At 70.4% G+C, this 56,526-nt stretch carries 51 protein-coding genes and 1 pseudogene (2 of these 52 cut by a window edge); 31 read left to right on the forward strand and 21 right to left on the reverse strand.

The annotated features are described in order from the left end of the window. On the reverse strand, positions 1–81 hold the 5' portion of the coding sequence (locus ACH4DZ_RS39545) for an endonuclease/exonuclease/phosphatase family protein (protein ID WP_398293761.1). Its footprint begins 1,749 nt before the window's first position; the window shows 81 of its 1,830 coding nt (coding positions 1–81); the start codon lies at positions 79–81; its stop codon lies off the left edge, out of view. Between the two features lie 320 nt (positions 82–401). Here ACH4DZ_RS39545 and ACH4DZ_RS39550 point away from each other — a divergent pair, with 320 nt between their 5' ends. Beyond that, a complete protein-coding gene (locus ACH4DZ_RS39550; protein ID WP_398293763.1) occupies positions 402–1,841 on the forward strand; it encodes a hypothetical protein in 1,440 nt (479 codons plus the stop codon). A 198-nt stretch (positions 1,842–2,039) separates the two neighbouring features. Here ACH4DZ_RS39550 and ACH4DZ_RS39555 read toward each other — a convergent pair whose 3' ends face one another. After that, positions 2,040–2,258: a hypothetical protein gene (locus tag ACH4DZ_RS39555; RefSeq protein ID WP_398293765.1), complete on the reverse strand. Its 219-nt coding sequence runs from the start codon at positions 2,256–2,258 to the stop codon at positions 2,040–2,042. Between the two features lie 283 nt (positions 2,259–2,541). Between ACH4DZ_RS39555 and ACH4DZ_RS39560 the strand changes: the two genes are divergently transcribed. Then, the gene (locus ACH4DZ_RS39560) at positions 2,542–4,011 is read left to right on the forward strand and encodes an alkaline phosphatase PhoX (protein ID WP_398293767.1); all 1,470 of its coding nucleotides are present in this window, start codon (positions 2,542–2,544) and stop codon (positions 4,009–4,011) included. A gap of 403 nt (positions 4,012–4,414) precedes the next feature. After that, positions 4,415–6,016, forward strand: coding sequence for a TROVE domain-containing protein (locus ACH4DZ_RS39565; protein ID WP_398293996.1), 1,602 nt, complete (start codon positions 4,415–4,417; stop codon positions 6,014–6,016). Positions 6,017–6,246: 230 nt separating this feature from the next. Here the strand turns inward: ACH4DZ_RS39565 and ACH4DZ_RS39570 are convergent, their stop codons facing one another. From ACH4DZ_RS39570 to ACH4DZ_RS39605, 8 genes are all read right to left on the reverse strand, one after another. Then, entirely contained in the window at positions 6,247–7,449 is a 1,203-nt protein-coding gene (locus ACH4DZ_RS39570; protein ID WP_398293998.1) for a TerD family protein, read from the reverse strand. Between the two features lie 72 nt (positions 7,450–7,521). After that, positions 7,522–7,743: a hypothetical protein gene (locus ACH4DZ_RS39575; protein ID WP_398293769.1), complete on the reverse strand. Its 222-nt coding sequence runs from the start codon at positions 7,741–7,743 to the stop codon at positions 7,522–7,524. A gap of 197 nt (positions 7,744–7,940) precedes the next feature. Beyond that, positions 7,941–8,930 carry a zinc-dependent alcohol dehydrogenase family protein gene (locus tag ACH4DZ_RS39580; protein WP_398293771.1) on the reverse strand — a complete coding sequence of 330 codons (990 nt, stop codon included), beginning with the start codon at positions 8,928–8,930 and terminating at the stop codon, positions 7,941–7,943. Next, complete coding sequence (locus ACH4DZ_RS39585; RefSeq protein ID WP_398293773.1) at positions 8,927–9,808, reverse strand: carbohydrate ABC transporter permease; 882 nt, start codon at positions 9,806–9,808, stop codon at positions 8,927–8,929. Before ACH4DZ_RS39585 ends, ACH4DZ_RS39580 begins: the two co-directional genes overlap by 4 nt. Beyond that, complete coding sequence (locus tag ACH4DZ_RS39590) at positions 9,805–10,746, reverse strand: carbohydrate ABC transporter permease (RefSeq protein ID WP_398293775.1); 942 nt, start codon at positions 10,744–10,746, stop codon at positions 9,805–9,807. The genes ACH4DZ_RS39585 and ACH4DZ_RS39590 overlap by 4 nt, the downstream gene beginning before the upstream one ends. Beyond that, positions 10,743–12,113, reverse strand: a complete 1,371-nt coding sequence (locus tag ACH4DZ_RS39595) for an ABC transporter substrate-binding protein (protein ID WP_398293776.1) — start codon at positions 12,111–12,113, stop codon at positions 10,743–10,745. Before ACH4DZ_RS39595 ends, ACH4DZ_RS39590 begins: the two co-directional genes overlap by 4 nt. Positions 12,114–12,224: 111 nt before the next feature. Then, a complete protein-coding gene (locus ACH4DZ_RS39600) occupies positions 12,225–12,995 on the reverse strand; it encodes a DeoR/GlpR family DNA-binding transcription regulator (protein WP_398293779.1) in 771 nt (256 codons plus the stop codon). A gap of 299 nt (positions 12,996–13,294) precedes the next feature. Beyond that, positions 13,295–14,131, reverse strand: a complete 837-nt coding sequence (locus ACH4DZ_RS39605) for an NAD-dependent epimerase/dehydratase family protein (RefSeq protein WP_398293781.1) — start codon at positions 14,129–14,131, stop codon at positions 13,295–13,297. Between the two features lie 298 nt (positions 14,132–14,429). Here ACH4DZ_RS39605 and ACH4DZ_RS39610 point away from each other — a divergent pair, with 298 nt between their 5' ends. Both ACH4DZ_RS39610 and ACH4DZ_RS39615 read left to right on the forward strand, forming a co-directional pair. Continuing rightward, positions 14,430–15,371: a 5-dehydro-4-deoxyglucarate dehydratase gene (locus tag ACH4DZ_RS39610; RefSeq protein ID WP_398293783.1), complete on the forward strand. Its 942-nt coding sequence runs from the start codon at positions 14,430–14,432 to the stop codon at positions 15,369–15,371. Beyond that, positions 15,368–16,537, forward strand: a complete 1,170-nt coding sequence (locus ACH4DZ_RS39615) for a hypothetical protein (protein ID WP_398293786.1) — start codon at positions 15,368–15,370, stop codon at positions 16,535–16,537. Before ACH4DZ_RS39610 ends, ACH4DZ_RS39615 begins: the two co-directional genes overlap by 4 nt. A gap of 65 nt (positions 16,538–16,602) precedes the next feature. On the opposite strand, the gene ACH4DZ_RS39620 is transcribed toward ACH4DZ_RS39615, so the two are convergent. Beyond that, positions 16,603–17,850 (reverse strand): MFS transporter, encoded by a 1,248-nt coding sequence (locus tag ACH4DZ_RS39620; protein ID WP_398293787.1) that lies wholly within the window; start codon positions 17,848–17,850, stop codon positions 16,603–16,605. 90 nt (positions 17,851–17,940) lie between these two features. Next, entirely contained in the window at positions 17,941–18,915 is a 975-nt protein-coding gene (locus ACH4DZ_RS39625; RefSeq protein ID WP_398293789.1) for an NAD(P)-dependent alcohol dehydrogenase, read from the reverse strand. Between the two features lie 190 nt (positions 18,916–19,105). Here ACH4DZ_RS39625 and ACH4DZ_RS39630 point away from each other — a divergent pair, with 190 nt between their 5' ends. Next, positions 19,106–19,720, forward strand: coding sequence for a TIGR03086 family metal-binding protein (locus ACH4DZ_RS39630; RefSeq protein WP_398293791.1), 615 nt, complete (start codon positions 19,106–19,108; stop codon positions 19,718–19,720). A gap of 7 nt (positions 19,721–19,727) precedes the next feature. Here ACH4DZ_RS39630 and ACH4DZ_RS39635 read toward each other — a convergent pair whose 3' ends face one another. Further along, positions 19,728–20,711: a sensor histidine kinase gene (locus ACH4DZ_RS39635; protein ID WP_398293793.1), complete on the reverse strand. Its 984-nt coding sequence runs from the start codon at positions 20,709–20,711 to the stop codon at positions 19,728–19,730. Positions 20,712–20,896: 185 nt separating this feature from the next. Here ACH4DZ_RS39635 and ACH4DZ_RS39640 point away from each other — a divergent pair, with 185 nt between their 5' ends. The 17 genes and pseudogenes from ACH4DZ_RS39640 to ACH4DZ_RS39720 all read left to right on the forward strand — a co-directional run bounded on the left by ACH4DZ_RS39640 (position 20,897) and on the right by ACH4DZ_RS39720 (position 40,817). Further along, a complete protein-coding gene (locus ACH4DZ_RS39640; protein WP_398294000.1) occupies positions 20,897–21,883 on the forward strand; it encodes an endonuclease/exonuclease/phosphatase family protein in 987 nt (328 codons plus the stop codon). Positions 21,884–22,058: 175 nt separating this feature from the next. Further along, positions 22,059–22,715, forward strand: coding sequence for a GntR family transcriptional regulator (locus ACH4DZ_RS39645; protein ID WP_398293795.1), 657 nt, complete (start codon positions 22,059–22,061; stop codon positions 22,713–22,715). Beyond that, a complete protein-coding gene (locus tag ACH4DZ_RS39650; protein ID WP_398293797.1) occupies positions 22,712–23,629 on the forward strand; it encodes a dihydrodipicolinate synthase family protein in 918 nt (305 codons plus the stop codon). Before ACH4DZ_RS39645 ends, ACH4DZ_RS39650 begins: the two co-directional genes overlap by 4 nt. Then, a complete protein-coding gene (gene araD / locus ACH4DZ_RS39655; protein ID WP_398293799.1) occupies positions 23,626–25,389 on the forward strand; it encodes an L-arabinonate dehydratase in 1,764 nt (587 codons plus the stop codon). The genes ACH4DZ_RS39650 and araD overlap by 4 nt, the downstream gene beginning before the upstream one ends. A 148-nt stretch (positions 25,390–25,537) precedes the next feature. Continuing rightward, positions 25,538–26,476, forward strand: a complete 939-nt coding sequence (locus ACH4DZ_RS39660) for a carbohydrate ABC transporter permease (protein ID WP_398294002.1) — start codon at positions 25,538–25,540, stop codon at positions 26,474–26,476. After that, the gene (locus ACH4DZ_RS39665) at positions 26,473–27,378 is read left to right on the forward strand and encodes a carbohydrate ABC transporter permease (RefSeq protein WP_398293801.1); all 906 of its coding nucleotides are present in this window, start codon (positions 26,473–26,475) and stop codon (positions 27,376–27,378) included. Before ACH4DZ_RS39660 ends, ACH4DZ_RS39665 begins: the two co-directional genes overlap by 4 nt. Next, the gene (locus ACH4DZ_RS39670) at positions 27,375–28,541 is read left to right on the forward strand and encodes a Gfo/Idh/MocA family protein (protein ID WP_398293803.1); all 1,167 of its coding nucleotides are present in this window, start codon (positions 27,375–27,377) and stop codon (positions 28,539–28,541) included. The genes ACH4DZ_RS39665 and ACH4DZ_RS39670 overlap by 4 nt, the downstream gene beginning before the upstream one ends. Beyond that, the gene (locus ACH4DZ_RS39675; RefSeq protein WP_398293805.1) at positions 28,541–29,383 is read left to right on the forward strand and encodes a PmoA family protein; all 843 of its coding nucleotides are present in this window, start codon (positions 28,541–28,543) and stop codon (positions 29,381–29,383) included. The genes ACH4DZ_RS39670 and ACH4DZ_RS39675 overlap by 1 nt, the downstream gene beginning before the upstream one ends. Beyond that, complete coding sequence (locus ACH4DZ_RS39680) at positions 29,380–31,017, forward strand: family 43 glycosylhydrolase (RefSeq protein ID WP_398293807.1); 1,638 nt, start codon at positions 29,380–29,382, stop codon at positions 31,015–31,017. The genes ACH4DZ_RS39675 and ACH4DZ_RS39680 overlap by 4 nt, the downstream gene beginning before the upstream one ends. 42 nt (positions 31,018–31,059) lie before the next feature. Continuing rightward, a pseudogene (locus ACH4DZ_RS39685) lies at positions 31,060–32,184 on the forward strand (polysaccharide lyase family 1 protein); the annotation flags it as partial. A 130-nt stretch (positions 32,185–32,314) separates the two neighbouring features. After that, entirely contained in the window at positions 32,315–33,682 is a 1,368-nt protein-coding gene (locus ACH4DZ_RS39690; protein ID WP_398293809.1) for an ABC transporter substrate-binding protein, read from the forward strand. A gap of 198 nt (positions 33,683–33,880) precedes the next feature. Further along, complete coding sequence (locus ACH4DZ_RS39695; RefSeq protein ID WP_398293811.1) at positions 33,881–34,681, forward strand: rhamnogalacturonan acetylesterase; 801 nt, start codon at positions 33,881–33,883, stop codon at positions 34,679–34,681. A gap of 150 nt (positions 34,682–34,831) precedes the next feature. Beyond that, entirely contained in the window at positions 34,832–36,160 is a 1,329-nt protein-coding gene (locus ACH4DZ_RS39700) for a polysaccharide lyase family 1 protein (protein ID WP_398293813.1), read from the forward strand. A 2-nt stretch (positions 36,161–36,162) separates the two neighbouring features. After that, positions 36,163–37,284, forward strand: coding sequence for a pectinesterase family protein (locus ACH4DZ_RS39705; RefSeq protein WP_398293815.1), 1,122 nt, complete (start codon positions 36,163–36,165; stop codon positions 37,282–37,284). Between the two features lies 1 nt (position 37,285). Further along, positions 37,286–38,392, forward strand: coding sequence for a pectinesterase family protein (locus ACH4DZ_RS39710; RefSeq protein WP_398293817.1), 1,107 nt, complete (start codon positions 37,286–37,288; stop codon positions 38,390–38,392). Beyond that, positions 38,376–39,611, forward strand: a complete 1,236-nt coding sequence (locus ACH4DZ_RS39715) for a dienelactone hydrolase family protein (RefSeq protein ID WP_398293819.1) — start codon at positions 38,376–38,378, stop codon at positions 39,609–39,611. The genes ACH4DZ_RS39710 and ACH4DZ_RS39715 overlap by 17 nt, the downstream gene beginning before the upstream one ends. A gap of 93 nt (positions 39,612–39,704) precedes the next feature. Continuing rightward, positions 39,705–40,817, forward strand: a complete 1,113-nt coding sequence (locus ACH4DZ_RS39720) for a right-handed parallel beta-helix repeat-containing protein (RefSeq protein WP_398293821.1) — start codon at positions 39,705–39,707, stop codon at positions 40,815–40,817. A 135-nt stretch (positions 40,818–40,952) separates the two neighbouring features. Here ACH4DZ_RS39720 and ACH4DZ_RS39725 read toward each other — a convergent pair whose 3' ends face one another. The 3 genes from ACH4DZ_RS39725 to ACH4DZ_RS39735 form a co-directional block, all read right to left on the reverse strand. Then, on the reverse strand, positions 40,953–41,780 hold the full coding sequence (locus ACH4DZ_RS39725; RefSeq protein WP_107017711.1) for a pectate lyase: 828 nt from the start codon (positions 41,778–41,780) through the stop codon (positions 40,953–40,955). 98 nt (positions 41,781–41,878) lie between these two features. After that, positions 41,879–42,661 (reverse strand): hypothetical protein, encoded by a 783-nt coding sequence (locus ACH4DZ_RS39730; protein WP_398293823.1) that lies wholly within the window; start codon positions 42,659–42,661, stop codon positions 41,879–41,881. Continuing rightward, positions 42,658–43,236, reverse strand: coding sequence for a SigE family RNA polymerase sigma factor (locus ACH4DZ_RS39735; protein ID WP_398293825.1), 579 nt, complete (start codon positions 43,234–43,236; stop codon positions 42,658–42,660). The genes ACH4DZ_RS39730 and ACH4DZ_RS39735 overlap by 4 nt, the downstream gene beginning before the upstream one ends. 120 nt (positions 43,237–43,356) lie before the next feature. On the opposite strand from ACH4DZ_RS39735, the gene ACH4DZ_RS39740 reads away from it, so the two are divergent. Then, positions 43,357–44,808: an NCS2 family permease gene (locus tag ACH4DZ_RS39740; RefSeq protein WP_398293827.1), complete on the forward strand. Its 1,452-nt coding sequence runs from the start codon at positions 43,357–43,359 to the stop codon at positions 44,806–44,808. Positions 44,809–44,957: 149 nt separating this feature from the next. Here ACH4DZ_RS39740 and ACH4DZ_RS39745 read toward each other — a convergent pair whose 3' ends face one another. The 3 genes from ACH4DZ_RS39745 to ACH4DZ_RS39755 form a co-directional block, all read right to left on the reverse strand. Beyond that, positions 44,958–46,409, reverse strand: coding sequence for a peptidoglycan D,D-transpeptidase FtsI family protein (locus tag ACH4DZ_RS39745; RefSeq protein ID WP_398293828.1), 1,452 nt, complete (start codon positions 46,407–46,409; stop codon positions 44,958–44,960). A 149-nt stretch (positions 46,410–46,558) separates the two neighbouring features. Then, positions 46,559–47,056 (reverse strand): GNAT family N-acetyltransferase, encoded by a 498-nt coding sequence (locus ACH4DZ_RS39750; protein WP_398293831.1) that lies wholly within the window; start codon positions 47,054–47,056, stop codon positions 46,559–46,561. A gap of 1 nt (position 47,057) precedes the next feature. Continuing rightward, positions 47,058–47,831, reverse strand: a complete 774-nt coding sequence (locus ACH4DZ_RS39755; protein WP_138048348.1) for an IclR family transcriptional regulator — start codon at positions 47,829–47,831, stop codon at positions 47,058–47,060. A gap of 131 nt (positions 47,832–47,962) precedes the next feature. On the opposite strand from ACH4DZ_RS39755, the gene ACH4DZ_RS39760 reads away from it, so the two are divergent. The 6 genes from ACH4DZ_RS39760 (at position 47,963) to thpD (ending at position 53,846) form a co-directional block, all read left to right on the forward strand. After that, on the forward strand, positions 47,963–49,492 hold the full coding sequence (locus ACH4DZ_RS39760) for an aldehyde dehydrogenase (NADP(+)) (RefSeq protein WP_398293835.1): 1,530 nt from the start codon (positions 47,963–47,965) through the stop codon (positions 49,490–49,492). A gap of 229 nt (positions 49,493–49,721) precedes the next feature. Beyond that, positions 49,722–50,330, forward strand: a complete 609-nt coding sequence (locus ACH4DZ_RS39765; protein ID WP_398293836.1) for a DUF1349 domain-containing protein — start codon at positions 49,722–49,724, stop codon at positions 50,328–50,330. Between the two features lie 335 nt (positions 50,331–50,665). Beyond that, on the forward strand, positions 50,666–51,205 hold the full coding sequence (ectA, locus tag ACH4DZ_RS39770; RefSeq protein ID WP_398293838.1) for a diaminobutyrate acetyltransferase: 540 nt from the start codon (positions 50,666–50,668) through the stop codon (positions 51,203–51,205). A gap of 26 nt (positions 51,206–51,231) precedes the next feature. Further along, complete coding sequence (ectB, locus tag ACH4DZ_RS39775) at positions 51,232–52,503, forward strand: diaminobutyrate--2-oxoglutarate transaminase (protein WP_398293840.1); 1,272 nt, start codon at positions 51,232–51,234, stop codon at positions 52,501–52,503. A gap of 47 nt (positions 52,504–52,550) precedes the next feature. Beyond that, positions 52,551–52,955 carry an ectoine synthase gene (locus tag ACH4DZ_RS39780; RefSeq protein ID WP_107017720.1) on the forward strand — a complete coding sequence of 135 codons (405 nt, stop codon included), beginning with the start codon at positions 52,551–52,553 and terminating at the stop codon, positions 52,953–52,955. A 3-nt stretch (positions 52,956–52,958) separates the two neighbouring features. Next, positions 52,959–53,846, forward strand: a complete 888-nt coding sequence (gene thpD, locus ACH4DZ_RS39785) for an ectoine hydroxylase (RefSeq protein ID WP_398293843.1) — start codon at positions 52,959–52,961, stop codon at positions 53,844–53,846. Between the two features lie 99 nt (positions 53,847–53,945). Here the strand turns inward: thpD and ACH4DZ_RS39790 are convergent, their stop codons facing one another. Beyond that, positions 53,946–55,007, reverse strand: a complete 1,062-nt coding sequence (locus tag ACH4DZ_RS39790; RefSeq protein WP_398293845.1) for an alkene reductase — start codon at positions 55,005–55,007, stop codon at positions 53,946–53,948. Positions 55,008–55,151: 144 nt separating this feature from the next. Here ACH4DZ_RS39790 and ACH4DZ_RS39795 point away from each other — a divergent pair, with 144 nt between their 5' ends. After that, positions 55,152–55,685 carry a MarR family winged helix-turn-helix transcriptional regulator gene (locus tag ACH4DZ_RS39795; protein WP_398293847.1) on the forward strand — a complete coding sequence of 178 codons (534 nt, stop codon included), beginning with the start codon at positions 55,152–55,154 and terminating at the stop codon, positions 55,683–55,685. A gap of 32 nt (positions 55,686–55,717) precedes the next feature. Here ACH4DZ_RS39795 and ACH4DZ_RS39800 read toward each other — a convergent pair whose 3' ends face one another. After that, on the reverse strand, positions 55,718–56,526 hold the 3' portion of the coding sequence (locus ACH4DZ_RS39800; protein ID WP_398293849.1) for a maleylpyruvate isomerase family mycothiol-dependent enzyme. It continues 229 nt past the right edge of the window; 809 of the gene's 1,038 nt are visible here — the last part of the coding sequence; the start codon falls outside the window, past its right edge — the gene reads right to left on this strand; it ends in the stop codon at positions 55,718–55,720.

The following is a 56,526-nucleotide window of genomic DNA, read 5'->3' on the forward strand; positions in this document are numbered from 1 at the left end:
CGTGAGGACCACCGAGGAGACCGTGGAACAGACGGCGGCGACGGTGAGCGCGGCGATGCGTGCGGAAGACTTGCTCGGCAACGAAATCCCTCCGGGGACGTGCGTGGGCGCCGGGACGAGGCTGCGATCTCTGCTATCTACGCGCGTCAATCTCGTGCCCGGTCACGGCACTTGTCAAGGTTTCCTGGCTTAACACTTCTGTCAGGTTCATGAACCGGGCGGCATGGGCCCAAATCCGTCTAGGCTGAGGTCGTGTTCCCGGGCGGCCGGAGGGTGCCCTCCCGGACGGCCCCGGGGCGCCGCGTCGTGCGTCCGGACGGGCGCCGGATACGCGAGTTGCGTCCAGCCGGGCGCCGAACTACGAGATCGACGTCCGACGTTCGTCCTAGGAGAACCAGCCGATGTCAGACAGCTCCCCCCTGCCGCCGGTGCGTCTGCACTCCGAAGCGGAGCTCGCACGGGACGCGCTCGCCACGCCGCTCCTCTCGCGTGCCGTGCGGCTCGCCCGCTGGGCCGGCCCGGACACCCGGGTCGGCGCCGGGGGCGAACTCGTCGAGGAACAGCTGGCTGCCGCCGCCGCGGAACTGGCGCTCGACGGCGAGGACGCCGCGGCCTACGCCAGTGAGGCCTGGCGGGTGGCCGTGGACACCGGGCTCGTCGCGGTCGTGGACGAGGAGGAGGGCACGGTCGCCGCCGGAGCCGATCTGACCCTCGTCCTGTCCGGAGCGCCGCAGGACGTACTGGGGCTGTGGCTCGGCGCCCTGGAGACGGTCCTGGCCGACGCGAGCGTGCCCGACCTCGACGACCTGGTGGAGGCCATGGACGAGGGCGGCGAGATCGACCTCTCCGCGCTGGACTGGGATCCCGAGGCCGAGGCCGAGTTCCTCGACGGGGTCCTCGGCAACCTCTATCTGCTGAGCGCCAGCGAGGACGGGCCCGGCGACGGCCCGGTGCCGCTGCCCGCCCTCGCCGCGTCGATGATCGTGCCGGACGACATGGGGGAACCCACCAACGACGTCCTGGAGCAGGTGTCGGACGCGATGATGCGGCTCGACGACCAGTTCCGGACGCTGGAGCCGGTGGGGCTCGTCGACTTCCAGCCCGTCGACGAGGCACTCATGGCCGATGTGGGGGAGGAGCCCGCCGTCCCGTCGGGCGAGGCCGTGGACGACGCGGATGTCTCCCGGTACGGGATGGTGCGGCTCACCCCGCTCGGGGTGTACGGCATCCGGGCGCGTCTCCTGGAGGCCGGGTTCGCGGCGCCCGCGGTGGGCGACCTCGCGGACAAGGGTGCCGACGTGCTCCTCGACAGCACGTCCGCGTTCCCGCCCATGGCCGCGCGGGCGGAGACCGAGCAGTGGCTCGCCCGGCGTGAACCCCTCGGAGCCGCGCGGGAGTTGCTCGCCGCGGCGCGCGGGGCCGACCCGGGGGCGCCGCTGCGGCGGCTGCGCTGTCAGCAGGCGCTGTCCCTCGTCGGCACGCAGGCCGCGCCCGCGCTGCACGAGGTGCTCGACGACGCCGAGCTGGGCGGGCTCGCGCGGGTCTGGCTCGCCGAGCGCGGCGTTCCGGACGTGCCCGTGCCGTCCGAGGAGATGGTCTTCTGGCTGACCGTCGACACGATCGCCGCGCAGCTCGCGGCCGAGGGGAACTCCGAGGAGCTGCAGGCGCTGGTGGAGGGGCTCGCGGCGCAGCACGGGTCGTTCTTCGCCGCGGCCTGGCGGGTGGAGCATCCCGCTACGCCGGATGTGCTGGAGGCGATGGGGCGGTTGCATCCGGACAAGAAGGTGGCCAAGGAGGCGCGGAAGGCCGCGTTCAAGGCGCGGTCGCAGCAAGGTCAGTGACGGCGGGGGCCCGGCCCCCGGGCCCCGGTCCTCAGACGCCGGACGGGCTGGTGGGTTTGTCCGCGGGTTCGGTGGGGGCGGGCCCGAAGGATTGCGCAGTTCCCCGCGCCCCTGGGTACCGCAGCCCGTCCGGCGTTTGAGGACGAGCGCGGCAGCGCGACAGGGGGGTCTGGGGCGCAGCCCCAGGGGTGGGACCGGTCAGGGTTCGTCCATGGAGAGGACTCTCACCGGGATGCCCTCCAGGGTGTCCGGGATCGTGTCCTCGGGGCGGAGCCCGTCGCGGGGGACCTTGCGCGTGACGAACACGACGACGACATCCTCGCCGGACTTCTCGTCACGGCCCGTCCCGACGCCGCTCACATTGGCCATCGCCAGCAACCGCTCCTCATGCAGATGACGTGCCTGGCGTGCGTCCACTTCGGCTCGCCTCCCATGGGTCGTGCGGTCGGGGGTCGTGCGGTCGGGCCGGGTCCTTGTGTCGAGATTATTCCGGCCAACAGTTCGGACGCGAGGACTGATGGGCCGTATGGGGGGTGGGGGGCCGGAGGGACGGATCGAGGCGCGTTCACACAACGGGGGGCCGGAAAGACGGGTGGCGTTCAACCGGCGTTAAGTCACGGGCGGGACCGTGTGGCCGACCCCCGGGTCCGCCGCCCCTCGCCCCTCGCCACGGTCACACTCCACCGTCACAGGAGACAGCATGTCGCTCACCCGCAGGGACTTCGCCAGACGATCAGCGATCACCGGTGCCGGTGTCGCCCTGATCGGCAGCGTCGGCACACTCGCCACCGCGCCCGGCGCCCTCGCGTCCACGGACACCGAGACCGCGGGCGACCACGGCGACGACGGTGATGCCGCCGGAGAGCGGCACGGCGGAGCGGTCGGGTACGGGCCGCTCCTGCCCGACCCCGAGGGCGTCCTCGCGCTGCCCGCCGGGTTCTCCTACCGCGTCGTCACCCACAGCGGGAGGACCAGGCTGGAGTCGGGCGAGTACACCCCCTCCAACCACGACGGCACGGCCACCTTCGACGGCCCGCGCGGCACGACCCTCCTCGTCAACAACCACGAGCTGAAGGGCCCGCGCGCCAACTGGGAGTACCCGGTGCCGCTGACCGAGGGCCTCGTCTACGACCCGGCCGCGTCCGGTGGCTGCACGGTCGTCGAGGTGCGTCCCGGCGGCGCGGTCGCCGAGTGGGTCGGCATCGCGGGCACCTCCACCAACTGCGCGGGCGGCAGCACCCCGTGGGGCACCTGGCTCACCTGCGAGGAGAACTCCGACCGGGCCGGCGAGAACGGCATGACCAAGGACCACGGTTACGTCTTCGAGGTCGACCCGGGCGACCGCCGGGCCAACCGCGACCCCAAACCCCTGAAGTTCTTCGGCCGGTACGACCACGAGGCCGTCGTCATCGACCCGAAGCGCGGCCACGCCTACCTCACCGAGGACGACTCCGAGCCCAACGGCCTGTTCTTCCGCTGGAAGCCCCCGCACGGCTTCACCCTCGGCCGCGGCAGGTTCCGTACCCTCGCCGACGACGCGGGGGTGCTCCAGGCGCCCAAGTGCTATGACTCCGGCGGCCGTTACGTCGACGACCTGTCCCGCGCCACGAAGATCGGCACGGTGTACGGGGTCGACTGGGTCGACGTGCCCGACCGGGACGGGAGGACCGTTCCGGTGCGTGAGCAGTTCGACACCGGCGAGGTCACCCGCGCCCGCAAACTCGAAGGCATGTGGTGGGGGGACGGCGGCGCGTACCTCGTGTCCTCGTACGCCCGTGACGAGAGCCCCGTCCAGCACGACGGACAGGTCTGGTTCTACGACCCCAAGCGGCGCACGCTGACCCTGAAGGTGCTGCTCGGGGTGAACCCCGACCCGTCGAAGGACGGTGCCTTCGACGGTCCCGACAACATCACCGTCTCCCCGTACGGTGGTCTTGTGATCGCTGAGGACGGTGAGGGCGTCTCGCATCTCTTCGGTGCGACGGACAGCGGGCGTACCTATCCCATCGCCCGCAACGACCTGAACATCGGCACCGCCGAGGAGCCCGAGTTCAGCGAGTTCACCGGCGTCACCTTCTCGCCCGACGGAAAGACCCTGTACGCCAACATTCAGGTGCCGGGCATCATGGTGGCGATCAAGGGGCCCTGGAAGCGGCAGAGGCGGCGTTGAAATGCGTTCCGCTCAGCGGTAGTTAAATCGTTCGCCCGGCCCTCGGTATGCCTCCTACAGTGGACAACGTCCAGGTGTGAAGGCAGGGCCTGCTTCCCGCTTCGGACACCACAATTTCACGCACCTCCCGGTGCGCTGGCTGCGGCTACTTCTCTTTCAAAGAATCCAGGCCGCAGCCGACTTGATCTCGGGAGGCGCAGCAAACGGTGTGTGCCCGGTGCGCAGGCAGCGGTTACTTCATGGGATCAGACTGTTGCGGGTTCGACTCCCGTCATCGGCCCTGGGTCGGTGTAGCTCAATTCGGTAGAGCATCTGGAAAAGTCCGTCGCCGACCCCAGAACTCGGGCACGCTCCCATTGCTGCGCCTCCCTCCGGAACATTCATGAATTCGGGGGAATTCACCATGGCGCGGTTCAACACCAGGGCGGCGAAGGCCCGGGGCACCTCGCGTGTCACCTCCACGGGGCGGGTGCTGCGGACGCACGAGGGCGGGCGGGGCGCCGAGCGGGATCCTCGCTCGGAGCTGTTTCTGCTGTCCATCGCCAACTTCGTCGCACAGAAGACCTTCTACGAGAGCGGCGAGGCGCGCGACGACCGGTTCGCCGCGCTCGTACGGCGGCTCGCCGTCGCGGACCCGTCGTGGACGGCCTCGCTGCTCGACTGGCTGCGCGGCGAGGGCAACATGCGGACCGCGTCGATCGTGGGCGCCGCCGAGTACGTCAAGGCGCGCCTCGACGCGGGCGCCACGGACGGTCCGGCGAACCGGCAGGTCGTCGCGTCCGTGCTGCGGCGTCCGGACGAGCCCGGTGAGCTGCTCGCGTACTGGACCTCGCGGTACGGGCGGGCCGTGCCCAAGCCCGTGAAGCGCGGGATCGCCGACGCCGTGCGGCGGCTGTACGGCAGCAGGTCGCTGCTGAAGTACGACACGGCGTCCAAGGGGTACCGGTTCGGCGACGTCCTGAATCTTGTGCACGCTTCGCCGGATCCGGAGAAGCCGTGGCAGGGCGAGCTGTTCCGGTACGCGCTCGATCGTCGGCACAACCCCGACACCGCCGTGCCGCCCGCGTCCGACCGGGTGCTCACCGCGCACCGCGCGCTGATGGCAGTGCCGGTGGGGGAGCGACGGGGGATCGTGGCCTCGGCGGAGGGTGCCCGGTGGCTCGCGGAGGCCGGGATGACCTGGGAGGCGCTGGCCGGCTGGCTGCAGGGGCCGATGGACGCCGCGGCCTGGGAGGCCGTGATTCCGTCCATGGGTGCGATGGCGTTGGTACGGAACCTGAGGAACTTCGACGAGGCGGGCGTCTCGGACGAGGTGGCGGGGCTGGTTGCCGCGAAGATCAGTGACCCGGCCGAGGTCGCGCGGTCACGGCAGTTTCCGTTTCGGTACCTTGCCGCCTATCGGAACGCGCCTTCGTTGCGGTGGGCCTATCCGCTGGAGCAGGCGCTCGGGCATTCGCTGGCCGGCGTGCCGGCGCTGGGCGGGCGGACGCTCGTCCTCGTCGACCGGTCCGGTTCGATGTTCCACTCGCGGATGTCCGACCGCTCGGAGCTCAACCGGGCCGACGCGGCGGCGATCTTCGGTGCGGCGCTCGCGCTGCGGGCCGAGCAGGCCGATCTCGTCGAGTTCGGTACGAGCAGCGATGTGGTGCGGTTTCGGCGCGGCGAGTCCGTGCTGAAGGTGCTGGGGCGGTTCGGGGACCTGGGCGGTACCCATACGAGTGAGGCTGTGCGCAGGCATTACCGCAAGCACGACCGGGTGTTGATCGTCACGGACGAGCAGGCCACGTACAGCCATTACGGGGATCCGACCGAGCAGGTTCCGGCGGATGTGCCTGTGTACACCTGGAACCTTGCGGGGTATCGGGCGGGGCATGCGGCGTCGGGGGGCGGGATCGGGGGCGAGGTCCGGAACCGGCATGTGTTCGGGGGGCTCTCGGATGCCGCTTTTCGGATGGTTCCGTTGCTTGAGGCCGCTCGGGATGCTGACTGGCCCTGGGCGGGTTGACGGGGTGCGTTTGCCTGCGGTGGGTGGGTGGGTGGGCGGGGGCGGGGCCGTGCCGGTGTGTCCGTTCGCAGCCTCCCGTGCGCACTGCCCTATGTTTCCACGGGGGTGGGCGTTTCCAGCGGGAGCCGTAAGCTGCGAACGTGACACACCGGCACGGCCCCGCCCCCGCCGCCGGGTTCGTCGGCGGGTGCGGCGGCGGCGCCCCTCGCGTGGTGGCGGAAAAGGGCTGACTACAGGGACTGGGCCGATGGCTTTACCATGCCTCGGACCGTGCGGGACTTGACGAAGTTGCCCAGGGCCGTCATCTCCCATTCGCCGGAGAACTGCTTGATGAGCTTGGCCATCATCACGCCGGTCTGGGGTTCAGCGGTGGTGAGGTCGAAGCGGACCAGCTCCTCGCCCGTGGCGGCGTCCAGGAGACGGCAGTAGGCCTTCGCGACCTCGGTGAACTTCTGGCCGGAGAAGCTGTTCACCGTGAAGACCAGGCCCGTGACCTCCTGGGGGAGGCGGCCGAGGTCCACGACGATCACCTCGTCGTCTCCGCCGCCCTCGCCCGTGAGGTTGTCGCCGGAGTGCTTGATCGCGCCGTTCACGATCGAGAGCTTGCCGAAGTAGCAGCTGTCGATGTGGTTGCGCTGCGGGCCGTAGGCGATCACGGAAGCGTCGAGGTCGATGTCCTTGCCCCGGTACGCAGGCTCCCAGCCCAGGCCCATCTTCACCTGGGAGAGGAAGGGGCTGCCGCCCTTGGTCAGGGAGACTGTTTGGTTCTTCTGGAGGTTTACTCGGCCCTTGTCGAGGTTGATCTTGCCGGTGCCCGGGGCGGGGGCGGGCGGTGCCGCCGGGGGCGCCGGGGGCACGGGCGGGGCCGCCGGTGTGGTGACCGGGGGTGCCGGCGGGGGCTGGTGGAGGGTGGGGGTGGCCACCGGGGCCGGGGCGGCCGGCTCCTCCACCGTCACGCCGAAGTCCGTGGCGATGCCCGCCAGGCCGTTCGAGTATCCCTGGCCGACCGCGCGGGCCTTCCACGCGCCGTTGCGCAGGTAGACCTCGACGATGACCAGGGCCGTCTCCGTGCCGAGCTGGGGCGGGGTGAAGGAGGCGAGGACGGAGTTGTCGTCCGCGTTGCGGATCGTGGCCGTCGGCTCGACACCCTGGAACGTCTGGCCCGCCGCGTCCGGGCTGGCGGTGACGACGATCTTCTCGATGCCCTGGGCCACGGCCGTCGTGTCGACCGTGATCGAGTCCGGGGTGCTGCCGCCGCCGGAGCGGTAGGTCACGCCCGGGCCGGACGGCTGGTTGTAGAAGATGAAGTCGTCGTCGGAGCGCACCTTGCCGTCGGCGGTGAGCAGCAGGCCCGATACGTCGAGCCGCACCGGGGCGGCGACGTCCACCGTCACGCGGGTGACGGGGAGAGGGATGTTCGAGCCGGGGGTCATAGCTGTCATGCCGGGTGAACGAGCGGACCGGCTTTGCCGTTCCCTTACCAAGCGGGGAATCGGCCGACCGGGTCAGTGGCGGTTGCGGGGGTGGTTGCGCGCGGTTCGTTCGTTGCCGTGTTTGTAGTTGCCCGTCCAGCGGGCCATGACGAGCTGCGGGTCGCCCTTTTCCACCTCCGCGAGGAATTGGGTGGCTCTTGGGCCGCGGAGGGTGGTGGCGGGGCGGGGACCATGGGTGATCGTGACCGTGTCGTCGGGGTGCTGGGTGTAGGTGAAGCCGTGTGGGCGGGGCATAGGGGGATGGTAGGGGGGTGGGGTGGGGCGCGACGAAGGGTTTTCGCCCCCGCCGCCCCTACCCGTTCCCGTCACCGACGCAGGGGCTGCGCCCCCGCACCCCCTTTGCGCAGTTCCCCGCGCCCCCAGGGGGTTTTCAGGGGCGCAGCCCCCATGCGTGGACGGGGAGGGTGGGGGCGGCGGGGGCGAGGAAAGGGTTAGGGGATCACCACGATCTTTCGGCCGATGCCGGACGCGAACTGGTCCAGGGCCTGGGGGTACTGCTCCAGGGGGAGGCGGTCGCTGATGAAGATGTCCGGGTCCAGGACGCCTGTCGCGAAGAGTTCCGCCGCGCGCTCGAAGCTGTGGAGGACCGCCATCGAACCCGTGATGGTGATCTCCTGGTTGTAGATGCGGTACGGGTCGATGGACACCCGTGTCGCGTAGTCGGCCACCCCGAACTGCAGGAACGTGCCGGCCTTGGCGACCCGCTCCAGACCGTCCTGGATCGCCGCCGCGTTGCCCGTGGCGTCGACCACCAGGTCCCAGCCCTGCGGGCGGTCCAGCTCGTCGGCGCTCGTCGCGGACGCCGAGACGCCCAGCTTCTGGGCGGTCGTCAGGCGCTGCGCGTTGATGTCGACCATGTCGACGCTCGCCGCGCCCGTCCGCTTCGCCAGCTCCAGCATCATCAGGCCCATCGTTCCCGAGCCGTAGATCAGGACGTGGGAGCCGAGGCGGGAGTTGAGGACGTCGTAGCCGCGTACCGCGCAGGAGAGCGGTTCGATCAGGGCCGCGTCCTGGGTGCGTACGTGCTCGGGGAGCTTGACGCAGTTGGCCACCGGTGCGACCGCGTACTGGGCGGCGCCGCCCGCCGTGGTCACGCCGATCGCGGCCCAGCGCTCACAGAGGTTGTTGTGGCCCGTACGGCAGTAGCGGCACTCGTAGCAGTAGAGGGAGGGGTCCACGGCCACCTGGTCGCCGACCGAGAGTTCCGTGACCTGCCTGCCGATCCCGACGACCTCGCCCGCGAACTCGTGGCCCGGGACGATCGGCAGTTTGGGCGCGAACTCGCCCTGGAGGATGTGCAGGTCCGTGCCGCACAGCCCGCAGGCCGACACCTCCACGACGACCTCGCGGGGCCCTGGCGTCGGGTCCGGGACCTCGGAGACGACGGCCTTTCCCACGGACTCGATGACGGCGGCCTTCATTTCACGGCTCCCAGCGAAAGGCCCTGGACCAGCTTGTCCTGGGCGGCGAACCCCGCGGCGAGTACCGGCAGGGAGACGACGAGCGACGCGGCGCACACCTTCGCCAGGAACAGGCCCTGGCTGGTGATGAAGCCGGTGAGGAAGACCGGGGCGGTCTCCGCCACCACGCCCGTCAGCACGCGGGCGAACAGCAGCTCGTTCCAGCTGAAGATGAAACAGATGAGGGAGGTGGCGGCGATGCCCGGGAGGGCGATGGGCGCTACGACCCGGGTGAGGATCGTGGGGAGTTTCGCGCCGTCTATCTGTGCCGCCTCGATGATCGCCACCGGGACCTCGGAGAGGAAGGACTGCATCATCCACACCGCGATCGGCAGGTTCATCGAGGTGTAGAGGATGACCAGGAGCCAGATGTTGTCCAGCATCCCGGTGTTCTTCGCGAAGAGATAGATCGGCAGGAGGCCCGCGACGACCGGCAGCATCTTCGTGGAGAGGAAGAAGAAGAGGACGTCCGTCCACTTCTTGACCGGGCGGATGGAGAGCGCGTACGCCGCGGGGAGGGCGAGGATCAGGACCAGGAGCGTCGATGCCAGGGACGCCACCAGGGAGTTGGTGAGAGCCGGCCAGGGGCTCGCGCCGCCGCCCGTGCCGAAGAACTCGCGGTAGCCGTCGAGGGTGAGGGGCGCCGCGAAGGACGGCGGGTTGGTCGCCGCGTCCTCCTCGGAGTGGAAGGACGTCAGGGCCATCCAGGCGATGGGGAGGAAGAAGATGATGCCGGCCAGCCAGGCGACCAGGCCCAGGCCCCGTCCCTTGGAGCGGCGGGGGCCGGGTCCGGCGGCCTTGGCGCTGCCGGGGCGTGCTTGTACGGCGGTGGCGGTCATGCGCGGGACGCCTCCTCGCGGAACAGGGACGAGACCACACGCAGCGCGAAGGTCGCGATGATGATCGAGCCGATGACGACCAGGACGCCGGCCGCGGAGGCGAGGCCGTTCTCGTGGGCCTGGTAGAAGGTCTGGTAGACGGTGTAGGGCAGGTTCGCGGTGCCCAGGCCGCCGGACGTGATCGTGAAGACCGCGTCGAAGTTCTGCACGATGTAGATCGAGCCGAGCAGGGCGCCCAGTTCGAGGTAGCGGCGCAGGTGGGGCAGGGTCAGGTAGCGGAAGACCTGCCAGGCGCTCGCGCCGTCGACCTCGGCCGCCTCGATCTGCTGGTGGTCCCGGCTCTGCAGACCTGCCAGCAGGATCAGCATCATGAACGGCGTCCACTGCCAGACGAGGGACATCTCGATGGCGAGCAGCGGGGTGTTGGAGATCCAGTCCGGCTCCGGGCCGCCGACGTAGTGCAGGAGGCCGTTGAGCAGGCCGTACTCGGGGTTGTAGAGCACGTGCTTCCAGAGCAGGGCCGCCGCCACGGGGACCACGAGGAAGGGCGCGATCAGGAGGGTGCGGACCAGGCCGCGGCCCCGGAACTTCCGGTCCAGGAGGAGGGCGAGGCCGAGGCCCAGGACCAGACTGGCCAGGACGACGGAGACGGTCAGCAGGATGGTCGTCCAGACCGACTTGCGCAGGGCCGCGTCGGTGAGGACCTCGGTGTAGTTGCCGAAGCCCGTGAAGCTGCGGGCGTCCGGGTAGAGGGAGTTCCAGTCGAAGAAGGAGATCACCAGCGTGGCCACGAACGGCAGCTGGGTCACGGCGATCATGAAGATCAGGGCGGGCAGGAGCGGGGCCCGGGTCGCCCAGGCGCGCATGCGGCCGGAGGGGGGCTTCTTCGCCGTGCGGACGGGTGGTGCTGCCACGGGGGCTGTCGTTGTCGCGGTCATCGTCCCTCGTACTCCTCGGCGATCTCCTCGGCCAGCTTCTGGGACTTCTTCAGGGCCGACTCGACGGACTGGCGTCCGGCGATGGCCGCGCTGATCTCCTGCGAGACCTTGGTACCGAGATCGGTGAACTCGGGGATACCGACGAACTGGATGCCGGGCGCGGGCCGCGGCTGCACGCCGGGGTCGGTGGGCCGGGCGCCCTCGATGGCTTCCTTCGTCATCTCCTGGAAGGCGCCGGCCTCCTTGCGGTAGTCGGCGTTCGTGTACGTCGAGGCGCGCTTGCCGGCCGGCACGTTGGACCAGCCGATCTCGTCGCCCACCAGCTGCTCGTACTCCTTGCTGGACGCCCAGGAGACGAACTTCCACGCCTTGTCGGGGTTGCGGGACGCGTCCTGGATGCCCCAGGCCCAGGTGTAGAGCCAGCCGGAGGACTCCGTCTTGTCGACCGGCGCCGGTACGTAGCCGATCTTGCCCTTGACCGGGGACTTCGCCGACTCCAGGGAACCGGCCGCGGAGGTGGCGTCGTACCACATGGCGACCTTGCCCTGGGTCAGGTTGTTGAGGCACTCGGCGAAGCCGGACTGGGCCGCGCCGGACTCGCCGTGCTCGCGGACGAGGTCCACATAGAACTTGGTCGCCTTCTCGAACTCGGGGGAGTCGAGTTGCGCCTGCCAGTCCTTGTCGAACCAGGTGCCGCCGAAGGTGTTCACGACCGTGGTGAGGGGGGCCATGATCTCGCCCCAGCCGGGCAGGCCGCGCAGGCAGATGCCCTTCATGCCCGGCTCGGCGCCGTCGGCCTTCGCGGCGAGGTCGGCGACCTCGTCCCAGGTCGGGTGGTCGGGCATCGTCAGGCCCTTCTCGGCGAACACGTCCTTGCGGTACATCAGGAAGGACGACTCGCCGTAGAAGGGCTGTCCGTAGAGCTTGCCGTCCTCCGCGGTGAGGGACTGGCGCATGGGCTTGAGGACGTCCTGCTCGTCGTAGCCCGGGTCCTTGGCGACGTACGAGTCCATCTCGTGCAGCCAGTCGTTCTTGGCGTAGATCGGTATCTCGTAGTTGGACAGCGTCGCGACGTCGTACTGGCCGGCCTGGTTGGCGAAGTCCTGGCTGATCTTGTCGCGGACGTCGTTCTCCGGCAGCACGGTGAAGTTCACCTTGATGCCGGTCTCCTTGGTGAAGTGGGCCGCGGTGAGCTTCTGCAACTCCACCATCTGCGGGTTGTTGACCATGAGGACGTTGATGGAGTTGCCACCGGAGCCCGCACCGCCCGCTCCGGCCCAGCAACCGGAGAGCAGCGGGGCGAGCAGCGTCCCTGCGGCGGCCGCGGCGAACATCGCGCGCGGCCTCCGTCGGCTCTGGGTTCGCATGGATCACTCCTGGATGTATCAGTACAAATGGGATGGCAAGGGGATGGCAAAGGACGGGCGGGGAGAGGGTGTGCCTCTGTAGTGGGTCGGTTGGGTTCTCGAACTCTTGGGTCAGACTCGGATGACCTGAGGGCCCTGCATCGAGTAGCGGTGGGCCTCGGAGGTGGGGAGGAACGTGCTGGTGACGATCGTCTCCAGAGCGCTGATCTCCGCGAAGCGGCAGAAGCTGACGGCGCCGAACTTGGTGTGCACGCCCGCGAAGACCGTGCGGCGCGCGGCCCGGATGGCCTGTGACTTGACCTCGCTGACGGCCGGGTCGGGGGTGGTGAGGCCGTGTTCGCGGGAGATGCCGTTGGCGCCGATGAACGCCAGGTCGATGACGAAGCCGGCGAGCATCTTCGTCGTCCAGTGGTCGACGGTGGCCAGCGTGCCGGGCCTGACCCGGCCGCCGAGCAGCAGGACCGTCTTGTTGTCGGCCTCGGCGAGCGCGCCCGCGGTGGCCAGGGACGCGGTGACCACGGTCAGTGGCCGGTCCCTGGGGAGTGACTCGGCGATGAGCTGGGGGGTGAAGCCCTCGTCGACGAAGACGGTCTCCGCGTCCCCGAGCAGTTCGGCCGCGGCTGCCGCGATCCGGCGCTTCTCGGGTACGTGGCTGGTGGCGCGGAAGGCGAGCGTCGTCTCGAAGCCGGCGCTCTCCACGGGGTAGGCGCCGCCGTGGGTGCGGCGGACGAGGCCGTGGTCCTCCAGGGCGCGCAGATCGCGGCGCACGGTCTCCCTGGCGACGCCCAGCTCGGCCGCGAGCTCGTTCACGTCGACGGCACCTGTGCGTCGGGCGGTCTTCACGATCGCCCGCTGCCGTTCTTCCGCGCTCATGCCCGACACCCGCTTCCGCTCCCTTGCGTACGTGCCTACTGCCCGTTCGGGCCCGTTCGACCCCTGGGGGAAGTTCTACAGCGGGTACGCGCCACCGACCAGGTCTGTTGCGGGTCCGATGGCGCCCGTGTGTGCCCGTTGGGTGAGACGGACGCCCGCTGCGGACCTGCGGCGGAGCGTAATTCGGGCAGGGGGCGTGCCCGAACGGCGGGGCGGACGGGCCCGTTCGGTGCCCGTCCGCCCTGTGGGGTCGTCCGCGTGGAGTGGCTGGAAGTGTCGGCGGGGCCCGGTACGGCCGGCCGGGAGCGTCAGTAGGGCCACACCGGAGGGTTGGTCACGAAGGCGCCGCCGAGGCGGGCGTGGTCCGGGTTCTCGGGGTCCAGTTCGCCCTGTTCCGCGATCAGCTTCTCGGCGTACTGCTCGGAGTCGTCCTGCGGCTCGTAGCCGAGTGCGCGGGCGGTCGAGAGGTCCCACCACAGGCGGGTGTTCGCGGAGGAGCCGTGGACGACGCTGTGGCCGACGTGCTCGGCGGTCAGGGCCGCGTGGAAGAGGCGGGCGCCGTCGCCGGGGCTCATCCAGACCGACAGCATGCGCACGGTGGTCGGCTCCAGGAAGCAGGAGCCGATGCGCACGGAGACGGTCTCCAGGCCGTGCTTGTCCCAGTAGAACTGCGCCAGGTCCTCGCCGAACGACTTCGAGAGGCCGTAGAAGGTGTCCGGGCGGCGCGGGGTGTCGATGGGGATGAGGGCGCCCGGCTCGTGGGGTGCCTCGCCCTCGGGGCGCGGGGTGAAGCCGACCGCGTGATTGGAGGAGGCGAACACGATCCGCCCGACGCCCTCCTCGCGCGCGGCCTCGTACAGGTTGTACGTGCCCTCGATGTTCGCCTTCAGGATCTTCTCGAAGGTGGACTCCAGGGAGATGCCCGCGAGGTGGATGACGGCGTCCACGCCGCGCACGGCCTCGCGCAGGGCCTTCTTGTCGCCGAGGTCCGCGGTGATCGCGTCGGGCTCGCCCTCGATGGGCCGCAGGTCGAGGAGGCGCAGTTCGTAGCCGTAGGCGGGGAGCAGTCCGCGCATCAGGGTGCCGAGGCCTCCGGCGGCGCCGGTGAGCAGGACGGTGCGGGGAGCGGTGCGCGGAGCGGGCATCCTCGGGTCTCCTAGAATCAGTAGCCGTAGGCATATGCGTAAGCGTGTACGGCGTTCACATCCATGGACACGCTAAGGATCGTTCCCCGCTCGCGTCAAGTGTCGCGCGGAGGGTGGGGATCCGCTGCCGGTCGGGCTCATTTCCGGTCCTTTCTTGCTCCGGAATTGCTCCGGGAATGCGGGTTTGCCCGCTTGACCGGTCGCGATGGCGAGCTCTAGCGTGGGCGAGTTCAGAGATATGGACGCAAATCAGAAACGTGCACGGGTGGCGTGTACGTACATGCTCTAGGGAGAGCCCGTGTCGTCAGCCCCCCTCGCCGCCCGACTCAGTATTCCCAGCGGGCCGCTGTTCTTCCCCGTCACTGCGTACGACCGTGACGGAGCCGTCGACCTCGACGTCTACCGCGAGCACGTCCGGCGGGGCGTCGAGGCCGGTGCCGCCGCCGTCTTCGCCTGCTGCGGCACCGGCGAGTTCCACGCGCTCACGCCCGAGGAGTTCCAGGACTGCGTCCGGGCGGCCGTCGAGGAGACGGCGGGCCGGGTGCCCGTCGTCGCGGGCGCGGGCTACGGGACCGCCCTCGCGGTGCGGTACGCGCGGCTCGCGGAGGAGGCCGGCGCCGACGGGCTGCTCGCCATGCCGCCGTATCTCGTGGTCGCCGGGCAGGAGGGGCTGCTGCGGCACTACACGGAACTGGCCGGCGCCACCTCGCTCGACATCATCGTGTACCAGCGGGACAACGCCGTGTTCACCCCGGAGACCGTGGTCGCGCTGGCCCGCACCGAGGGGGTCATCGGCTTCAAGGACGGCACCGGCGACCTCGACCTCATGCAGCGCGTCGTCAGCGCCGTACGGTCCGAAGTGCCGGGCGACTTCCTGTACTTCAACGGGCTGCCGACCGCCGAACTCACCGGCCTCGCCTACCGGGGCATCGGCATCACCCTCTACTCGTCCGCCGTCTTCTGCTTCGCGCCCGAGATCGCCCTCGCCTTCCACCGCGCCATGGGCTCCGGCGACGACACGACCGTGAACCGGCTGCTCGACGGCTTCTACCGGCCACTCGTCGAACTGCGCGCCCAGGGCCGCGGATACGCCGTCTCGCTCGTCAAGGCCGGTGTACGGCTGCGGGGGCTCGACGTGGGCGAGGTACGGCCGCCGCTGCACGAGCCGTCCGAGGACCACCTCAAGCAGCTCGCCCAGCTGATCGAGCGCGGCTACGCGCTTCTGGAGGAGGGCAAGTGAAGGCGTCGACCTTCGTCTATCCGTGGGACGTCAACGGCGACCCCGGGGCGGCGGCACGCATCGCCGGGCTCGGAGTACGGCAGGTGACCCTGGCGTCCGCCTACCACTCCACACGCGCGCTGACCCCCCGCCACCCCCGCCACCGCATCGTCACCGCGCTGCACGCCGCCGTCCTCTACCCGCCGGACACCGGGCGCTGGCAGGGGCGCAGGCTGCGGCCGTACACCGCCGGGGACTGGGCGCCGGGTGACGCGTACGGGGAGGCCGCCGAGGCGCTCGCGCGGGCCGGGCTCGACGTGCACACCTGGGTGGTCCTCGCGCACAACTCCAGGATGGGCGAGGAGTTCCCGGACACCTCCGTGGTCAACGCCTACGGGGACCGCTATCCGTGGGCCCCCTGCATCGCGCGGCCCGAGACGCGCGCCTACCTGACCGACCTGGCCGTCGAGGCGGCCGTACGGCCGGGAGCGGCGGGTACGGAACTGGAATCCCTCGGCTGGTACGGGCTTCCGCATCTGCACGCCCACGACAAGACGTCGGGCGTGGCGATCGGGGACGCCGGGACGTACCTGATGTCGCTGTGCTTCTGCCGGTCGTGCCGCGACGGGTACGGGCAACTGGGTCTCGACGCCGCTGAGTTGGCGTCGGCGGTCCGGCGGGCCCTGGAGCCCGTGTGGCGCGGCGGGACGCCCGCCGGGGGCTGGGAGGCCGTGGAGAACCTGCTGGGCGCCGAGCCGGCGACGGCCACGCGCGCGTGGCGCGACTCCGTCGCCCGCTCCCTCCAGACGGACGTCGTCGGCGCCGTCCGGGCGGCGGCCCCCGAGGGGTTCCGGATCCTGCTGCACGCGGACCCCGACTCGTACCACGTGGGCGCGAACGCCGGGGTGGACCCGGAGCACATCCTGACGGTCGCCGACGGCGTGGTCGTGCCGTGCGCGGGCGGGTCCGATCTGCTGACCCCCTTCGCGGCCCACGCCGTCGAGGGAAACGTGCTGGCGGCCAACTTCCCCGTGGTGGCGGGAATGGGCGGCAGCCCGGCGACCCTCTACGAGGACGCGACGCAGGCGGCCGGACGAGGGGCCACCGAACTACGGCTCTACCACGCGGGGTTGGCGTCGGAGGGGGACTTGGCGCTGGTGGAGCGGGCGCTGGCACGGCTGGGCTGACGGCGAGGGCCGGCCCGGGGACTCCGTGTGCTCCGAGGTGGAGAGCTGGGGCGCAGCCCCGCCTTTCAGGGGCGCGGTGAACTGCGCGGCCAACCGCACCCGGGCAGCACCGTGACGAGCCGCGCAACCCCCACGGTCACCAACAGCGCCTGATACGGAACGAGTTCCACCAGACCCGCGCCGAGCGCGAGCCCCACCGCGTTCGGCGCGAACAGCAACGTGTTCGCGGTCGCCGCCGTACGGCCGAGGAGCGCGTCCGGAGTCTCCCGCTGCACCGCGGTGAGGGCCGCGATCAGCACGCAGGGGAGCCCGACCCCCACCGCCAGGGCCGAGGCGAGCGCCACCGCGTCGTACGGGAGCGCGCGAACCGTCACGGCCACGGCGGTCAGCGCGATGCCGTACCGCGCGAAACGGCGTTCGCCCAGCCGGCGCAGGAGCGGCCCCGCGGCCAGGCCGATCGCCACCGAACCGGCGCCCTGGGCGACGTACAGGAGTCCCACGTACGCGGGGGAGTGCCCGAGGCCCTCCGCCACCGCGTAGGCCGCCGCGCCGTTGACACCCGCGAAGAGCATCGTCGTGCCGCCGGCCAGGACGAGCGGGCGCAGGACCGGGTGTTTCGCCAGGTAGCGGGCGCCGTCGGCGGTCCGGGCCCGCCATCCGGCGGCGCCCTCCGCCGGGCGCGGGGGCGTCTCACGGACGCGCAGGAGTGTGTAGAGGCCCGCGGCCAGGGCGAAGGTGACGGCGTCCAGGAGTGCGACGCGGGCGCCCCCGTACGCCGCGTACAGGCCCGCCCCGGCGAGCGGGGCGATCAGCTTCATGCCCTCGTTGGCCGTCATCCGCAGCCCGTTGAAGTCACCGAGGAGCTGTTTGTCGACGGCGGTGGCCACCAGCGCCGCCTCCGCCGCGTCATGGACGACGCCCGCCGCCCCGTAGACGAGGAGCACGGCGAACAGGATCCACAGGGTGCCCGGCGAGTCGACCGCGAAGAGCGGCAGGAGAAGCACGGCCAGGCCCAGGTTCGTCCACACCAGCAGCGGCCGGCGGCGGGTGCGGTCGGCGAGGGTGCCCAGGGCCGGACCGATCAGTGTGGGCGCCCAGAGGGCGAAGACGCACAGGGCGGCCAGGCCGTCCGAGCCGGTCAGGTCCTTCACCCAGACCCCGGCCACCAGCCACATCGCCGACGAGCCGAAACCGGAGACCACGACCCCGCCCAGGTACAGGCCCGCGTTGCGGTCCCGCAGGACACGAACCACCGCCCACGCCGGCCGGGCCGCCAGGGAGGTCCGCGGTGCCCGCGGCGTTTCTTCCGTCATGCCTGGTCATCGTGGGGCTAAGGCCCCCGGGGAGAGATCGGGCAGGTGCCTTAGACGGGGTACGCGGCCGGGGCGCCGCAGCGCCGGCCGCTAAGGGACGGTGATGACGAGTTTGCCCCGCGGGTGGCCCTTCTCCAGGTGGCGGACGGCCTCGGCGGTCTCGGCGAGGCGGTAGGCGCGGTCGACGGGTGGGACGAGGGCGCCGTTCTCGGCGAGGTCCTTGAGGGTCAGCAGGTCCTTGCGGCGGATGACGGCGACGAGGTTGCGGAGGTTCTGCGCGGCGAAGGGCGAGAGCAGGACGGCCCGCAGCCCGCGGCTCAGCCCGCCGAACAGCGCGGTGCCGCCCTCGCCGCCGACGATCACGAGCGTGCCGCGCGGGGCCAGGACGCGGCGCAGCACGGGCAGGGGGCGTTGGCCCGCGTTGTCGATGACGACGTCGTACCGGTGCGGGCCCGAGGAGGTGATGTCCTCGGTGGTGTAGTCGATGACGTGCGCGGCACCCTGGGCCCGTACGAAGTCCGCGCCGCCGGGGCCGCAGACACCGGTGACCTCGGCCCCGTACATCGTGGCGAGCTGGACGGCGTAACAGCCCACTCCGCCGGAGGCGCCGATGACGAGGACCTTCTGGCCCGGCTTCGGGCGGGCCGGGCCGCTCAGGGCCTGGAGGGCGGTCGCGGCCGACACGGGGAGGGCGGCGGCCTGCTCGAAGGTGAGGCCGGCCGGTTTGAGGGCGAGTTTGGCGGCCTTGGCGCGCGCGAACTCGGCGAACGACCCCTCGCAGCTGCCGAAGACCTCGTCGCCCGGCTCGAAGTCGGTCACCTTCGCCCCGACGGCCTCGACCCGTCCGGCGCCGTCCCAGCCCCGTACCGGATTTCTGGGCCTGCGGAGGCCGAGGACGGCGCGGGCCACCAGAGGGCGGCCCGTCATGAGGTGCCACACCTCGGGGCCGAGACCGGCCGCCCGGATCTCGACCAGCACCTCGTCGTCGCGGGGGACAGGGCGCTCCACCTCCCGCAGTTCCAGCCGGTCCGCCGATCCGTAGGCATCCTGGACGATCGCCTTCATGGCATGTCTCCCCTTGTGGTCCCCGGCACCGGGAATCCCGGCGATCCCGAGCATCCCGGCGGTTCGGACGCCTGGCCAGATTCCTGAGCATGATCTCGGGAGCGGAAGCGATGAGTTTCCGTACGGCCGGCGGTCTACCCCCTGATGACCTCATGACGACATGACGACCCCGTGACGAGAGGAACCCACCATGGGCGACGGCGAGAGCACCGCGACCACCCTCGACCTGGGGCCGCAGGCCCTGATCGTGGCACGCGTCGCGGACGCGGTGCGCGAGGACCAGCTGGAGGACGCCACACCGTGTCCGGACTACGCGGTACGCCATCTGGTCGGGCATCTGACCGGCCTCTCCGCGGCCTTCCGGGACGCCGGGCGCAAGGAGCTCGGGGCCACCACGGACACCGCGCCCACCGCCGGACTGCCCGACCTGACACCCGGTTGGCGCGGCGAACTGCCCAAGCTGCTGGACGAGTTGGCTGAGGCCTGGCGTGACCCGGCCGCGTGGACGGGGCAGACACGGGCGGGCGGTGTGGATCTGCCCGGCGAGATCGCGGGCATCGTCGCCACCGACGAACTCGTCGTGCACGGCTGGGATCTGGCCCGCGCCACGGGACAGGAGTACGTGCCCGACGAGGCGGCACTGCGGGCGGCGTACGGGATGCTCGCCGCGTCCGTCGACGAGCCGTCGCGCGGCAGCATCTTCGGCCCGGTGGTGGCCGTCCCGGAAGGCGCGCCCCTGCTGGACCGGGTGATCGGGCTGAGCGGGCGGGACCCGGGGTGGAGGGCCGCCGCCGGGGAGCGCTGAGGGGAGCTCAGGCCCCGGGCAGTTCCACCGTGACGCGGAGCCCGCCGGCGGGGCGCGGGGCGAGGGCGAGCGTTCCGTCGTGCGCGTGGGCGATGGTCCTGACGATCGCCAGGCCGAGGCCGACACCTCCGTGGTCGGTGTGTACGCGTTCGGTGCCGCGCCGGAACGGCTCGGTGAAGGTCGCGGCGAGCTCCGGGGAGATCTTCTCGCCGGAGTTCTCGACCGTGAGCACCACACCGCCGGGCCGGACGCCGGTCCGCACCCACACCCTGCCCCGGTCGGGCAGATTGTGGACGATCGCGTTCTGGACGAGGTTCGTGGTCAGCTGCAGCAGGAGCGCGTGCGATCCGGCGGCGGGGGTGATGTCGCCGCGGGTCTCCAGGGTGACGCCACGCTTCTCCGCGAGGGGCAGGAGTGTTTCGGCTGCCTCTTCCGCCAGGAGGGACAGGTCGACGTTCTCACGGGTGAACGTCCGCCGCTCGGCGCGGCTGAGCAGGAGCAGTGCCTCGGTGAGGTCGATGGCCCGTGCGTTGACGGCGTGGAGGCGTTCGATGACCTCGCCGCTGTCGTGGTCGGGATCGGCGCGGGCCACATCGAGGAGGGCCTTCGAGATCGCCAGCGGGGTGCGCAGTTCGTGCGAGGCGTCCGCCGCGAACCTCCGCTGCTCGGCCACGTGTTCTTCGAGCCGGGCCAGCATCGAGTCGAAGGCGTCGGCCAGTTCGCGGAACTCGTCCTTGCGGCCCGGCAGCCGGATGCGGTGGGAGAGCGCCCCGGCCGAGGCCAGGCGGGTGGCGCCGGTGATGCGGGTCAGCGGGGCGAGCATCCGGCCGGCCAGGACCCACCCTCCGACGAGGCCGAACACCAGCAGGAACGCCAGCACCGCCGCCGCCCTCGGCGCGAACACGCGCAGGAGGCCGTGCCGGATCCACCGGAACGAGCCCTGGCACTTCGAACCGCGTACCCGGGCGATCGGGCACCGGTGCCCGGACATGTACGCCGATCCCACCGAGGACCCGGGGATGCGACAGTGATGCGACAGTGACCGGAAACGAGCCGGGACGGACGACGACGCGGGCCGGCGTGGACGACGTGACCGACACGGCCGACGTCGCTGACACGGTGGGCAGGACGGCCCTGGCCGGCATCCGCCGCGCCATCCGCACCGTCCGCCGCACGATCCGCGCCGGCCTGCGGCCCGACCCCTGGAAGCGCGGCCCGGTGCTCGCGGCGGCGGCGCTGCTGCTCGGGCTGTCCCTGCTGCTGCACGCGAGGATCCCGAACCGGATCGGGAACCTCGGCAGCCTGGTGGAGACCTTCCTGCCCTGGCTCGGCCTGTTCGTCCCGGTGCTGCTCGCCGGGGCCCTGTGGCGCCGCTCCGCCTCCGCCGTGGTCGCGCTGCTGCTGCCGGTCACGGTGTGGCTGAACCTCTTCGGCGGGCTGCTCGGCGACAGGTCCCACCCGGGCGGCGACCTCACCGTGGCGAGCCACAACGTCGGCGCCGGCAATCCCGATCCGGCCGGCACCGCCCGCGCCCTGGCCGCCTTGGGCGCGGACGTGCTGGCGCTGGAGGAACTGACCCCGCAGGACCGGACCACGTACGAGAAGGGGCTGGCGGAGGCGTACCCGCATCACGCGGTGCTGGGCACGGTCGGGCTGTGGAGCAGGCTGCCGCTGTCGGACACCCGGCCGGTCGACATCAGGACGGACGTCGGGCCGCCGGCGAGGACCAGGCCGGCCGACGCGACCTCGGCCGAGAACCGGGCGCTGCGCGCCACGGTGGCCACGGACCACGGGCCGCTGGCGGTGTATGCGGCCCACCTGGGATCCGCCCGGGTGAACCCCAGGTCGGGCTTCTGGACGGACTCGCGGGACAGGAACGCGCAGGCGCTCGGGGAGGCCGTCGCCGCCGAACGGAACGAGCGCGTGGTCCTGCTCGGTGACCTGAACGGCACCATGGACGACCGCGCGTTCGACGGCATCACTTCGCAGTTGCACCCGGTCCAGGACGCGGCCGGGGACGGCTTCGGGTTCACCTGGCCGGCGAGCTTCCCGGTGGCGCGCATCGACCAGATCCTGGTCCGCGGCGTGGAACCGAGGAGCGCGCGGGTGCTGCCTGCCACCGGCAGCGACCACCTGCCGGTGGCCGCCGCGGTCGACTGGTGAACCCACGGCCGCCGGTCGTCGTCGGCAACTTCTTTTGTCGGAAGCATTGACGAAACACAGAGGCGCTTCTAGCTTCGTCGCGTCGTACTTCGTACGTCATATATGAGACGCGATACGCGAGATCAGATACGCGAGCCCTCGATCCCTGAGGGCTCCGCGCCACCGAGAGGCGAGCATGACCTCTGTGCCCACGCCGATCCCCTCCCGCACGCAGTTCGTGCAGGAGGGGATCAAACACCGCATCCTCACCGGGCAGTTGACCCCGGGGCAGGCCCTGGTCGAGACCGAGCTCGCCGCGCAGTTCGGGGTGTCCAAGACCCCGGTGCGCGAGGCGCTCAAGACCCTGGCCGGCACCGGGCTCGTCGTGATGAACCAGTACAAGGGCGTCACGGTGCGCATGGTGGACGCGGACATGGCGCGCGAGGTGTACGACGTGCGGCTGCTGCTCGAACCGGAGGCCCTGCGGCGCTCCGTCCTGCGCGGCACCTCCCTCGACACGGCGCGTGAGGCGCTCGAACGCGCCGACACCGCCACCGACACCGCCCAGCGGTCCCTCGCCAACCGCGAGTTCCACCGCTCCCTGTACGTCCGCTGCGGCAACCCGCTGCTCGGCCGGATGCTCGACGAGGTCCGGGACCAGGCCGCCCTGGTCTCCGCGGTCGCCTGGGCCGCCGACCCGTCCTGGGAGCGCGAGGCCACCGAGCACCGCGAGATCCTGCGGCTCGCCCTCGAAGGCGACTCGGACGGCGCGGCACGCGCCCTGCACTCACACATCGCCTCGTTCGTGCAACGGGCCTTCCCCGGGGCCCAGGGAAAGGGTGAGCAGGAATGACCGCGACCACGACCACGTTCGAGGCCCAACGGGCCGCCCTCGCCGACGTGGTGGCGATCCCCGTGACCCCCTTCGCCGAGGACGGCTCCATCGACAGGGACGTCCATCGCGCGCTGCTGCGCCGGGCGCTCGACGGCGGCGTCCGCATCGTCACCCCGAACGGCAACACCGGCGAGTTCTACGCCCTCAGCCCCGAGGAGCGGCGCCTGGTCACGGAGTTGACCGTCGACGAGGCGCGCGGCCGGGCCACCGTCCTGGTCGGGGTCGGGCACGACCTGCCGACCGCCGTCGCCTCCGCCCGGCACGCCCGGCAGCTCGGGGCCGAGATGGTGATGGTCCATCAGCCCGTGCATCCGTACGTGTCGGAGGGCGGCTGGGTCGACTACCACCGGGCGATCGCGGAGGCCGTCCCCGAGCTGGGCGTGGTCCCCTACATCCGCAACCCGGTGCTCGCCGGCGCCCGGCTCGCCGAACTGGCCGACGCCTGCCCGAACGTGATCGGCGTGAAGTACGCCGTGCCGGACGCGGCCCGCTTCGCCGCGTTCGCCCGGGACGCGGGACTCGAACGCTTCGTGTGGGTGGCCGGTCTCGCGGAGCCGTACGCGCCCTCGTACTTCTCGGCGGGTGCCACGGGCTTCACCTCCGGGCTCGTGAACGTCGCCCCGGCGGTCTCGCTGAACATGATCGAAGCACTGCGCTCCGGTGACTACGCGGGCGCGATGAAGATCTGGGAGCAGATCCGCCGCTTCGAGGAACTGCGCGGGGCCAACGGCTCCGCCAACAACGTGACGGTCGTGAAGGAGGCCCTGGCCTCACTCGGCCTGTGCCGCCGGGACGTCCGCCCGCCCAGCAGGCAGCTTCCCGAGTCCGAACGGGCCGAGGTCGCCGCCATCGCCGGGAGGTGGTCCATATGACCGACGTCAGCCCCTCCGCACCCGAAAGCGGGCGGATCCCGTGCCCGGAGCGGCAGTTGCGCAGCCACCAGTGGTACGGGACCGAGGGCCTGCGCTCCTTCAGCCACCGAGCCCGCACCCGTCAGCTCGGCTACCTCCCCGAGGAGCACCTCGGCAAGCCGGTCATCGCGATCCTCAACACCTGGTCCGACATCAACCCCTGCCACGTCCACCTGCGCGATCGTGCGCAGGCCGTCAAGCGGGGTGTGTGGCAGGCCGGCGGCTTCCCCCTTGAGTTCCCGGTGTCGACACTCAGCGAGACCTTCCAGAAGCCCACCCCGATGCTCTACCGCAACATGCTCGCGATGGAGACCGAGGAGCTGCTGAGGTCGTACCCGGTCGACGGAGCCGTCCTCATGGGTGGTTGCGACAAGTCCACGCCCGCCCTGCTGATGGGCGCCGCGTCCGTGGACCTGCCGGCCGTGTTCGTGCCCGCCGGGCCCATGCTGCCGGGCCACTGGCGCAACGAGATCCTCGGCTCGGGCACCGACATGTGGAAGTACTGGGACGACAAGCGCGCCGGGCTCATCGGCGACTGCGAGATGACCGAACTGGAGAGCGGTCTGGCGCGCTCGCCCGGCCACTGCATGACCATGGGTACGGCGTCCACGCTCACCGCCGCCGCCGAGGCGCTCGGGGTCACCGTGCCCGGCGCCTCCAGCATTCCCGCGGTCGACTCGGGGCACGACCGGATGGCCGCGGCGTCGGGACTGAGGATCGTCGAACTCGTACGCCAGGAACGGAAGTTGTCCGACATCCTCACCCAGGAGGCCTTCGAGGACGCGGTGACGACCGTCCTCGGACTCGGCGGCTCCACCAACGCCGTGATCCACCTCATCGCCATGGCAGGACGCGCCGGAGCCCGGCTCACCCTCGACGACTTCGACCGCATCGCCCGTACGGTGCCGGTCCTCGCGAACGTACGGCCCGGCGGCCGGAAGTACCTCATGGAGGACTTCCACTTCGCCGGCGGACTGCCCGGGTTCCTCTCGCGGATCACCGACCTGCTGCACCTGGACCGGCCGACCGTCTCGCACGACAGCCTGCGCGAACAGCTCGCCCCGGCGCAGGTCCACAACGACGAGGTCATCCGCACCCGGGAGAACCCTGTCGCCGCCGAGGGGGGCGTCGCCGTGCTGCGGGGCAACCTCTGCCCCGACGGCGCGGTCATCAAGCACATCTCCGCCGAGCCGCACCTGCTCAAGCACACCGGCCCAGCGGTCGTCTTCGACGACTACCGGACCATGCAACGCACCATCAACGACCCCGGGTTGGGCATCACGGCCGACACCGTGCTGGTGCTGCGCAACGCAGGCCCCAAGGGCGGTCCGGGCATGCCCGAGTACGGCATGCTGCCGATCCCCGACCATCTGCTGAAGCAGGGCGTACGGGACATGGTGCGGATCTCCGACGCCCGGATGAGCGGGACGAGTTACGGTGCCTGTGTGCTGCACGTGGCACCCGAGTCGTACATCGGCGGGCCGCTCGCCCTGGTCCGCACCGGCGACAGCATCACGCTCGACGTCGACGCCCGCTCTCTGCAACTCAACGTGGACGACGAGGAGTTGGAGCGGCGGCGGGCGCGGTGGACCGCGCCGCCCGAGCGCTACGAGCGCGGCTACGGCGCGCTCTACAACGACCAGATCACCCAGGCCGACTCCGGCTGCGACTTCGCCTTCCTGGCCCGGCCGGGCAAGGTGCCGGACCCGTACGCGGGCTGATCCGAACCACCCGGGACCGCCTCGCACCTCGCGGTCCGGCTCCCGCACACCGTACGTGAAAGCGCTTGCCATCAAGATCGCGCGCCCGTACCACCTGCTCGACCCGTACCACCGGCTCGACCCGCACACCCGAGAACGGAGAACAGTCATGGCACAAGCCGCAGCCGTGGCGAAGCAGCCCGCGCCACCGAGGCGGCGCCGTGGCTCGGCGACGCCCCGCAGGCTCCCGTATCTGCTGATCGCCCCGGCGGGGCTGCTGATGCTGGGCTTCATCGCCTACCCGGTGCTCAGCGTCTTCTACTACAGCCTGCAGAACTACAACCCCACCAAACCGTGGCGCAACGGCTTCGCGGGCTTCGACAATTTCACCCGCATCTTCACCGAGGACCCGCAGTTCTGGGACACGCTCGTCTTCAGCGGCAAGTGGGTCGTCGTCGAGGTCGGACTCCAGCTGATGTTCGGCCTGGCGCTGGCGCTGATCGTCAACCAGACCTTCGTGGGCCGTTCGCTCGGCCGCGCCATGGTCTTCTCGCCGTGGGCCGTCTCCGGCGTGCTCACCTCCGCGATCTGGGTCCTGCTCTACAACTCCCAGACGGGCATCACCCGTTACCTCGCGGACATGGGCATCGGCGAGTACGGCACCAGCTGGCTCTCCGACACCTCCACGGTCTTCCCCGCAGTGGTGGTCGCCGACCTGTGGCGCGGAGTCCCCTTCTTCGCGATCCTCATCCTCGCCGACCTCCAGTCCGTGTCGAAGGACCTGTACGAGGCCGCCGAGGTCGACGGCGCCAGCCGCCTGCGGCAGTTCCTGCACATCACACTGCCCCACCTGAAGGACGCGATCATCCTCTCCACCCTGCTGCGCGCGGTGTGGGAGTTCAACAACGTCGACCTGCTCTACACCCTCACCGGCGGCGGGCCGGCGGGGGAGACGACGACACTCCCGCTCTACATCGCCAACACCAGCGTCGACGCACACAACTTCGGCTACGCCTCGGCCCTGACCACCGTCGCGTTCGTGATCCTGCTGTTCTGCTCGATGGTCTATCTGCGGCTGAGCAAGTTCGGAGTGGGTGGGGACAAGTGATCACCAAGGACATCGACACCATCGCTCCGGCCGAGCAGTCCGCACCGGTGGCCGACGAACCGCCGCAGCGCCCGCGCAAAGGCAGGCGCGCCTGGGACGACGCCCCGCGCTGGCAGATCTACCTCCCGCTCGGCATCTACCTCGTCTTCACGCTCGTCCCCTTCTACTGGATCCTGCTGTTCGCGCTCAGGCCGACCGGCTCCACCTCGCTCGTGCCCTGGCCGATGACGTTCGAGCACTTCGACAAGGTGTGGAACGACCGCAGCTTCGGCACCTACTTCGAGAACAGCGTGTACGTCGGCCTCGCCACGCTCTTCATGACCACGCTCGTCGCCCTGGCCGGCGGCTACGCGCTCGCCCGCTTCGACTTCAGGATCAAGCGCGCGTTCATGCTGGCGCTGCTCTGCTCGCAGTTCGTGCCGGGCGCGCTGCTCCTGGTGCCGCTGTTCCAGATCTTCGCCGAACTCCAGATGATCAACTCGCTGGGCAGTGTCATCATCGCCGAGACCGTCTTCCAGCTGCCGCTGTCGATGATCCTGATCAGCGGTTTCATCCGGAACGTGCCGTACTCCCTCGAAGAGGCCGCCTGGGTCGACGGCTGCAACCGCTTCACCGGCTTCCGGGTCGTCGTCCTGCCGCTGCTGCGGCCCGGACTGATCGCGGTGGGCTCCTTCGCCTTCGTGCACTCCTGGAACCACTTCCTGTTCGCCTTGATGTTCCTCAGCAACCAGGAGAAGCAGACGATCCCCGTCGGTCTGAACAGCCTGATGAGCGCCGACAGCGTCGACCTCGGCGCACTCGCCGCGGGCGGCATCATCGCGGCCGTACCGGTCGTGATCGTCTTCGCCTTCATCCAGAAGTGGCTGATCACGGGCTTCAGCGCCGGGGCGGTGAAGGGATGAGCGACCACGGGGGACCTCTTCCCGTCGTTCTGGCGGGCGCCCGCGGGCACGGCCGCTGGCACCTGGAGAACATCCGCCGCCTCCAGGACAAGGGCCTGGTGCGGCTCGCGGGGATCTGCGAGCTGACGCCGCTCACCCAGGAGGAACTGGCCGGCTTCGCCACACCCGGTGAACTGCCCGAGCAGGGCGCCGACTTCGGGGCCCTGCTGGACTCCACCGGCGCCGCGGTCGCCGTGATCTGCACGCCGATCCCCACCCACACCGACCTGGCGCTGACGGCCGCCGCCAGGGGCGTGCACCTGCTCCTTGAGAAGCCGCCGGCCCCGTCGTACGCCGAGTTCCGCCGCATGGCCGACGGGGTCGCGGCGGCCGGGGTGGTGTGCCAGATCGGCTTCCAGTCGATGGGCTCGCACGCCGTGCCCGCGATCCGGGAGCTGATCGGGAAGGGCACCATCGGCCGCGTGGACGGCATCGGCGGGGCCGGGGCCTGGGGCCGCGCCGAGGAGTACTACCGCCGCGCGCCCTGGGCGGGACGGCGCCGGCTGAACGGGGCCGACGTCGTCGACGGCGTCCTGACGAACCCCCTCGCCCACGCCGTGGCCACCGCCCTCGCACTCGACGGCGCCACCCGCGCCGAGAACGTCGCCGGCATCGAGACCGAGCTGCTGCGCGCCAACGACATCGAGTCGGACGACACCTCCTGCGTCCGCGTCACCACCACGGGCGGCAGCCGCATCACCGTCGCCGCGACCCTGTGCGCCGAACACCCCGACGAGCCGTACGTCCTCGTGCACGGCAGCACCGGCCGTATCACCTTCTGGTACAAGCAGGACCGCGTCCTCGTCCAGCGCTCGGGGCACGGCCCGCAGGAGCTCACGTACGGCAGGACCGATCTTCTGGAGAACCTGGTCGAGCATCTCGAAGGCCGGGCCGCGCTGCTGGTCACCCCCGACCGGACGGGCGCCTTCATGAAGGTCGTCGAGGCGATCCGGCAGGCGCCGGACCCGGTCGCACTGCCCGACGGGGCCTGGTACCTCGACGCCGACGAGAACCGTCGGATCGTGCCCGGGGTCGACGGACTCGTCGCCGCCGCCGCCGACACCCTCGCCCTCTACTCCGAGCTGGGCGCCTCGTGGGCACTGTCGAAAGAGGTGAGCAGCTGATGAACAACGAGTCGCTGGTCCTGCGCGTCGCGGGCCGCCCGGTCGGCCGCTACATCGCCCGGCCCGAACTGGCACCGACGCTGTCACCGCGTCCGTACCTCCATCCCGTCACCACCCTGGCCGGCACGGCTGTCACCGAGCTGAGTCCCGCCGACCACCTCCATCACCTCGGCGTCGGTGTAGCCGTTCCCGACGTCGAGGGTCACAACTTCTGGGGCGGGCGCACCTTCGTGCGCGACCAGGGGCCGACCGAACTGGACAACCACGGCGCCCAGCGGCACTCCGCGTTCCAGCTGCGCGACCCGGACGGCTTCGTGGAGGAGCTGCGCTGGATCGCCGCCGGAGCCGAGCTGCTGCGGGAGCGGCGTACCGTCGCGGCGACCGAACTCACCGACACCGCCTGGGCGTTGGACTTCACCTTCTCCCTCACCAACACCACCTCCGGACCCCTGTCGATCGGCAGCCCGGCGACCAACGGACGGCCCGGCGCGGCCTACGGCGGCTTCTTCTGGCGGGCCCGCAAGGAGCCCGAACCGCCCGCCGTGTTCACGGCGGACACCGAGGGCGAGGACGCGGCGCACGGGACCCGCGCCGGCTGGGTGGCGCTCGCGGGGGCCGGCTGGACGCTGGTGTTCGCCGGGGCCACCGACCGCACCCGGCGCGACCCGTGGTTCGTGCGCGGCAGCGAGTATCCGGGCGTCGGCTCCTCCCTGGCCCACGAGGAGCGGCTGCCGGTCCCGGCCGGGGAGACCGTCGTACGGCGGGTCGTCACCGTGGTCGCCGACGGCCGCCTCGACCGGGCCGAGGCGGCGGCGCTCGTCCGCAAGGCGGTGAGCCCATGAGCGACCGGAAGAAGCCCCGGAGCGGCCAGGACAGATCAGTGAGCGGCCAGGAGAAGCCCTTGAGCGACCAGGACGCACCCGCATTCACCGCCGACCTCGGCGACGGCACGTACCGCAATCCGGTGCTGAACGCCGACTGGTCCGACCCCGACCTCCTGCGCGTCGGGGACGACTACTACCTGACCGCCTCCAGCTTCGGCCGGGCCCCGGGCCTGCCGCTGCTGCACTCCCGCGACCTGGTCAACTGGACGCTGGTCGGCCATGCGCTCGCACGCCTCGAACCCGCGCGGGAGTTCAGGAAGCCCCGGCACGACTGCGGGGTCTGGGCGCCGGCGTTACGGCATCACGACGACCGCTTCTGGATCTTCTGGGGCGACCCCGACCACGGCGTCTTCCAGGTCAACGCACCCGGGATACGCGGCCCCTGGACCCGCCCCCACCTCATCAAGGCGGGCAAGGGGCTCATCGACGCGTGCCCCCTGTGGGACGAGGAGAGCGGCGAGGCGTACCTCGTGCACGGCTGGGCCAGGTCCCGCTCCGGCATCAAGAACCGGCTCACCGGGCACCGTATGCGGCCCGACGGCACCGGCCTGCTCGACGAGGGCAAGCTGATCGTGGACGGCGACCGCATCCCCGGCTGGTTCACCCTCGAAGGGCCGAAGCTGTACCGGCACGACGGCTGGTTCTGGATCTTCGCCCCCGCGGGTGGGGTCGAGACCGGCTGGCAGGGCGCCTTCCGCTCGCGCGGCTTCTTCGGCCCGTACGAGGAGAGGGTCGTCCTGGAGCAGGGCGACACCGACGTCAACGGCCCCCACCAGGGCGGCTGGGTGACCACCCCGTCCGGCGAGCACTGGTTCGCGCACTTCCAGCAGAAGGGCGCGTACGGGAGGGTCGTCCACCTCCAGCCGATGCGCTGGGGCCGGGACGGCTGGCCGGTCATCGGCGACGAGGGCACCCCCGTCGCCGTGCACCGCAAGCCCGATCTGCCGCCGCAGCCGCTCTCCGCGCCCGCCACCGACGACGACTTCCCCGGCGGGCGGTTCGGGCGGCAGTGGCAGTGGACCGCCAACCCGCAGGACGGCTGGGCGACCCACCACTCCGGCGACGGACTGCGGCTGACCTGCGTGCGGTCGGCGGACGCGGACGATCCGCGCAAGCTGGCGAACGTGCTCACCCAGCGGCTGCCCGGCACCCCGTGCACCGTCGAGGTCGGGCTGCGGCTCGACGCCGAGGAGCCGGGCGCACGGGCCGGACTCGCCGTACTGGGCGACGCGTTCAGCTGGATCGGGCTCGAACGGGGGGCCGACGGGACGGTCCACCTCGTGCACCGGTTCGGCGACCCGGTCGCGGAGCGGGAGCGCGACGCCGCGCATCCGCGAATGGCACCCGAGGGACGGGTCCGGCTGCGGATCGAGATCGGCGCCGGGGCACGCTGCCGCTTCTCGTACGACCTCGGCGGCGGCTGGGAGCCTTCCGGCCAGGTCTTCGCCGCCACCCCCTGGCGCTGGGTCGGCGCCCTGCTCGGCCTCTTCGGGGTCGCGCCGTCCGGCGGGGGACACGCCGGGGCGGCCACGTTCACGCGGTTCCGCATCACCGCCCACGAGACCGACCGGCGCACCGCGCCACCTGCCTGACCGCACCACGTCATCACCGTTGTAAGCCTGTTGGGAGCCGCAATGACGCACTTCCGGAGCAAGCGCTTGCCGAGACCGGGGCCGAGGTCGGGGCCGAGGCCGGGTCCCGGCGCGGGCCGGGTTCTGGTCACGGTCGCCGCACTGGTGGCCACGCTGGGACTGGGGGCCCTCACGCCGGCCGAGGCGGCCGGTGAGGAGTCCTCGGCGACGGCCCCTGGAGCCGCCGTTCCGACCTCGTCGGCCACGGACCGCTCGGCCGGCACCGCACACGGCTTCGCCTCCCTCGAAGGCGGTACGACGGGAGGTGCCGGCGGCCAGGTCGTCACCGTGACCACCCAGGCCGACCTGGAGCGCTACGCGGCGGCCGAGGAGCCGTACGTCATCCGGGTGGCCGGGACGATCAAGGCGGAGCCCTTCGGCGCGAACATCGCCGTGGCCTCGGACAAGACCGTCATCGGCGTCGGCACCGCGGGGGAACTCGTCCAGGGCGAACTGCATCTGGCCCCCGGCACCCACAACGTGATCATCCGCAACCTGACGATCCGCGACTCCTACGTCGAGGGCGACCGGGACTGCAAGGACACCGACTTCGACGGCATCCAGATGGACACCGCCCACCACGTCTGGATCGACCACAACCGCTTCTCGCGGATCTGCGACGGGCAGCTCGACATCCGCAAGGACAGCGAGTACGTCACCGTCTCCCACAACCGCTTCGAGGACAACAACAAGACCTTCGGCATCGGCTGGACGCCGAACGTGAAGACGCAGATCACCATCGACCACAACTGGTTCCGCGGCACGAAGCAGCGCAACCCGTCCGCCGACAACTGCGCCTACGCACACCTCTACAACAACTACATGACCGCGCAGGCGGACCCCGGCGACCCGGTGTGGACGTACGGCAACTGGTCCCGTGGCGCGACGAAGATGGTCATCGAGAACAGTTACTACGACGGCGTCCAGCATCCCTACCAGGCGGACTCCACCGCCGAGTTGGTGCAGCGCGGGTCGATCCTCAAGAACACCACCGGGCGGCACGAGACGTGGGGCGCGGCGTTCGAACCGCGCGACTTCTACGCGTACAGGCCGGACCCGGCGGCGGCCGTCCCCGCGCTCGTGTCCCGGTTCTCCGGGCCGCAGAAGAAGCTCGGCACGGCCACCGTGCCCGACGGCGACGACGGCTGGGCGCCGCGCGCCCGCCACCACTGACCCCACAGCACACCGCTTCACAGCGACACCGCTTCACAGCTACAGCGACACAACCCTCGTTGGATCCAGAAGAAGAGAGCCGATCATGAAGAGCAGCATTCGCAGCAGCAGCAGAGGAGCGCGCCGCTCCGCAGCCGCCGTCGCCGTGACCGCCGTCCTCGCGCTGACCGCCACCGCCTGCGGTGACGACGGCGGTTCGTCGGGCGACAAGGGCGCCGAGGGCAGTGGCAAGGGCGAGATCACCTTCTGGGACAACAACGGCGGTGTCCGCACCGACATCTGGAAGGAGATCATCGCCGACTTCGAGAAGGCGAACCCGGACATCGACGTCAAGTACGTCCCGATCGCCGCCACCGAGTACCAGTCCAAGGTCGACACCTCCATCCAGGCCAAGGGGCTGCCGGACGTCGGCGGTGTCGGCGCGGCGATGCTCGCGGGCTTCGCGGCGCAGAACGCGCTGGAGCCGCTGGACGACCGCCTCGGCAAGTCCTCCCTGAACGCCAAGCTCAACGAGGACATGGTCAAGTCCCTGAAGGCCGCGGGTGGCGGCGGTGCCGACGACAGCACGCTGTACTCGGTGCCGACCTCCGCCAACAACGGCGTCCTCTACTACCGCACCGATCTGTTCAAGAGCGCCGGCCTGGACGCGCCCACCACCTGGGACAAGTTCTACGAGTCCGCCGACAAGCTCACCGACAAGGACGAGAACGCCTTCGGTTACACCATCCGCGGTGGCGCCGGTTCCATCGCCCAGGCACTGGACGCGATGTACGGGCAGTCCGGCATCACCTCGTTCTGGGACACCGGCAACGAGAAGACCACGGTCAACGACCCGAAGAACGTGGCGGCCCTGGAGAAGTACACGGGCCTCTTCAAGAAGGTCACCCCGGCCGCCGACCTCAACAACGACTTCACCAAGATGGTCGCCCAGTGGGACTCCGGCACGATCGGCATGCTCAACCACAACCTGGGCTCGTACCAGGACCACGTGAAGGCGCTGGGCGCCGACAAGTTCCGCGGTATCCCGCAGCCGATCGGGCCCGGCGGCAAGCGTGTCCAGGTCTCCAACCCCGTGGACGGGCTGGGCATCTTCAAGACGTCCAAGAACAAGGACGCCGCCTGGAAGTTCATCGAGTTCGCCACGGAGAAGGCGCAGAACTCCAAGTTCAACGAGTCCGCGGGGCAGGTGCCGTCGAACAACGACGCCTCGAAGGACGCGTGGGTTTCCGAGGCCGAGCCGACGAAGCTGGCGGCCGAGGCGCTGACCGACGGTTCCACGACGATCGTTCAGCTGCCGTACTACCTGCCCGACTGGAACACCATCTCCAAGACGGACAATGAGCCGGCTTTCCAGAAGGTGCTGAACGGGTCGTTGAGCGAGAAGGACTTCCTGGACACGTTGGCCGATCAGCTCAACACGGCGCAGACGGAGTGGAACGAGCAGAAGGGGTAGCGCTGGCCGCTGGTTGGGGTCGTGGGGTGGCTGCGGGGCCGTTGTGGCTGGTCGCGCAGTTCCCCGCGCCCCTGAAGGCGAAAGGCAAAAAGGCGAAAGACTGCGCCGTTCCCCGCGCCCCTAAAGGCAAAAAGATTGCGCAGTTCCCCGCGCCCCTAAAAAAGTCCCGCGCTCCTGAAAAACGGAAGGCATACTGACGTGAGCCTCACTCGTAGACAGGTCACCACGGCTGCGCTGGCCGCCGTTCCGCTCGCCGTTGCCGGGACCGGGCCCGCTGTCGCCGCCTCGCAGGGGCGGCCCCGTGGGCGCACTCTCTTCATCGCCGGTGACTCCACCGCTGCTCAGAAGTACGCCGATGCCGCGCCCGAGACCGGGTGGGGCATGGCGCTGCCGTTCTTCCTGCGGGAAGGGCTGCTCGTGGCCAACCACGCCGTGAACGGGCGGAGTTCGAAGAGTTTCATCGACGAAGGGCGTCTTGACGCCGTCCTCGCCGCGGTGCGGCCCGGCGATGTTCTGCTCGTCCAGTTCGGGCACAACGACTCCAAAGTCGCCGATCCCACGCGGTACACCGAGCCGTGGACGACGTACCAGGACTATCTCCGCCAGTACGTCGACGGGGCGCGGGCGCGGGGAGTCCGGCCCGTGCTCGCCACGTCCGTGGAGCGGCGGAGGTTCGAGACCGACGGGAATGCCGTAGCGACCCACGGCGAATATCCGGCATCCGTGCGGGCCCTCGCCGAAGAGGAGGGGGTGGCACTGCTCGATATCCAGGCGTTGTCGATCGCCCTCTGGCAGGAGTTGGGGGTCGAGGAGACGAAGAAGTACTTCAACTGGACCGACGCCGAGCAGGACAACACCCATTTCAATCCGCCGGGGGCGATTGCCGTTGCCCGGCTGGTCGCGGGGGAGTTGTTGCGGCGGCGGGTGTTTTTGCCGCGGGATGTTCGGCGCATCGGTGAGGTGATTCCCGAATCGTGGATCACCTGGCCTGCGGCCTGAGCCGAGCCTTCAGGCCCAGGGGCGCGGGGAACGGCGCAATCTTTTGTCCTTGGCCTTCAGGGGCGCGGGGAACGGCGCGACCAGCCACAACGGACCGGCACGTACGAACGGGCCACATCGCCCCCTCTCTGCTTGAAAGGAACCGTAGTTATGCGTTCTTCTGTATGGCATGCGCATGCCATAGCGGCCTTCGCCGGATGCACCGCGCTCGCTCTCGGTGCGACAGCGACCGTCGCCCACGCCCAAGCCGGTCAGGCCTCCCACGTCCGTGATCTCGGGCGGGAGACCCTGCCCGTCGGGGACGGGTGGGGCGCCGAGGGGGCCGGGACCACCGGAGGTTCGGCCGCTGACGCCGAGCACGTCTACACCGTCACCACCTGGGACGCCTTCAAGGCCGCGCTGAAGGCCGGCGGGGACGCGCCGAAGATCGTCAGGGTCAAGGGCGTCATCGACCCGGTCGCCGAGGGGTGTGCCTCCTTCGCCGCCCCCGGGTACGACTTCGACGCCTACCTGGCGAAGTACTCGCCCGAGAACTGGGGCCTGGACACCGACCTGTCCGGGGAGCCCGCCGACAGTCCCGAGGGGCTGCGGGCCGCCTCCGCCGCCGCCCAGGACGCCGCCATCAAGGTGAACATCCCCGCCAACACCACCATCGTCGGCGTCGGCAAGGGCGCAGGCATCAGAGGCGGCAGTCTGCAGATCAAGGGCGTCGACAACGTCATCCTGCGCAACCTCACCATCGAGGCTCCGCTCGACTGCTTCCCGCAGTGGGACCCGACCGACACGGCCACCGGCGCCTGGAACTCCGAGTACGACGCGGTCGTGGTGTACGGCTCCACCCATGTGTGGGTCGCCAACAACACCCTGACCGACGGCCGTTACCCGGACAGCACCCTGCCCACGTACTTCGGCCAGACCTACCAGCAGCACGACGGCCTGCTCGACATCGTGCGCGGCGCCAACCATGTCACGGTGTCCTGGAACGCGGTCGAGGACCACGACAAGACCATGCTCATCGGCAACAGCGACAGCGCCGGGGCGACCGACACCGGCAAGCTCAAGGTCACCCTGCACCACAACAGGTTCGAGGGCGTCGTCGAGCGGGCTCCGCGTGTCCGCTTCGGGCAGGTCGACTCGTACAACAACCACTTCGTGGTGCGTGCGGGCCAGTCGTACGGCTACACCTTCGGCGTCGGGATCTCCTCGCAGCTGTACGCCTCCCACAACGCCTTCTCGCTGCCCGCCGGGGTCAGCGCCGCCAAGACCCTGAAGAAGTGGAGCGAGGCTCCGCTCACCGCCGAGAACAACTACGTCAACGGCCAAAAGACCGATCTCATCGCCGTCCACAACGCGGAGATCCCCGCCGAGACCCTCCAGTCGGGCGCGGGGTGGACGCCCACCCTGCGGACCAGGGTGGACTCACCGCGTGCCGTGCCCGGCATCGTCGACGGCCGCGCGGGCGCCGGAAAGGACTGTTGATCATGACCCAGCCGACAAGGGTGAGCAGACGGTCCTTCGTCGTCGCCGGCGTCGGGGCCGCCCTCGCGCTGGGCGCCGGGGGGACCGCCCACGCGCGCGGCCGGTCCCCCTTCGGGCGGTACGGTTCGCCGTCCGCCCGGCTCGACGAGCGGACCCTGTACGTCCACCCCGGCGGTCTCGGCGACCACACGACGGTCCAGGCCGCGGTGAACGCCGCGAGCGGAAGCGGACACACCCTGGTCATCGCCCCGGGAACGTACCGCGAGACGGTCGCCGTGAGCGCCGCGCGTACGGAGCTGACCTGGCTCGGGGCCTCCGAGGAAGCGCGTGACGTCGTGATCGTCTACGACAACGCCAACGGGACGCAGAAGCCGGACGGCTCCGGCCCCTACGGCACGACCGGCTCGGCCACCACGACCGTGCAGGCCGACGGGTTCACCGCCCGCGACATCACCTTCGCCAACGACTGGCTGCGCGCCGACCACCCCGGGATCACCGGCACCCAGGCCGTCGCCATCAAGGTGCAGGGCGACCGGTCGGCGTTCCTCCACTGCCGGTTCCTCGGCCACCAGGACACGCTGTACGCCGACTCCGTCGCGCTCACCGCCTTCGCCCGGCAGTACTTCGCGCACTGCTACGTCGAGGGGGACGTGGACTTCGTGTTCGGGCGGGCCACCGCCGTGTTCGAGCACTGCCACTTCCGTACGCTGGTACGAACCGACCTCGCGGGGGCCCCGTACGGCTTCGTCTTCGCACCCTCGACCGCGGTCGCCAACCCGCGCGGATATCTCGTGACGAGCAGTCGGGTGACGAGCGAAGCGCCCGACGCCTACTACAAGTTGGCCCGGCCCTGGGTGCCCGGGTCCGACCCCACCGCGCGGCCCATGCTGACCGTGCGCGAGACCCGCCTCGGTGCCGGGATCGACGCGGTGGAGCCCTACACCAACATGTCGGCGACCTACCCGTGGCAGAGCCAGCGGTTCGCCGAGTACCGCGACAGCGGTCCGGGCGCCGAGATCACCGTCCCCGCGAACCGGCCCCAGCTCACCCGCGCCGAGGCCGCCTCGCACACCCGACGGACCTACCTCGGCGACTGGGCCCCCTGGTCCCGGGAGGGGTGCTGAGATGCGTCGGCGGACCTTGATCACCAGGGCCGTCGGGACTGTCGGCGCTCTTGTGGCGGCCGGCGCCTCACCGGCCGCCGCCGCCTCGGACTCGGACGCGGACTCGCGCCGCCGGGTGCTGCACGTCCGTCCCGGCGACTCCGTCCAGGCGGCCGTCGACGCGGTGGAAGCCACGGTCGGCGACGCTGCCGACGGTCTCGGCCACGGCCACGGGGCCGGCCCGACGATCGTCGTGTATCCGGGCACCTATCGCGAGGTCGTCCACATTCCCGCAGGCGTCCGGGACTTGACGCTTCTCGGGGCCACCCGCGACCCCCGGGACGCGGTCATCGTGTACGACCGCGCCAACGGGACGCGGAAGCCGGACGGCTCCGGCACCTACGGCACCGCGGGCTCCGCCACCTTCACCTCGGCGGCGCCCGGACTGACCGTGCGGGGGCTGACGATCGCCAACGACTGGCTGCGCGCCGACCACCCGGAGATCACCGGGACCCAGGCGGTGGCCGCGTACGTCACGGGGGACCGGTCGCGCTTCGAGCGGGTCCGGTTCCTCGGCCACCAGGACACCCTGTTCGCGGACACCACCGCGCTGGACTCCTTCGACCGGCAGTACTACCGGGACTGCTACGTCGAAGGTGACGTGGACTTCGTCTTCGGGCGCGGGCGGGCGGTCTTCGACGGCTGCCACCTGCACACGCTCGACCGGGACGTGAGCTTCCGGCCGGAGGGCATGGTGTTCGCCCCCGCCACGGCCCGCGCGAATCCGTACGGCTTCCTCGCCGTGCGGTGCCGTGTCACCTCCGGCGCCGAGGACGGCGTGTACAAGATCGCCCGGCCGTGGGTGCCGTCCTACGAGACGACCGCCTGGCCGTCGCTCGTGGTGCGGGAGACCTGGCTCGGGCCGGGCATCGACGCGGTGGCTCCGTACATCGACATGCGCGAGGCGTACCCCTGGCAGACCATGCGGTTCCGGGAGTACGCCAACTCCGGTCCGGGCGCCGCCGTTCCGGTGCCGGAGAACCGGCCCCGGCTGACGGCCGCGGAAGCCGTCCTGCATACCCGCGGAACGTATCTCGGTGACTGGAGGCCGTATGAACAGCGGTACTGAGCGGTCGCCCCTGGGTCAGTCGCCCCTGGGTCAGTCACCTCTGGGCCGGTCGCCCCTGGGCCGGCGGTCGTTCGTGGCGGGTGCCGGGGCGGCGGCGCTGCTGGGCGTGACGGGCGCCGGAGCGCCCACGGCCCACGCGGTACCCGTCACGGGCATCGTGGAGGGCAACCTCCCCGACTTCCATCCCCTCCTCAAGGACGAGCTGCGCTTCCCGCTCGCCTGGGGCACCTCCCCGGTCAGGGACTTCCGGGCCTGGCGGCGCGCTGCCCGCTCGAAGGTCGAGGAGCACTTGCTCGTCGAGCGGGACCGCACCCCGTACGAGCCCGTGTTCGGCGAGAGTGATCGAACCGAAGCCGACGGATACACCCGCGAGTCGGTGACCCTCTCCCTCACACGGTACGAGCGCGTCCGCGGCTCCCTGCTCACCCCGCACGGCACCGGCCCCTTCCCCGCCGTCCTCCTGCTCCACGACCACGGCGCCAAGTTCGACATCGGGAAGGAGAAGCTGGTCAGGCCCTGGAGCGACGACACACGGCTGGCCTCGGCGCAGGCCTGGGCGGACCGCTACTTCAGCGGACGGTTCGTCGGTGACGAACTGGCCCGGCGCGGATACGTGGTCCTCGCCCTGGACGCGCTCGGCTGGGGCGACCGCGGGCCGGTCACGTACGAGCAGCAGCAGGCCCTGGCGAGCAACTTCTTCAACCTCGGGTCCTCACTCGCCGGACTCATGGCCCGTGAGGACGCGCGTGCCGCCGGCTTCCTGGCCGGCCTCGACCGGGTGGACCGGCGCCGGGTCGCGGCCGTCGGATTCTCCATGGGCGCCTTCCGCGCCTGGCAGGCTGCCGCCCTCAGCGACGACGTGGCGGCCGCGGCGAGCGTGTGCTGGATGACCGGGCTGAAGGAGGTCATGGTGCCCGGCAACAACATCCTGCGCGGTCAGTCCTCGTACTGCATGCTCCACCCCGGGCTCGCCCGGCACCTCGACTTCCCCGACGTGGCGAGCATCGCCGCGCCCAAGCCGTCGCTCTTCTTCCACGGCGCCCAGGACACCCTGTTCCCCGCGGAGGGCGTCCGGGTCGCCTACGAGAAGCTGCGTGCCGTCTGGCGCTCACGGCATGCCGGGGAGCACCTGCACACCAAGGTCTGGCCCGAGCTGGGCCATGTGTTCACCGCGCCCCAGCAGGAAGAGGTCTTCACCTGGCTCGACGCCGTCCTGTGACAGCTCACCCCGCCACCCCCCACACCCCGCCACCCCCCCTATAGCGCACGCACCACCCACGTCACCCGCCGAACGACGAAAGGTCCCCCCACCATGTCCCGTCGTACCGCTGCTCTCTCCTGGACCGCGGCTCTCGCCCTCGGTGCAGGACTCGCCGTCATCCCCACCCAGGCGCAGGCCGCCACCGTGGTCGTCAGCACCACCACCGACCTGACCAACGCCATCAAGAACGCCACCGCCGGTACGGTCATCCAGGTGCGCGCAGGCACCTATTACCCGACGGCGACCATCCAGTCGACCGCCAACGGCAGCTCCTCCAGCCGTATATCCCTGCAGCCCTACGGCTCCGAGACCGTGAAGATCGACGGCTCGAACCTTCCCGACGGGGACTGGATCTTCAAGCTCACCGCCGACTACTGGACCGTCTCGGGCATCACCTTCCAGAACTCGCCGGACAGCGCGGTCGTCTGCCAGTCGTGCGCCTCGACGGTCTGGGAGAACATCAAGACGATCAACGGCGGCGACTCCGGCTTCACGCTCACCGGTGACAGCACCACCAACAACACCATCCGCAACATCGACTCCTACGGCCACTACGACGCCGCCACCCACGGGGAGAACGCGGACGGCATCGCCGTGAAGTTCGGCTCCGGCAGCGGCAACCTCATCACCGGGGCCCGCCTCTACAACAACTCGGACGACGGGCTCGACTTCTGGTCCTTCTCGTCCCCCGTCACCGTCGAGCACACCTGGGCCATGGGCAACGGCAAGAACCGCTGGTCGGACTCGGCGTTCGCGGGCGACGGCAACGGCTACAAACTCGGTGGCGACGGCGAGGTGGTGGCCCACGTCATCAACAACTCGGCGGCCTGGGACAACGCGGGCAGCGGCTTCACCGAGAACAGCAACAAGGGCGCCATCGTCATCAACCGCACCACCGCCTACGCCAACGTCAAGTACGGCTACTACTTCGCCACCGGCGCGGCCAAACTCGGCAAGAACCTGGCCGTGAGCAACGGGACGGCGGTCAGCAAGGGCAGTTCGGTCGTCTCCGCCGGCAACAACTGGGACTCCGGTATCTCGACGCCCTCGTTCCGCTCCACGGACGCCTCGACGACGTACAACAGCCGCTCGTCGAGCGGCGCGCTGCCCGTGACCACGTTCCTGACCACGGGCAGCACCACGATCGGCGCGACGATGGACTGAGCCGGACCGAGCCGGCACGTACCAGCGCCGGACACGCGAACGCCCCCCGCCGGCCGTCACCGGTGAGGGGCGTCGCTCTGACTGGCCGAGGGGGGGCTCAGGCCAGCAGATCCGTGGGGACCAACGACCCTGTGGTCACTGGTACGTGATGTCAGATGCCGTGTAGTCGCAGTAGGTTCCGTCCGGGCCCGAACCGTTTGTCGTCGGCTCGGCGCCCGTGTTGTTGCCGATGTACTTCTGGCACGGCACGATCTTCTTGCTGCTGTCGCCGACGACCGTGATGTTCCGCAGGGCCGCGGTGTCGCCGTAGTTGGTGTTGATGCCGACCAGCCGCGAACCCGGCGCGGTCACCTCGACGGTGTTGAAGATCGAGGTGCGCTTGTACTGCGTCGAGCAGTTGCCGCAGGAGCGGTACAACGTCTTGAAGTCCTGGACCGCGAACTTCGAGACGACGAGCTTGCCGCCGCCGTTGTGCTGGAACACCTTGTCCGCGGCCTTCTTCGCCCCGCCGCCGTACACGGTGTAGACGGCGGAGTTGCCGCCCTTGAAGGTCGCGGCGTCCTCGCCGACGTCCTCCCACCAGACGTTCTGCAGCGTGCAACTGCCCTGGCAGTGGACGCCGTCGGCACCGGGCGCGCCGATGATGACGTTCTTCAGCGTCGCTCCGTCGGCGAGCTGGAAGATCGGGTCCTGGCCCTCCTCCTGACCGTCACCGGCCAGGTCGCCGCTGCCGTAGTAGCGCTTGTAGCCCCCGTCACGGGTGCCCGAGACGGCGATCGTCGACGAGACGGCCTCGCTGCCCGTGGCGGTCGGCCAGGTGGTGGCGGCGCTCGCCGTCGACATCATCGTGCTGGTGAACATCGCGGCTCCCGTCAGGGTGAGCGCGGACACGCCACCGATGAGGGCACGCTTGCGGTCGGTCCTGCGGCGGTGACGTGCACGGGGTTCCACGCGTGAGGTCATGTCCCGGTTCCTTCGGGTGGGGAGAGATCTTGCGTCTCCTGGTCGCCGCCCGGACGGCATGGGTTGCCGCGCGCCGCGATTCTTTTCGACCCCCGGTCCTACGGGGCGACGTCGTCGGACCCGGACCCACCGCGTGCGAAGTCGCCCGCCACCGCCCGTTCCTCACCGCCGGCCTGGGCATCGGCCGTGTACGAGTCGTCCCCGGCGTCGCGGCCACCGCGGTCGTGGTCGTACTGGCCCGCGAACACCCACTCGCCCGGCCATACCGTACGGCCCGGCTTGAGCGTCCACGTGTAGACGAGGAAGCCGTCCTTCTCGGCGACGGACACCGCGAAGTCGTCCTCGGGAGCGGAGCGCCAGGAACCCGCAGAGGTGACCCCGCCGGTCTGCTCGACCCTCAACACGACGGTCAGCGCGGTGAGTTGCTTGTCGGTCTTCAGCGTCACATTGCTCTGCGCCCAGAACTCGTTGCTGTGCGGGTCGACCGATCCGTCCGACCACAGCGGGCCGTCCTGGGTTCCGGTGCCGCCACCGGCGGTGGGGGACGCCGGCGGGCTCGAACGCTCCGGCGAGGGAGCCGGACTGGGGCTGACCGCCACCGTCTGGTCCTCCCGCGCCTCGCCCTGCAGCGCCGACGCGACGGCGTACCCGCCGACCGCGAGCACGCCGGCGACCGCGGCCGTGGCACCGACGACACGCAACCAGCCGAGCGCGGTCGGCCGCGGTGCGGGTCCCGGCGCGCTCTCCCCGCCGGCCATACCGCGTTCGACGCGGGCCAGGATGCGGGCGCGATCGGGCTCGTACGACCCGGCCGACTCCCGCAGCCGGAAGCGCAGTTCGCCGTGCGGTTCGCCAGGCGGTTCCTCGTGCACGTCCTTCATCGCCCCCTCCCCCCGTTGATCCCCCCGGTGCCACCGGCACGCATCGCCGTCGCGTGCATCCGCCGCGGAGCGTCCTGCGACCCCAGCAGCCGCTGCAGCTCTGCCATCCCCTTCGACGTCTGGCTCTTCACCGTACCCACCGAGACACCGAGGGCGAGCGCGGTGTCCTTCTCCGAGAGGTCGAAGGAGTGGCGCAGGACCACACACGCCCGCTTGCGGAACGGCAGTCTGCGCAGCGCCTCCTGGACGTCCACCATGCCGGGCACGTCGGGGTTCTCGGTCCTGTCCTCGCGCTGCGACCAGAACAGAGTGATCCGTCTTCGCTCGCGCACCGCGCTGCGGATCCGGCTGCGCGCCATGTTGGCGACCACCCCACGTGCGTACGCCACCGGGTGGTCCGCGGCGCGCACGCGGTCCCAGCGGTGCCACAGTGCGAGCAGCGCGTCCGCCGCGAGATCGTCGGCCGCGTCCGACTCGCCCGTCAACAGATGGGCCAGACGGGCCAGTTCGGAGTAGTGCCGCTCGAAGAAGTCACGGAACTCCACGGAGGCGGCGTCGTCGACGACAGTGCCCACGGGCGACCTCTCCCTGTCGGTTCATTCTGTAACACGATGAAAACCTGAAACTGGTTCAACGCGGGAACAATCCAGCCAGCATCCGCTCACCAGGCACGCAGGTAACGAGGAGCATCCGCCATGTCCGAAACGCAGCAGGTGGAGGACCGGCCAGGCGCCGGACCGCCCCAGGCCAACAGCGTCGACCGGTTCTTCAAGATCTCCGCCCGGGGCTCCACCGTCGGCCGGGAAGTGCGCGGCGGCTTCGCCACGTTCTTCACGATGGCCTACATCCTTGTCCTGAATCCCATCATCCTCAGCAGCGCCAAGGACAAGTTCGGCGACCAGCTCGACAGCGTGCAGCTGGTCACCGCCACCGCGCTGGTGGCCGCGGTGATGACGATCATCATGGGCGTCGGCGGCAACCTGCCGCTCGCGCTCGCCGCGGGCCTCGGCCTCAACGCCGTCGTCGCCTTCCAGATCGCCCCGCTGATGAGCTGGGACGACGCGATGGGCCTCATCGTCCTCGAAGGCCTGCTGATCTGCGTCCTGGTGGTGACGGGACTGCGCGAGGCCGTCATGTACGCGATCCCGCAGCCGCTCAAGCAGGCGATCAGTGTCGGCATCGGACTGTTCATCGCGTTCATCGGCTTCGTCGACGCCGGGTTCGTCAGCCGTATACCGGACGCCGCCAACACCACCGTGCCGGTGCAGCTGGGTGCCACGGGCGCGCTGACCGGCTGGCCGATCCTGGTCTTCTGCCTCGGGGTGCTGCTGACCATCGGGCTGCTCGCCCGCAAGGTCAAGGGCGCGATCCTGATCAGCATCGTGACCATGACGGCCGTCGCGATCGTCGTCAACGAGATCGCGGACGTCAGGAGCTGGGGCCTGACCACGCCCCAGGTGCCCGACGACGTGGTGGCCTCGCCCGACTTCGGACTGCTCGGCGACTTCAGCCTGTTCGGCGCGTTCGGCGAGGTCAGTGTGATCACCGTCGTGCTGCTGGTCTTCACGCTGATCCTGTCCGACTTCTTCGACACCATGGGCACCGTCGTCGGCGTCAGCGCCGAGGCCGGGCTCCTTGACGAGGACGGCAAGGTGCCGAACCTGGGCCGCGTCCTGCTCATCGACGGCGCCGCTGCGGTCGCGGGCGGCGCGTCGTCCGCGTCCTCCGCCACGTCGTACATCGAGTCGGCGGCTGGGGTCGGCGAGGGGGCCCGTACGGGGTTCGCGAACCTCGTCACGGGCGGGCTGTTCGCCTGCGCGCTCTTCCTCACGCCGCTGCTGACGATCGTGCCGATGCAGGCGGCGGCGCCGGCGCTCGTGGCGGTCGGGTTCCTGATGATGACGCAGGTCAAGCACATCGACTGGGACAGGTACGAGATCGCCATCCCGGCGTTCCTGACGATCGCGGTGATGCCGTTCACGTACTCGATCACGAACGGGATCGGGGCGGGGTTCGTGTCGTACGTCCTCATCAAGACGGTGCTGGGCCGGGCGAAGGAGGTGCACTGGTTGCTGTGGGGCACGTCGGTGCTGTTCCTGATCTACTTCGCGATAGACCCGATAGAACAGCTCCTGAACGTGAAGTGACCGCCGGTGGGGGTTGCTCGCGCAGTTCCCCGCGCCCCTGATGGGGCGCAGCCCCACCTAGGGGCGCGGGGAACTGCGCAATCTTTTGGCTCAGCCCCCACCGGCCCGCAGCCGGCCGACAAACCGCCCCCCCCCCGGAGGGGGACCCCTCAATTCCGAAGAGCCGCCCGCATCACGGCCTCAGCAACAGGCGCGGCCAAACCGTTCCCGCTCACTTCCGACCGCGCCGCATCCGACTGCTCCACCACCACGGCGACAGCGACCTCCTTGTCGGAGGAGTCGGACTTGGCGTACGACGTGAACCACGCATACGGCGTCTTGCTGTTGTTCTCGCCGTGCTGAGCCGTACCGGTCTTGCCACCGACCGTCGCCCCCGCGATCCGCGCGTTCGTCCCCGTACCCTCCTCGACGACCGTCCGCATCGCCGACTGCAGCTGCTCGGCCGTGGACGAACTGATGATCTCCTTGCTCTCCGTGTCGTCGTCGTAGTTCTCCAGCACATCCCCGTTCGCATCGCTGATCTGCGACACCATGTGCGGCGAAACCAGCTTCCCGCCGTTGGCGATGGCGGCCGACACCATGGCCATCTGCAACGGCGTCGCGGTCACGTCGAACTGCCCGATGCCCGTCAGCGCGGTGGACGACTTGTCCATGTCCGACGGGTACACGCTCGTGTAGGCCCGTACGGGCACGTCCTGCGACGTGTCGTTGAAGCCGAACTTCTCCGCCATCGCCTTCAGCTTGTCCTGACCGAGGTCGACGGCCATCTTCGCGAAGACGTTGTTGCACGAGTACTGGAGCGCGACCCGGATCGTCGCGTTCTCGCAGGGCGCCGACTTGCTCTCGTTCGCCAGGTCCGTCGTCGTGCCCGGCAGCGTGTACGGGTTCTCGCTGTCCGTCTTCTCGTCCACCGAGGAGTACAGGTCGTCCTCCAGCGCGGCGGCCGCGACGACCAGCTTGAACGTCGAGCCCGGCGGCAGCGGCTGACGCAGCGCCCGGTTCGTCATGGGCTTCTCGGAGTCCTTGGTCAGCTTGTTCCAGGCGTCGGAGTCGCCCCCGCTGAGCACCGAGGGGTCGTAGGACGGGGTGGACACGACACCGAGGATCCTGCCGGTCCCCGGGTCGATCGCCACGGCCGCGCCCTTTTTGTCACCGAGCGCCTTGTAGGCCGCTCTCTGTACGTCCGGGTCGATGGTGGTGATCACATCGCCCGGGTCGGAACGCTTGCCGGTGACCGTGTCGAGGGGGTTCTTCAGCCGGTTGTCCGTACCGTCGAGCAGCTGCTGGTAGACGCCCTCCAGCTGCGTGGCCCCGAACACCTGCGAGCTGAACCCGGTGACGGCCGAGTAGAGACTGCCGTCGGTGTACGTGCGCTTGTACTTGAGGTCGCTGCCCTTCGTCTGCGCGGAACCGGTGACCGCGTCGCCGCCCACGATGATGTTCCCGAGCGGGTACGCGTACTGCTCGATCGCGTTCCGACGGTTGTCCTTGTCCTCTGCGAGCGCCCGGCCCTCGTAGAACTGCACCCAGGTCGCTCTGACCAGCAGAGCGAACACGAGCAGCAGAGTGAAGACGGAGGCGCGCCTGATCGTTTTGTTCATCCCGCCCAGAAGGACGAGCAAGAACCCCCCGAACGTTCCCTTCGCCCCACTTTTCTCATGCACAGTTCATGAACCCCCCACCCCCAGGGGCGCGGGGAACTGCGCGACAAGCCCCCACCGGGCCGGCAGCGCACCACGGCCCCCGCCCCTCACTCCGAGAGCTTCAGAACAACCTCGTCGATCTCGGCCCCCCGCGCGTTGGCGAACCCCCGCTCCCGCCCGGTCACGACGAACCCGCACTTCTCCAACACCCGCAAGGACCCCGCGTTGTCCGCCGCCGCCCGCCCGTACAACGGCCGCTCGGGCACAGCGACAAGCAGCGCCCGCAACGCGGCCGTGGCGATCCCCCGCCCCCAGTACGCGCGATCGATCCAGTACGTCACCTCGCGCTCACCCGGTTCCCCGTACACCGCCGCGCTGCCGACGACATCCCCGTCGACGAGGATCGTGCGGTTCACGGCGGACGAGGCCCGGACCCGCTTCCAGTGGGCGTCGAAGGCGTCCCGGTCGGTCGGGTCCTTGTGCGTGAAGGCGGCCATCCGCGCGGACTCGGGATCGTTCGTCTGCCGGAAGAACACCGGCAGATCACTGTCGTGGACCTCGCGGAGCTCGACCTCGACGGGGGAGGGGTGGGACAGGCCGGACATGTCAGAGCCTCCGGGTCGCGAGCGTCAACCGGTCCCGCGCGTCGAACAGCGCGTCCTTCACCATCTGTTCGTGCGCGGGCGTCAGCCGCGCCACCGGCACCGAGCAGCTGATCGCGTCCCGCGCGGGCGTCCGGTAGGGGATCGCCACGCCGAAGCAGCGCAGCCCCAGCGTGTTCTCCTCGCGGTCCACCGCGAACCCCTGCTCCCGCACCTGGTGCAGCTCCTCGATGAGCTTCTCCCGGTCGGTGATCGTGTGCTCGGTCAGCGCGGGCAACGTCTCCGGCAGCAGCTTCCGTACCTGCTCGTCGGTGTGGGTCGCGAGGAGCGCCTTGCCGAGGGACGTGGAGTGGGCGGGCAGCCGGCGCCCCACGCGCGTGAAGGGGCGCAGATAGTGCTGGGACTGGCGGGTCGCGAGGTAGACGACGTTCGTGCCGTCGAGGCGGGCCAGGTGGATCGTCTCCGTCGTGTCGTCGGAGAGGCGGTCCAGCGTCGGCCGCGCCGCCGCGACGACCTCGTCACCGTCGATGTACGAGGTACCGACGAGCAGTGCCCGTACGCCGATGCCGTACCGCGTGCCCGTCGCGTCGGTCTCGACCCAGCCGAGCTCGACCAGCGTGCGCAGCAGCATGTAGAGACTGGACTTGGGATACCCGACGGCCTCCTGCACGGCGGCCAGGGAGTGCATACCGGGGCGTCCGGCGAAGTACTCAAGCAATTCAACCGTCCGCACCGCGGACTTGACCTGTGCTCCGCCGCCCGTCTCGCCTGCCGACATCGGCCTTGACCCCCTAGTTCGCCGGGAAATAGTCTCGACAGCATATTCACCATCAGAGACAGCGTTCAGCATATCGAACGCCCCTGGTGCGTGGCACATGTACTTCGGCATTACATCTGGAGGGACCCGCGGTGGCAGCAGCACCAGTCTGGAGTGTCGACCCCCGAACCGGGAAGCAGCGCGAGCAGGTTGCGGTGGAAGCCACAGCCCAGGAGGTGGACGAGGACGTCCGCGCCGCGCACGCCGCCCGGGGGGCTCTCGCCGACCGCACGGTCCGCGCGGCCTTCCTGCGTACCGCGGCCGACCTGCTCGAAGGCGCCAAGGAGCACCTCGTGGAGGCGGCCGACGCGGAGACCGCGCTCGGCCCGGTCCGGCTCACCGGCGAACTCGCCCGCACCTGCTACCAGCTGCGGGCCTTCGCGGACATCGTCGACGAGGGCGAGTTCCTCGGCGTCGTGATCAACCACCCCGACGCCACCGCGACGCCGCCGATCCCGGATCTGCGCCGTTACAAGGTGCCGCTGGGTGTCGTCGCCGTCTACTCGGCCTCGAACTTCCCCTTCGCTTTCTCGGTGGCCGGCGGCGACACCGCGAGCGCGCTCGCCGCGGGCTGCCCGGTCGTCGTCAAGGCGCACCCCGACCACCCCGGTCTGTCCGAGCTGGTCGCTTCCGTCGTGCGCCGGGCCGCGGCCCAGCATGACGTCCCGGACGGCGTCCTGGGCCTCGTCCACGGCTTCGAGGCGGGCGTCGAGCTGGTCAAGCACCCGCTGGTGTCGGCCGCCGGATTCACCGGTTCGGTACGCGGTGGACGCGCCCTCTTCGACGCTGCGGCGGCGCGGCCCGCGCCGATCCCGTTCCACGGCGAGCTGGGATCGCTCAACCCGGTCGTGATCACCGAGGCCGCCGCCGCCGAGCGCGCCGAGGCGATCGGTACGGGGCTCGCGGGCTCCATGACGCTGGGCGTCGGCCAGTTCTGCGTGAAGCCGGGCCTGGTGCTGGCGCCGGCCGGCGCGGCGGGCGACCGTCTGCTGAAGTCCCTGACGGACGCGGTGAGCGACACCGAGGCGGGGGTCCTCCTCGACCACCGCATGCGCGACAACTTCGTCGCGGGTGTCGCCGAGCGTGCGGGGCTGTCCGGCGTGGACGCGCCGGTGACGCCGGGTGCGGGCGGTGAGCACACGGTGAGCGCCGGCTTCCTGACGGTCTCCGCGCAGAAGCTGGCCGCCGAGGGCGAGTACGACCTGCTCCTCGAAGAGTGCTTCGGGCCGGTGACGGTGGTCGCGCGCTACGAGGACGAGGCCGAGGCGAACGCGGTGCTCGCGCGGCTGCCCGGCAACCTCACCGCGACGGTGCACCTCTCCACGGAGGAGGAGGCCGGTGAGGGGCGTGGCGCGGAGATCCTCGCGGAGCTCACGCCGCTCGCGGGGCGGGTGGTCGTGAACGCGTGGCCCACGGGGGTCGCGGTGGCTCCGGCCCAGCAGCACGGGGGGCCGTATCCGGCCACGACGTCCACGTCCACGTCTGTGGGCGGGACCGCCATCGAGCGGTGGCTGCGGCCTGTGGCGTACCAGAACGCGCCTGAGGCGTTGCTGCCGGCGGAGCTGCGGGATTCCAACCCGCTGGGGTTGCCTCGGCGGTACGACGGGCGGCTTGAGAGGTAGCCGCTCTCTTTTTGCGCCGTCGGGCCCGTGGCCGGTGTGTCGGCTGCGGGCCCGCTGTGGTCGCCCGCGCAGTTCCCCGCGCCCCTGGAGGGCGCCGTTGGGGCCGCGGCCGGTCAGCCGGGTGCCGGTCCGCTGTGGTCGCCCGCGCAGTTCCCCGCGCCCCTCAAGACACAAGCTCGCGCCGTTCCCCGCGCCCATCAGGGGCCCGGGGAGCTGGCAGACTCTGTGGATGGACGTGAAAATACCTGAACTTCCCTTTTCGCTTCGGTCGTACGGGCCCGACGGGCACTGGTCGTACGAGGGCGGGGTGCTCACCGGGTGGGCCGGGGCCCGGCAGGACCGGTTCGTGCCGCCCACCGACGAAGGGCTTGACCCCGCGTCCGACGCGCCCAGGCTGCTGGGGGCGCCCGAGGGGGACTTCCAGCTCATCGCCCGCGTGACGGTCGGCTTCGCCGGGGCCTTCGACGCCGGCGTCCTCTACGCGCACGTGGGGGAGCGCGCCTGGGCCAAGCTCTGCCTGGAGAACTCCCCGGACGTCCCCACCGTCTGCACGGTCGTCACCCGGGGGCACTCCGACGACGCGAACTCCTTCACGGTCGACGGCAGCTCCGTCTGGCTCCGGATCAGCCGCACCGGCCGCGCCTTCGCCTTCCACGCCTCGAAGGACGGCGAGCGCTGGACCTTCGTCCGGCTCTTCACCCTGGGCGAGGAGAAGGAGACCGGGGCCGCCCTCGTCGGCTTCATGACCCAGGCGCCCATGGGCGAGGGCTGCGTGGTCACGTACGACCACATCGAGTTCCGCCCGGACTGGCCGGCCGACCTGAGGGACGGTCACTGATTTCCGCGCCCTCCCATTTCCGGGCACGCTTTGAATGCAGGCGCAATTCTGCTTTTATTTGCTTAGGGTTTTCCTTAAGCTTCTGCCCGATTCCTTGGAACCTAAACACCCGAGTTTTGCGAAGCTCGATCTCGTAATTCGGACGGGTCTCGCGGCGGTTAAGTCCTTGTGACGCAATACACAACCACGCCACTTTGTCCGGTATTTCCCGGACAAAGTGGCGCTTTCGGCCAGCCCCACGCGCGGCCCGCGCCCGCGTGATAACACATACGCCCTGCTTGTGTAACCCCACTCGGCGATGCGATTTCAACTTTTGCTGGGTAAATTCAATCGACATGACCGCCGCACAAGCAGACCTGCAAGCGGAATTCCTGGAAATGCCAGAAGGGCTGCGGATCGACCGTCCGCACGTGGACGACGGAGCCGCACTCTGGCGCATTGCCAAGGACTCCGGGACCCTCGACCTGAACTCCTCCTACAGCTACCTGCTGTGGTGCCGTGACTTCGCCGGCACCTCCGCGGTGGCGCGTACGGCCGACGGAGACCCCGTCGCCTTCGTCACCGGTTACATCCGGCCCGAGCGCCCGCACACGCTTCTCGTGTGGCAGGTGGCCGTCGACGCGGCGCAGCGCGGCCGCGGTCTCGCCGCCGCGCTCCTGGACGGGCTGACCCGCCAGGTCGCCGGCCGGCACGAGCTGACCTCCATGGAAACCACGATCTCCCCGGGCAACACCGCGTCCGAGCGGCTGTTCACCTCGTACGCCGCGCGACACGGTGCGACCGTCGAGCGTGAGGTCCTGTTCGAGACAGGGCAGTTCCCCGACGGCCCGCACGATCCCGAAGTGCTGTACCGCATCGGCCCCCTGTCCTTCTGAACCCCCCACGCCCTAGGAGTACCGCCGTGACCATCACCCAGCCCGACCTGAGCGTCTTCGAAACCCTGGAGTCGGAGGTCCGCAGCTACTGCCGCAGCTGGCCCACCGTCTTCGACCGCGCGCGGGGCAGCCGCATGTACGACGAGGACGGCCATGAGTACCTGGACTTCTTCGCGGGTGCCGGCTCGCTCAACTACGGACACAACAACCCGGTACTGAAACGGGCCCTGCTCGACTACCTGGAGCGCGACGGCGTCACACACGGCCTCGACATGTCGACGACCGCCAAGCGCAGCTTCCTGGAGTCCTTCCAGAACCTGGTGCTGCGCCCGCGCGACCTGCCGTACAAGGTCATGTTCCCCGGCCCGACGGGCACCAACGCCGTCGAGTCCGCGCTGAAGCTGGCCCGCAAGGTCAAGGGGAGGGAGTCCATCGTCTCCTTCACCAACGCCTTCCACGGAATGTCGCTCGGCTCGCTCGCCGTGACCGGCAACGCCTTCAAGCGGGCCGGCGCCGGCATCCCGCTCGTGCACGGCACGCCGATGCCGTTCGACAACTACTTCGACGGCCAGGTCCCGGACTTCCTCTGGTTCGAGCGGCTCCTCGGGGACCAGGGCTCCGGCCTCAACAAGCCCGCCGCCGTGATCGTCGAGTCCGTGCAGGGCGAGGGCGGCATCAACGTCGCCCGCGTCGAGTGGCTGCGCGCCCTCGCCGAGCTGTGCGAGCGCCAGGACATGCTGCTGATCGTCGACGACATCCAGATGGGCTGCGGCCGTACGGGCGCCTTCTTCTCCTTCGAGGAGGCGGGGATCGTGCCCGACATCGTGACCGTCTCCAAGTCGATCAGCGGGTACGGGCTGCCCATGTCCCTGTGCCTGTTCAAGCCCGAGCTGGACATCTGGGAGCCGGGCGAGCACAACGGCACGTTCCGCGGCAACAACCCCGCGTTCGTGACGGCCGCCGCCGCCCTCCAGACGTACTGGTCCGACGGGCCCGCCATGGAGAAGCAGACCCGCACCCGCGGGGAGCAGGTCGAGCAGGCGCTGATCTCCATCACCGAGGAGAACCTCGCCGACGTGAAGGAGTACCGCGGCCGGGGCCTCGTCTGGGGCATGGAGTTCCACGACAAGGCGCGGGCCGGCCGCGTGGCGCACCGCGCCTTCGAACTCGGCCTGCTGATCGAGACGTCGGGCCCGGAGAGCGAGGTCGTGAAACTCCTCCCGGCGCTCACCATCACACCCGACGAGCTGGACGAGGGGCTCCGCACCCTCGCCCGTGCCGTCCGCGAGACGGCCTGAACCACCCCACCCCCTGCACGCCAGCCTGAAGGAGGCTTCGTACCACCGTGATAGTCCGTTCGTTCAAGGAGATCGAAGGCACTGACCGACACGTGAAATCGGCGTCGGGCACCTGGGAGAGCAAGCGCGTCGTCCTCGCGAAGGAGCGGGTCGGCTTCTCGGTGCACGAGACGATCCTGTACGCGGGTACGGAGACGTCGATGTGGTACGCGAACCACATCGAGGCCGTCGTCTGCGTGGAGGGCGAGGCCGAACTCACCGACGACGAGACCGGCAAGAAGTACACCATCACGCCGGGCACCACCTACCTCCTCGACGGCCACGAGAGGCACACGATGCGGATCAAGGAGGATTTCCGCTGCATCTGTGTCTTCAATCCGCCGGTGACCGGACGGGAGGACCATGACGAGAACGGCGTCTACCCCCTGCTGACCGAACCCGAGGAGGTCTGAACGATGACGACCATCACCGACCTGTATCCCAGCCGCGGCACCAGTGAGGTGTCCGTACCCCGGCAGGACCCGGTCGTGTGGAGCGAACCGGGCGCGCCGGGGCCGATCCCGGCGGCCGACCTCCAGGGGTACGAGCGGGACGGTTTCCTCGCGGTCGAGCAGCTCATCGACGACGACGAGGTGGCGCTCTACCGGGCCGAGCTGGAGCGCATGGTCACCGACCCGGCGATCCGCGCGGACGAGCGCTCGATCGTCGAGCCGCAGTCGCAGGAGATCCGCTCGGTCTTCGAGGTCCATAAGACCAGCGAGATCTTCGCCCGGCTGGTGCGCGACGAGCGTGTGGTGGGCCGCGCCCGGCAGATCCTCGGCTCCGACGTGTACGTGCACCAGTCGCGGATCAACGTCAAGCCCGGCTTCGGCGCCAGCGGCTTCTACTGGCACTCGGACTTCGAGACGTGGCACGCCGAGGACGGTCTGCCGAACATGCGGACGGTGTCCGTCTCGATCGCGCTGACCGAGAACCACGACACCAACGGCGGTCTCATGATCATGCCGGGGTCGCACCACACGTTCCTCGGCTGTTCCGGAGCCACGCCGAAGGACAACTACAAGAAGTCGCTGCAGATGCAGGACGCGGGCACGCCCTCCGACGAGGCGCTCACCAAGTTCGCCTCCCAGCACGGCATCAAGCTCTTCACGGGCCGCGCCGGCTCGGCGACCTGGTTCGACTGCAACTGCATGCACGGTTCGGGCGACAACATCACGCCGTTCCCGCGCTCGAACGTCTTCATCGTGTTCAACAGCGTGGAGAACGCGGCGGTGGAGCCGTTCGCGGCGCCGGTACGCCGCCCCGAGTTCATCGGGTCGACGGACTTCACCCCGGTGAAGTGATCTTCGTCCGTGAAGTGACGTACGCCTGAAGGTGATTGGCCCGGTGTCCGACTCGCGCGAGTCGGACACCGGGCCAACCGCCTTGCGGCGCGTCCTGGTTCAGAGCGCCGGGTAGTCCGTGTAGCCCTTCGCGTCCCCGCCGAAGAACGTCGCCGGGTCGCCCTCGTTGAAGGGGCCGCCGGCCTTCAGCCGGGCGGGCAGGTCGGGATTGGCGAGGAACAGCTGACCGTAGGCGACCAGATCGGCGACGCCGTCCTCGACGAGCGTCAGCGACTCGGGCCCGGTCGGCCCCTCGGTCGCCGGGTTGAGGATGAACGCACCGCTGAACCGCTTGCGCAGCGCGAGGGTCAGCTCGCGGATCTCGCCCACCTCGGTGATGTGCAGATAGGCCAGACCCAGCGGCTCCAGCGCGTCCACCAGCGCGGTGTACGCCGCCTCCGGCTCGGGCTCCTGGATGCCGTTGTACGGGTTGCCGGGGGAGAGGCGGATGCCCGTGCGCCCGGCGCCGATCTCCGCGGCGACGGCCTTGACGGTCTCGACCGCGAACCGGATGCGGTTCTCGACCGGGCCGCCCCACTCGTCGGTGCGCAGGTTGGAGCCGGGGGCGAGGAACTGGTGGATCAGATAGCCGTTGGCGCCGTGCAGTTCGACCCCGTCGAAGCCGGCCTCGACCGCGCCCCGGGCGGCGCTCACGAACTCGCCGATGGTGGCGCGTACCTCGTCGCCGGTCAGCTCGTGCGGGGTGACGAAGTCGAGGGGGCCCTCGTGGGTGTAGACCTGCCCCTCGGCCCGTACGGGCGAGGGGCCGACATTGACGAGCCCGTCGGGCAGCAGGCTGGGGTGGCCGATCCGGCCCGCGTGCATGAGCTGTGCGAAGATCCGCCCGCCCGCGGCGTGCACCGCGTCGGTCACCTTGCGCCAGGCCGCGATCTGCTCGGCACTGTGCAGCCCCGGGGTGTCCGGGTAGCCTTGGCCCACCGCGGACGGCTGGACGCCCTCGGTGACGATCAGGCCCGCGGAGGCCCGCTGGGCGTAGTACTCGACGCCGATGTCGGTCGGCGCTCCGCCCTCGCCGGCCCGGCTGCGGGTCATCGGTGCCATGACGATGCGGTTGGCGAGCGGTGTGCCGGACAGGTCGATCGGGTCGTATGCGGTGGTCACGGCTGCTCCTGGGGAGGGTGCGGGGAATGTATGTGGTCGGCCAATGATTGGAACAAGGGGCCACCGTAAACCATTCCTTGGTCGACCAAGTTAATGTCCGTGAAAAGCTGGCCGTCACGAACGTGCGCGGAACCAGGAGCCAGGATGAGTGCCACCCACGAGGTCGCGGCCTCTCAGGCCGACCCCGCCTGTGTCGAGGAGACGCCCTCCGCGGCGTGCGGCGGTCAGGTCAGCTACGCCATCTCCAGGGTGGCCCGGATGCACCGGGCCGCGGCGGGCAGGCTGCTGCGCGGGGCCGGGCTCTACCCCGGCCAGGAGTTCGTGATGATGCACCTGTGGAGCGCGGGCGCGGTGCGTCAGTCGGAGCTGATCAAGGCGGTCGAACTCGATCCGTCGACGGTCACGAAGATGCTCCAGCGGCTGGAGCTGGCGGGACACGTCCGCCGCCGGCCCGATCCCCGGGACGGCCGCGCGGTCCTCGTCGAGGCGACGGAGGACAGCTGCGGTCTGCACGACGAGGTCACCCAGGCGTGGACCAGCCTGGAGGAGCACACCCTCGCCGGGCTGAGCCCCGACGAGCGCGCACAGCTCGCCCGACTCCTCGCGCGCGTCGAGGCGAACCTGTGCACGGAGACGACCGACTGCCCGGCCGGACCGGACAGCGCCGACAGGCCCTGAGCCCCGGCGCCGATCCGGCACCGACGGCGAGGCTAGAGCCAGGCCAGTGAAGCCGCCCGTTCCAGCACGTCGCGTACGGCGTCCTCGTCGCCCACCACCGCGCGGGGTACCGAGGCGGGTGTGTGCCGGCCTCCCACCAGCAGGCAGAAGTCCACGGCCCGCAGGGCGAGTTCGGCCCGGACCGGCTCGCCCTCGGAGCCGAGCACCCACCGGGGGTCACCCGCGACGCCCGTCACGGCGAACAGCACCGGCGGCGCCGCGGGCCCCAGCGCCAGACCGAGCATCCGGACGGCCAGCCGGACCATCTGCCCCAGATGGGCCTCGACGGGCGGCGGCACGGCGAGCCCGAGCGCGCGCCCGATGTCCACCGTGTGGATCCAGGTCTCGAAGGCGCGCCCCAGGAAATGGTCGGCCACGGGCAGCCGTACGCCCAGCATCGTCGTGGCGTGCGAGGCCCGTTCGGGATCCCGGGCCTCGGGCGTCGCCAGCAGCGCCGAGCTCTGCGCTGACCACGCGGCCACCGTCTCCTCGGGGGAGCGCGTCCGCTCGTACGCGATCGTGTCGGCGGTCCTGGCCTCCCAGGCCTCCTCCCACGGCATCTCCTCCGTGCTCCGCGAGGCCGGCGCGTGCGCCGCCACACCGAGGAACCGGGCCAACTCCTCGTCGGCGGCGATCAGATGGCCGACCGTGTCCCGCACATCCCAGTCGTGCACGACGGGAGTGCCCCACGGCCGGCGGCCGTCCACCTCGCGCAGCAGCGTGGCGAGCCCGGTGACCGCTGCCGCGTACGGGGCCGCGTGTTCGGCGACGCGCGGCGCGGTGGGCCGCGCCCGCAGAGCGG

It is taken from the genome of Streptomyces sp. NPDC017991 (assembly GCF_044328075.1).
Taxonomy (GTDB): domain Bacteria; phylum Actinomycetota; class Actinomycetes; order Streptomycetales; family Streptomycetaceae; genus Streptomyces.

Bases quoted from the DNA above. Each gene is read 5' to 3' on its own strand.
- thpD (WP_398293843.1), top strand. From the start codon at position 52,959: ATGACGACCATCACCGACCTGTATCCCAGCCGCGGCACCAGTGAGGTG.
- ACH4DZ_RS39625 (WP_398293789.1), bottom strand. From the start codon at position 18,915: ATGAAGGCGATCGTCCAGGATGCCTACGGATCGGCGGACCGGCTGGAA.
- ectA (WP_398293838.1), top strand. From the start codon at position 50,666: ATGACCGCCGCACAAGCAGACCTGCAAGCGGAATTCCTGGAAATGCCA.
- ACH4DZ_RS39745 (WP_398293828.1), bottom strand. From the start codon at position 46,409: ATGAACAAAACGATCAGGCGCGCCTCCGTCTTCACTCTGCTGCTCGTG.
- ACH4DZ_RS39595 (WP_398293776.1), bottom strand. From the start codon at position 12,113: ATGCGAACCCAGAGCCGACGGAGGCCGCGCGCGATGTTCGCCGCGGCC.
- ACH4DZ_RS39575 (WP_398293769.1), bottom strand. From the start codon at position 7,743: ATGCCCCGCCCACACGGCTTCACCTACACCCAGCACCCCGACGACACG.
- ACH4DZ_RS39645 (WP_398293795.1), top strand. From the start codon at position 22,059: ATGACCTCTGTGCCCACGCCGATCCCCTCCCGCACGCAGTTCGTGCAG.
- ACH4DZ_RS39705 (WP_398293815.1), top strand. From the start codon at position 36,163: ATGACCCAGCCGACAAGGGTGAGCAGACGGTCCTTCGTCGTCGCCGGC.
- ACH4DZ_RS39635 (WP_398293793.1), bottom strand. From the start codon at position 20,711: ATGTCCGGGCACCGGTGCCCGATCGCCCGGGTACGCGGTTCGAAGTGC.
- ACH4DZ_RS39560 (WP_398293767.1), top strand. From the start codon at position 2,542: ATGTCGCTCACCCGCAGGGACTTCGCCAGACGATCAGCGATCACCGGT.
- ACH4DZ_RS39570 (WP_398293998.1), bottom strand. From the start codon at position 7,449: ATGACCCCCGGCTCGAACATCCCTCTCCCCGTCACCCGCGTGACGGTG.
- ACH4DZ_RS39715 (WP_398293819.1), top strand. From the start codon at position 38,376: ATGAACAGCGGTACTGAGCGGTCGCCCCTGGGTCAGTCGCCCCTGGGT.
- ACH4DZ_RS39795 (WP_398293847.1), top strand. From the start codon at position 55,152: ATGAGTGCCACCCACGAGGTCGCGGCCTCTCAGGCCGACCCCGCCTGT.
- ACH4DZ_RS39675 (WP_398293805.1), top strand. From the start codon at position 28,541: ATGAACAACGAGTCGCTGGTCCTGCGCGTCGCGGGCCGCCCGGTCGGC.
- ACH4DZ_RS39765 (WP_398293836.1), top strand. From the start codon at position 49,722: ATGGACGTGAAAATACCTGAACTTCCCTTTTCGCTTCGGTCGTACGGG.
- ACH4DZ_RS39740 (WP_398293827.1), top strand. From the start codon at position 43,357: ATGTCCGAAACGCAGCAGGTGGAGGACCGGCCAGGCGCCGGACCGCCC.
- ACH4DZ_RS39620 (WP_398293787.1), bottom strand. From the start codon at position 17,850: ATGACGGAAGAAACGCCGCGGGCACCGCGGACCTCCCTGGCGGCCCGG.
- ACH4DZ_RS39750 (WP_398293831.1), bottom strand. From the start codon at position 47,056: ATGTCCGGCCTGTCCCACCCCTCCCCCGTCGAGGTCGAGCTCCGCGAG.
- ACH4DZ_RS39730 (WP_398293823.1), bottom strand. From the start codon at position 42,661: ATGAAGGACGTGCACGAGGAACCGCCTGGCGAACCGCACGGCGAACTG.
- ACH4DZ_RS39700 (WP_398293813.1), top strand. From the start codon at position 34,832: ATGCGTTCTTCTGTATGGCATGCGCATGCCATAGCGGCCTTCGCCGGA.
- ACH4DZ_RS39755 (WP_138048348.1), bottom strand. From the start codon at position 47,831: ATGTCGGCAGGCGAGACGGGCGGCGGAGCACAGGTCAAGTCCGCGGTG.
- ACH4DZ_RS39660 (WP_398294002.1), top strand. From the start codon at position 25,538: ATGGCACAAGCCGCAGCCGTGGCGAAGCAGCCCGCGCCACCGAGGCGG.
- ACH4DZ_RS39650 (WP_398293797.1), top strand. From the start codon at position 22,712: ATGACCGCGACCACGACCACGTTCGAGGCCCAACGGGCCGCCCTCGCC.
- araD (WP_398293799.1), top strand. From the start codon at position 23,626: ATGACCGACGTCAGCCCCTCCGCACCCGAAAGCGGGCGGATCCCGTGC.
- ACH4DZ_RS39720 (WP_398293821.1), top strand. From the start codon at position 39,705: ATGTCCCGTCGTACCGCTGCTCTCTCCTGGACCGCGGCTCTCGCCCTC.
- ACH4DZ_RS39550 (WP_398293763.1), top strand. From the start codon at position 402: ATGTCAGACAGCTCCCCCCTGCCGCCGGTGCGTCTGCACTCCGAAGCG.
- ACH4DZ_RS39725 (WP_107017711.1), bottom strand. From the start codon at position 41,780: ATGACCTCACGCGTGGAACCCCGTGCACGTCACCGCCGCAGGACCGAC.
- ACH4DZ_RS39670 (WP_398293803.1), top strand. From the start codon at position 27,375: ATGAGCGACCACGGGGGACCTCTTCCCGTCGTTCTGGCGGGCGCCCGC.
- ACH4DZ_RS39710 (WP_398293817.1), top strand. From the start codon at position 37,286: ATGCGTCGGCGGACCTTGATCACCAGGGCCGTCGGGACTGTCGGCGCT.
- ACH4DZ_RS39590 (WP_398293775.1), bottom strand. From the start codon at position 10,746: ATGACCGCGACAACGACAGCCCCCGTGGCAGCACCACCCGTCCGCACG.
- ACH4DZ_RS39630 (WP_398293791.1), top strand. From the start codon at position 19,106: ATGGGCGACGGCGAGAGCACCGCGACCACCCTCGACCTGGGGCCGCAG.
- ACH4DZ_RS39565 (WP_398293996.1), top strand. From the start codon at position 4,415: ATGGCGCGGTTCAACACCAGGGCGGCGAAGGCCCGGGGCACCTCGCGT.
- ACH4DZ_RS39580 (WP_398293771.1), bottom strand. From the start codon at position 8,930: ATGAAGGCCGCCGTCATCGAGTCCGTGGGAAAGGCCGTCGTCTCCGAG.
- ACH4DZ_RS39680 (WP_398293807.1), top strand. From the start codon at position 29,380: ATGAGCGACCGGAAGAAGCCCCGGAGCGGCCAGGACAGATCAGTGAGC.
- ACH4DZ_RS39585 (WP_398293773.1), bottom strand. From the start codon at position 9,808: ATGACCGCCACCGCCGTACAAGCACGCCCCGGCAGCGCCAAGGCCGCC.
- ACH4DZ_RS39605 (WP_398293781.1), bottom strand. From the start codon at position 14,131: ATGCCCGCTCCGCGCACCGCTCCCCGCACCGTCCTGCTCACCGGCGCC.
- ACH4DZ_RS39690 (WP_398293809.1), top strand. From the start codon at position 32,315: ATGAAGAGCAGCATTCGCAGCAGCAGCAGAGGAGCGCGCCGCTCCGCA.